This window comes from Brevundimonas sp. NPDC055311 (assembly GCF_053645695.1).
In genome coordinates this window covers 57,265-102,271 of sequence record NZ_JBSHMV010000006.1, presented here as the reverse complement: position 1 = coordinate 102,271, position 45,007 = coordinate 57,265, and the positions used below count along the sequence as shown (strand labels likewise).

Annotated in this window: 36 protein-coding genes (1 of these 36 cut by a window edge); 20 read left to right on the top strand and 16 right to left on the bottom strand. The window is 66.1% G+C overall.

The features are described from left to right. The 5 genes from ACWIDZ_RS15445 to ACWIDZ_RS15425 form a co-directional block, all read left to right on the top strand. Window positions 1-327 (top strand): DUF2391 family protein (locus ACWIDZ_RS15445; RefSeq protein ID WP_453990135.1); only part of this gene is annotated, 327 nt, incomplete at its 5' end. A 2-nt stretch (window positions 328-329) separates the two neighbouring features. Further along, window positions 330-716: a hypothetical protein gene (locus tag ACWIDZ_RS15440; protein WP_453990133.1), complete on the top strand. Its 387-nt coding sequence runs from the start codon at window positions 330-332 to the stop codon at window positions 714-716. Window positions 717-810: 94 nt separating this feature from the next. Next, window positions 811-1,044 carry a hypothetical protein gene (locus ACWIDZ_RS15435; protein ID WP_200165228.1) on the top strand — a complete coding sequence of 78 codons (234 nt, stop codon included), beginning with the start codon at window positions 811-813 and terminating at the stop codon, window positions 1,042-1,044. 62 nt (window positions 1,045-1,106) lie between these two features. Beyond that, window positions 1,107-2,555 (top strand): L,D-transpeptidase family protein, encoded by a 1,449-nt coding sequence (locus ACWIDZ_RS15430; protein WP_412877572.1) that lies wholly within the window; start codon window positions 1,107-1,109, stop codon window positions 2,553-2,555. A 74-nt stretch (window positions 2,556-2,629) separates the two neighbouring features. Then, entirely contained in the window at window positions 2,630-3,025 is a 396-nt protein-coding gene (locus ACWIDZ_RS15425; RefSeq protein WP_453990131.1) for a hypothetical protein, read from the top strand. A gap of 441 nt (window positions 3,026-3,466) precedes the next feature. On the opposite strand, the gene ACWIDZ_RS15420 is transcribed toward ACWIDZ_RS15425, so the two are convergent. Then, window positions 3,467-4,387 carry an iron-containing redox enzyme family protein gene (locus ACWIDZ_RS15420; RefSeq protein WP_453990129.1) on the bottom strand — a complete coding sequence of 307 codons (921 nt, stop codon included), beginning with the start codon at window positions 4,385-4,387 and terminating at the stop codon, window positions 3,467-3,469. Window positions 4,388-4,738: 351 nt separating this feature from the next. On the opposite strand from ACWIDZ_RS15420, the gene cphA reads away from it, so the two are divergent. Both cphA and ACWIDZ_RS15410 read left to right on the top strand, forming a co-directional pair. Continuing rightward, window positions 4,739-7,498 carry a cyanophycin synthetase gene (gene cphA, locus ACWIDZ_RS15415; protein ID WP_453990127.1) on the top strand — a complete coding sequence of 920 codons (2,760 nt, stop codon included), beginning with the start codon at window positions 4,739-4,741 and terminating at the stop codon, window positions 7,496-7,498. Further along, on the top strand, window positions 7,491-8,297 hold the full coding sequence (locus tag ACWIDZ_RS15410) for a cyanophycinase (RefSeq protein WP_346522542.1): 807 nt from the start codon (window positions 7,491-7,493) through the stop codon (window positions 8,295-8,297). The genes cphA and ACWIDZ_RS15410 overlap by 8 nt, the downstream gene beginning before the upstream one ends. A 234-nt stretch (window positions 8,298-8,531) precedes the next feature. Here the strand turns inward: ACWIDZ_RS15410 and ACWIDZ_RS15405 are convergent, their stop codons facing one another. Both ACWIDZ_RS15405 and ACWIDZ_RS15400 read right to left on the bottom strand, forming a co-directional pair. Further along, a complete protein-coding gene (locus tag ACWIDZ_RS15405) occupies window positions 8,532-9,266 on the bottom strand; it encodes a Crp/Fnr family transcriptional regulator (protein ID WP_200165222.1) in 735 nt (244 codons plus the stop codon). 78 nt (window positions 9,267-9,344) lie between these two features. Beyond that, window positions 9,345-10,133: a Crp/Fnr family transcriptional regulator gene (locus tag ACWIDZ_RS15400; protein ID WP_412877577.1), complete on the bottom strand. Its 789-nt coding sequence runs from the start codon at window positions 10,131-10,133 to the stop codon at window positions 9,345-9,347. Window positions 10,134-10,601: 468 nt separating this feature from the next. On the opposite strand from ACWIDZ_RS15400, the gene ACWIDZ_RS15395 reads away from it, so the two are divergent. Continuing rightward, window positions 10,602-10,766 carry a hypothetical protein gene (locus ACWIDZ_RS15395; RefSeq protein ID WP_200165219.1) on the top strand — a complete coding sequence of 55 codons (165 nt, stop codon included), beginning with the start codon at window positions 10,602-10,604 and terminating at the stop codon, window positions 10,764-10,766. Window positions 10,767-11,016: 250 nt separating this feature from the next. Here ACWIDZ_RS15395 and ACWIDZ_RS15390 read toward each other — a convergent pair whose 3' ends face one another. Continuing rightward, the gene (locus ACWIDZ_RS15390) at window positions 11,017-11,499 is read right to left on the bottom strand and encodes a MarR family winged helix-turn-helix transcriptional regulator (protein ID WP_200165218.1); all 483 of its coding nucleotides are present in this window, start codon (window positions 11,497-11,499) and stop codon (window positions 11,017-11,019) included. 64 nt (window positions 11,500-11,563) lie between these two features. On the opposite strand from ACWIDZ_RS15390, the gene ACWIDZ_RS15385 reads away from it, so the two are divergent. From ACWIDZ_RS15385 to ACWIDZ_RS15360, 6 genes are all read left to right on the top strand, one after another. Then, entirely contained in the window at window positions 11,564-13,339 is a 1,776-nt protein-coding gene (locus tag ACWIDZ_RS15385; protein ID WP_453990124.1) for an N-acetylglutaminylglutamine amidotransferase, read from the top strand. Window positions 13,340-13,427: 88 nt separating this feature from the next. Then, on the top strand, window positions 13,428-15,074 hold the full coding sequence (gene ngg, locus ACWIDZ_RS15380) for an N-acetylglutaminylglutamine synthetase (RefSeq protein ID WP_338575419.1): 1,647 nt from the start codon (window positions 13,428-13,430) through the stop codon (window positions 15,072-15,074). A gap of 19 nt (window positions 15,075-15,093) precedes the next feature. Beyond that, window positions 15,094-16,215, top strand: a complete 1,122-nt coding sequence (locus ACWIDZ_RS15375) for an osmoprotectant NAGGN system M42 family peptidase (RefSeq protein ID WP_412877578.1) — start codon at window positions 15,094-15,096, stop codon at window positions 16,213-16,215. Between the two features lie 239 nt (window positions 16,216-16,454). After that, a complete protein-coding gene (locus ACWIDZ_RS15370) occupies window positions 16,455-16,679 on the top strand; it encodes a hypothetical protein (RefSeq protein ID WP_291783613.1) in 225 nt (74 codons plus the stop codon). Further along, window positions 16,676-17,092: a DUF2231 domain-containing protein gene (locus tag ACWIDZ_RS15365; RefSeq protein ID WP_453990121.1), complete on the top strand. Its 417-nt coding sequence runs from the start codon at window positions 16,676-16,678 to the stop codon at window positions 17,090-17,092. Before ACWIDZ_RS15370 ends, ACWIDZ_RS15365 begins: the two co-directional genes overlap by 4 nt. After that, on the top strand, window positions 17,089-18,408 hold the full coding sequence (locus tag ACWIDZ_RS15360) for a PQQ-dependent sugar dehydrogenase (RefSeq protein ID WP_453990119.1): 1,320 nt from the start codon (window positions 17,089-17,091) through the stop codon (window positions 18,406-18,408). The genes ACWIDZ_RS15365 and ACWIDZ_RS15360 overlap by 4 nt, the downstream gene beginning before the upstream one ends. 171 nt (window positions 18,409-18,579) lie before the next feature. Here ACWIDZ_RS15360 and ACWIDZ_RS15355 read toward each other — a convergent pair whose 3' ends face one another. From ACWIDZ_RS15355 to ACWIDZ_RS15335, 5 genes are all read right to left on the bottom strand, one after another. Further along, entirely contained in the window at window positions 18,580-19,053 is a 474-nt protein-coding gene (locus ACWIDZ_RS15355; protein WP_338575408.1) for an Lrp/AsnC ligand binding domain-containing protein, read from the bottom strand. A gap of 132 nt (window positions 19,054-19,185) precedes the next feature. Then, window positions 19,186-20,991 (bottom strand): DUF885 domain-containing protein, encoded by a 1,806-nt coding sequence (locus ACWIDZ_RS15350; RefSeq protein WP_343829341.1) that lies wholly within the window; start codon window positions 20,989-20,991, stop codon window positions 19,186-19,188. A 90-nt stretch (window positions 20,992-21,081) separates the two neighbouring features. Continuing rightward, on the bottom strand, window positions 21,082-24,024 hold the full coding sequence (locus ACWIDZ_RS15345; protein ID WP_453990116.1) for a TonB-dependent receptor domain-containing protein: 2,943 nt from the start codon (window positions 24,022-24,024) through the stop codon (window positions 21,082-21,084). Between the two features lie 734 nt (window positions 24,025-24,758). Beyond that, a complete protein-coding gene (locus ACWIDZ_RS15340) occupies window positions 24,759-26,819 on the bottom strand; it encodes an AsmA family protein (protein ID WP_453990114.1) in 2,061 nt (686 codons plus the stop codon). 117 nt (window positions 26,820-26,936) lie between these two features. After that, window positions 26,937-27,497, bottom strand: a complete 561-nt coding sequence (locus ACWIDZ_RS15335) for a glutathione S-transferase (RefSeq protein WP_453990112.1) — start codon at window positions 27,495-27,497, stop codon at window positions 26,937-26,939. Between the two features lie 314 nt (window positions 27,498-27,811). On the opposite strand from ACWIDZ_RS15335, the gene dinB reads away from it, so the two are divergent. Continuing rightward, on the top strand, window positions 27,812-28,900 hold the full coding sequence (gene dinB / locus ACWIDZ_RS15330) for a DNA polymerase IV (RefSeq protein WP_291783588.1): 1,089 nt from the start codon (window positions 27,812-27,814) through the stop codon (window positions 28,898-28,900). A gap of 5 nt (window positions 28,901-28,905) precedes the next feature. Next, window positions 28,906-29,475, top strand: coding sequence for an alpha-ketoglutarate-dependent dioxygenase AlkB (locus tag ACWIDZ_RS15325; protein WP_291783585.1), 570 nt, complete (start codon window positions 28,906-28,908; stop codon window positions 29,473-29,475). A 9-nt stretch (window positions 29,476-29,484) separates the two neighbouring features. Here ACWIDZ_RS15325 and ACWIDZ_RS15320 read toward each other — a convergent pair whose 3' ends face one another. The 7 genes from ACWIDZ_RS15320 to ACWIDZ_RS15290 form a co-directional block, all read right to left on the bottom strand. Then, window positions 29,485-30,681 carry a DUF6880 family protein gene (locus ACWIDZ_RS15320; RefSeq protein ID WP_343829344.1) on the bottom strand — a complete coding sequence of 399 codons (1,197 nt, stop codon included), beginning with the start codon at window positions 30,679-30,681 and terminating at the stop codon, window positions 29,485-29,487. A 281-nt stretch (window positions 30,682-30,962) separates the two neighbouring features. Then, complete coding sequence (locus ACWIDZ_RS15315) at window positions 30,963-31,265, bottom strand: DUF2149 domain-containing protein (protein WP_200165204.1); 303 nt, start codon at window positions 31,263-31,265, stop codon at window positions 30,963-30,965. Beyond that, window positions 31,265-31,741, bottom strand: a complete 477-nt coding sequence (locus ACWIDZ_RS15310) for a MotA/TolQ/ExbB proton channel family protein (protein ID WP_200165203.1) — start codon at window positions 31,739-31,741, stop codon at window positions 31,265-31,267. The genes ACWIDZ_RS15315 and ACWIDZ_RS15310 overlap by 1 nt, the downstream gene beginning before the upstream one ends. Next, window positions 31,728-35,561, bottom strand: a complete 3,834-nt coding sequence (gene cobN, locus ACWIDZ_RS15305) for a cobaltochelatase subunit CobN (RefSeq protein ID WP_453990108.1) — start codon at window positions 35,559-35,561, stop codon at window positions 31,728-31,730. The genes ACWIDZ_RS15310 and cobN overlap by 14 nt, the downstream gene beginning before the upstream one ends. A 3-nt stretch (window positions 35,562-35,564) precedes the next feature. Beyond that, complete coding sequence (locus ACWIDZ_RS15300; RefSeq protein ID WP_338575388.1) at window positions 35,565-37,517, bottom strand: TonB-dependent receptor domain-containing protein; 1,953 nt, start codon at window positions 37,515-37,517, stop codon at window positions 35,565-35,567. Between the two features lie 20 nt (window positions 37,518-37,537). Beyond that, window positions 37,538-37,915 carry a MerC domain-containing protein gene (locus tag ACWIDZ_RS15295; protein ID WP_291783507.1) on the bottom strand — a complete coding sequence of 126 codons (378 nt, stop codon included), beginning with the start codon at window positions 37,913-37,915 and terminating at the stop codon, window positions 37,538-37,540. A gap of 74 nt (window positions 37,916-37,989) precedes the next feature. Beyond that, window positions 37,990-40,044, bottom strand: a complete 2,055-nt coding sequence (locus ACWIDZ_RS15290) for a TonB-dependent receptor domain-containing protein (protein ID WP_453990106.1) — start codon at window positions 40,042-40,044, stop codon at window positions 37,990-37,992. 77 nt (window positions 40,045-40,121) lie between these two features. On the opposite strand from ACWIDZ_RS15290, the gene ACWIDZ_RS15285 reads away from it, so the two are divergent. The 4 genes from ACWIDZ_RS15285 to ACWIDZ_RS15270 all read left to right on the top strand — a co-directional run. Next, entirely contained in the window at window positions 40,122-40,403 is a 282-nt protein-coding gene (locus tag ACWIDZ_RS15285; protein ID WP_338575379.1) for a helix-turn-helix transcriptional regulator, read from the top strand. Then, a complete protein-coding gene (locus ACWIDZ_RS15280; protein ID WP_453990104.1) occupies window positions 40,400-41,149 on the top strand; it encodes a hypothetical protein in 750 nt (249 codons plus the stop codon). The genes ACWIDZ_RS15285 and ACWIDZ_RS15280 overlap by 4 nt, the downstream gene beginning before the upstream one ends. A 575-nt stretch (window positions 41,150-41,724) precedes the next feature. Beyond that, on the top strand, window positions 41,725-42,282 hold the full coding sequence (locus tag ACWIDZ_RS15275; RefSeq protein WP_338575375.1) for a sugar O-acetyltransferase: 558 nt from the start codon (window positions 41,725-41,727) through the stop codon (window positions 42,280-42,282). A 677-nt stretch (window positions 42,283-42,959) separates the two neighbouring features. Further along, a protein-coding gene (locus ACWIDZ_RS15270) for an autotransporter-associated beta strand repeat-containing protein (protein ID WP_453990102.1) crosses the window boundary here: on the top strand, window positions 42,960-45,007 show its start. The gene runs 10,180 nt beyond the window's last position; 2,048 of the gene's 12,228 nt are visible here — the first part of the coding sequence; it begins with the start codon at window positions 42,960-42,962; the stop codon falls past the right edge of the window.

The window sequence follows — 45,007 nt, the reverse complement described above, 5'->3', positions numbered from 1 at the left end:
AACCTGGCTCCGACCGAGGAGATGCGGCTGATCGCCTATATGACTACGCCGCTGGGCGCGTTGGGCGTCCTGGTCCTGTCGGTGATCTTGCTGCACCTGATCGTCTTCGAGGCGGGTTTCGCGGGGCAGGAAGAGGCGGAAACGCCGGTTCGGGCCTTCTTCGACTTCACCCTACCGGGCTACGCCCTGTGCCTGCTGGCCAGCCTCGCCATGCTGTGGGTGTTCGGCGGGGCGGACGGTCATGGGCTCCAGGCGCTCATGGCCAATGTCGTGATCCTGGCCTTTCCGGCGGCGATCGGGGCCGCGGCCGCGCGGCTTCTGGTGTAGTCGTGACGGACAAGGAGAAGCAGAAAGCAGGGAAGAAGGGCGTGTCGCGGCTGCAGTGCGCCTGCGCCCTGATTGGGCTCCTCATCACGCTCGGCGCGGCGGGCGTGCTGGCGCGAGCGGCTTTTTCGGTTCCGTCGCCGGCGGCGCTGACGATCAGAAGCGAGGCGGTTCGACCTTCGTCCGGCGGATGGGTGGTCGACGTCGTGGTCGCCAACCAGGGCGACCTGGCCGCCGCCGCCGTGGATATCGAGGGTCAGGTCGGCGGCGAACGCTCCGGCGCCTCGCTCGACTATGTTCCCGGACGGGGAGAGAAGAAGGCCAGCCTGGTCTTCTCGCAGGCGAACAAGCCGGATCCGGCTTTGCGCGTGCTGGGCTGGTCGGAGCCGTAACGGCTTGAGACCACGACCGGTCAGAGCTGTCTTGTCTGGAACAGCCCGTCTGACCTCCCGTTGTCGAGCGGGGTGCAATCGACGGAGAAACGACATGAAGAAGATGCTCGCAGCCGGCGCCTTAGGCGTCCTGATCCTTGGCGGCGTAGCGGTGGCCCAGACCACCGGCGCACAGAATAATCAGCCTGACCCCAGCATGCAGACGCGATCCTCCGACCAGATGTCCAATCAGGACACGGCGACGCCCTATAATCAGAGCTCCACCATGGGGTCGCAGAACGCCATGCAGGACGGTTCGGCCTCGCAATGGGCCGGCGAACGGGGCTGAGCCCTCGCAAGACGCGACCGACTAAACCAGGAGCGGGGCAGGGTGATCGCCGACGAACGGTCTTGGCCGTCGTCGGCGGCTGCCTGTTGTTGGCTCTGTCCAGCCCCGAAGCGTCGCCGCCGAGGCCGTCGACCAGCTCTGAGCCTCTGCAGCTTTACGAGCGGACGTGGATCCGCGATGGACGACTCACGTCTGAAGCGGAAACCGTCCTGAAGTTGATGGCGGCGGCGGAAAGGCACGGGCTCCGGTCCGAGCTGTATCTGACCCCTGCGCTTGAGAGTCGCTTGAGTGAAATGGCGGCGCGGCCGAACCAGCGCGCCGCGCTGAAGGCGGAGGAAGCGCTCGCCGAAGCGTTTTTCCGCTTCGCCTCCGATGTTCGCTCCCCAGGAGCCATGGTTCAGGTGGTCGACCCCGCCGCATCGCTCAAACCCCTTACGCCCTCTGAAACTCTGAGCGCGGTCAGGCGAGAGGGGCCCGAACATGTCGTCAGACTGGCGCCAGAATACGAACGTCTGGCAGACACGCTCGAACAATGGCGAGGGCGCTGGCGCAACCTCCCTCGACTGCAGTTGCGCGAGGGCCCGGCTGTTCGCCCAGGCGCAACCGATAAGCGCATGCCTGCCCTCCGGACGCGGCTGGGCCTCGCGCCAGGCGGGGCATCCGCCATGCTTGACCCCGTATTGGCCTCGCGCCTGGAGGATTTTCAGCGATGGCACGGCCTGGACCCAACCGGAATCCTGAACGGGCCGACGGTCAGGGCGCTCAATCGCGATCCTGAGGAGTATGAGAGGCTGATCCTGACCAATATGGCTCGACTCCGCGCCTTGCCGATAACAGAACCGCGCCGCCGCGTGCAGGTGAATATCGCTTCGGCAGTTCTGACGGCGAAGGAGAACGGCGAGACGGTTCTGACCATGCGCGTGGTCGTCGGACGCAAGGACACGCCCACCCCGATGCTCGCCGGCGCCGTGCGTTACCTCGTGCTCAGCCCTTACTGGAATCTCCCGCAGGATCTGGTTCAGAGCCGGGTCGCGCCGGTGGCGCTCATCCGGGGTGACGCGGCGTTGAAGGCGGGCGGTTTCGAAGCCCTGTCAGACTGGTCTCCGAAGGCACGACGCCTGCGCGCCGATGAGGTCGATTGGAAGGCCGTTGCGGCCGGCGAACGACGCGTGCGCGTGCGGCAGCTGCCGGGCGACCGCAATATGATGGGGGCGGTCAAGTTCATGTTGCCCAACGATCTGGGCATCTATCTTCACGACACGCCGTCGCGCGGTCTCTTCAGCGCCCCCCAGCGCGCTTTCAGCGCCGGCTGCGTCCGGTTGGAGGACGCTCAAGCCTTCGGACGATGGATTGCAGGCCGAAACCTCGCGGATCTGGCTGACGGTTCGGCCGAGCAACGGGTGGATCTGGTCGAGCCGGTGCCTGTCTATCTGCTCTATCTGACGGCGGAGCCTCGGCCGGGCGGCGGGCTGATCCTTGGGCCCGACCCCTATGGCTGGGATGGTCTGTGAGCATGTCGGGAAGCGGACCTTCGCCACCCGTGGCTGTTGGATGCGTATCGGTCAGGTGCAGCAGGAGAAAGACCATGGCGGGACTCCAGGAACGATATGGGCGCGGGAACGAAACGGCGGCTGAGATCGCCGAGGACGACGCCAGCGCAGACGCGGCGGCGCCACGTTGGAACAAAACGGCCGGGAAGGGCGGGGGCGCCATGTCGGACGGCGATCGCGCGACGGCGGCCATGGCTAGTCGACATGATCGTTTCGCGGGCTCGGCCGTGGGAGTCGGGAGCGTGAGATTCGACGACTACGGCGTCTACACCAGCGCGGACGGGGCCGTCGGGGACGGCGAGGTCGCCGAGCTCCTGATCGACGGTCAGGAAGAAGTCTTTGCCCGCACGGAGGTCGAGCGCGGCCGCATCGAACATCATGCCGGCGAGGACAGCTCACCCGCTCAGGGCGGGTCCCGTAGGGATGGCTAGACCATTCCGCCGTTCAGGTTGCGGCGCATCCCGCCCCCAGGACATCAGGGGCGTGGTCATCCCGTTTCCGCGCCGCACGCGAAGGCGGCCCCATCGGCTTGCCTGGACAGCGGCCTGGCTCGCGGCGGGGGCCGTGGCTTTGTCGGGCGTCTTCATCGCCGGCCAGGACCTTCTGCGCGGCGCCCGCGAGGTCTCTTCCGTCGCGGCCGATGAAGTTCCCGGCCGGAGGTGAGCCAGATCAGGTGGTTCGCGTCGCCGCCGCCGTGGAACGGTCATCGCTTTTCGCGTTCTCGCCGGCCTTGTAGACCTTGATTTCCGGGGAGGAGATGCCGTCGGATCGGCCGTCTGTCCGCGCAGGGGGCGTCACGGTCGGATCGATCGCCGCGGCATCCCCGCCCGGAGGCCGCGCCTTTCCTCTGCTGTCGCGCGACGCCCGAGAACTCATGAGGCTCTCCTCAGCGCAGCGTCCGGGCCCCAGAGCGTCGCGCGATAGGCTTCGAAGCATTTCGCGCCGGCCTGCAGGCGCATGACGGCGCCTTCAGCCAGGGCGCGAAGACAGTCGGGCCTCTCCGCCGCCAGGGGGCGCAGAATCTCCCCATTCCAGGCTTTGGAGTGCTCCACATCGAGGGTGGCGTGCAGGGCGAAATACTTCCGCTCGGCCCCGATCCCCAGCCGCTTCAGGCCCTCGGCGACGTGAGCGGCCCGCCAGGGTGCGGTCAGCTCGACCGCCCCCAGGGCGCCCAGGGCGTGATAGGCGTAGCGTCGAGTCGTCGAGAAGGCCACGAGCGTGTTGCCCAGCGCGAGCGATGGCCAGACGGTGCGCTCAATAGCGGGCCGGAGATCAAGCGCCTGGGCCAGCCGGTCCAGCATGGGCCCGTGCATGCCGCCCTCGCGTCCCCGACCCATCTCATCCCAGTAGTTGCGCGCAAGCTCCAGCTTCGGTCTGATCGGCATCTTCACCTGGGCCATGGCGACCAGGTCGTCGAATCCCGCCTCGCCGGCCACCTCCTGAAGCAGGAACCAGCGCATGTCCTCAAGCGTCGCCGTTTCGGCGAGCCAGGGGAAGAGCGGGTCGTTCTCACCGGGACCTCGCCCTTGAAGCGCCTCGAACCAGCCGACGAAGTCGGCGGGCTCTGTGGGCATGTCGGCCAGCCAAGGCTGGGCCGCTTCCCGGGCGCGTTCCATGGCCGCGCCCTCCAGAAGACGCATTTCGGCGTCCGCTCGAAGCTCCCTCTCCCAGTCGTCGTGGGGCAGGGCGGGGTTGAGGCGGCGATGATTCCATTCGGCCAGGCGGCGGTGAAGCGCGGCCGGCTCGAGGGCGTCGAAGGGGCGGAAGGTCGAGGCGAGGCCCGAGCGGGTCATGATCGGCTCCTGAGTGCTTGGGCTCTCCATACGCGGCGTTTCATCGGGCGGTTCCCGCAGGCGGAAATTGCCGTGATCAGGGGACGCGCGAGACCGGTTTAAGACACAGGAACTGCCGCCGGGAGGGCGGGTTCAAGCAAGCCCCTAACGGAGTAAGGCAGTGGAACACAAAGGTTTTGACTGGATGATCCAGGGCTCTGGATCGACGTGGACTTGGACGATATCTGCGCGAGGCGAGACGCGGCCGGCGCTTCAGGGGACGGCGCCGACGCGCCCTATAGCGGCGGCCATGGTGATCCGCTGCCTGGTCGCAGGCGTAACCGCCCCCGCAGCTCGGATGGAGATGGCGGCATGACGTCTTCGGACCGTCCCGCGCGAGTTCTGGAGCGCGCCCTCTATCGCGGACCTCATCTCTACAGCGCCACGCCCATGGCCAGGATCCAGCTCGATCTCGGGCGTTTGGAGAATTGGCCCACGGATCGTCTGGGGGACTTCACATCGTTGCTGCTGACCCTGCTACCAGGTCTCCGCAACCACGGCTGCTGCTACGGGGAGCCCGGCGGGTTCGTGCGGCGCCTTGAGGCAGGGACCTGGTTTGGACATGTCGTCGAACACGTGGCGCTTGAGTTGCAGACCCTCGCCGGCGCGCCGGTCAGTCGCGGCAAGACGCGCTCGGTGCGCGGTCGGCCCGGCGTCTATGACATCCTTTATGCGTATGGCGTGGAGGAAGCGGCCCTCTTGGCGGGCCGCCTCGCGCTGCAGCTTTGCGACGGTCTTCTGCCCATCGAACTCAGCGGCGTCGAAGGCCTGGACCGGATCTGCAGCGACGATACTGCGCCAGGCGTCGAAAAGATCCGCTCCGCGGAAGCGGCCGTCGAGGCCCTGACGGGCCTCATGCGGCGCCACGCCCTGGGACCCTCGACCAAGGCGTTGGTCGACGCCGCGCGTCGCCGAGGCGTCCCGCTCGAACGGATGAATGGGCAGAGCCTGATCCGGCTGGGTTGGGGGGCGCGTCAACGCCTGTTGCGCGCCAGCGTGACAGACCGGACGGGATTGATTGCGGCCGAGCTGGCCGGGGACAAGGCCCAGGCGAAGGCCCTTCTGGCGGCCATCGGTTGTCCGGTGGCCGAAGGTGAAATCGTCTCATCCGCTGAGGCCGCCAAGGCCGCAGCGCGACGCCTCGGCGGACTTGTGGCGGTCAAGCCTTTGGACGCCAATCATGGACGCGGAGTGTCGACCGCCCTGTCGGAGCCGGAGGAGGTCGTCCGGGCCTTTTACGGGGCTGTCGCTCACAGCCGGCGCGTCATCGTGGAACGGCATCTGGAGGGCCGGGACCATCGCATACTGGTGGTTGGAGGGCGCGTCTTGGCGGTGTCGGAACGTCAGCCGCCCTTTGTCGTCGGCGACGGGCTCAGCACGGTAGCCGAACTGGTCGAAGCGCTGAACAGCGATCCCAGACGCGGCGACGGCCACGAGAAGTTCATGACCCGGGTTCGACTCGACGACCAGGCCGTCCTCGCCAGCCTCCTGCGTCAGGGGCTTTCCATGCGGGACCGTCCGGCGGCCGGTCAGAAGGTCCGCCTGCATCCGGCGGCCAATCTCTCAAGAGGCGGGTCGGCGATTGATCGCACGGACGAAATCCACCCCGAAAATGCGGCTATCGCCCGACGGGCCGCCTTGGCTCTGGGGCTGGACGTCGCTGGCGTCGATATGCTGGCGCCGGATATTCGCCGGTCCGTACGGGAAACCGGTGGAGGCGTGGTCGAGGTCAATGCAGCCCCTGGGCTGCGCATGCACCTGGCGCCGTCGGAAGGCGCGCCGCGCGATGTTGCGCGACCGATCATCGACATGATGTTTCCGCCGGGGGCGCGCGCACGCGTGCCGATTGCGGCCGTCACCGGGACGAACGGCAAGTCAACGGTGGGGCGGATGGTCGCCCATGTGCTGACGGTCCAAGGCCTGACTACGGGCCTCACCAACACCAGCGGGGTCTACATAGGGGGCGAACGGGTCTGGAAGGGAGACGCCAGCGGACCGCGAAGCGCGCGCATGGTGCTGCGCGATCCGACTGTCGAGGCGGCTGTGATGGAGTGCGCCCGCGGGGGCATCCTTCGCGAAGGTCTCGCCTTCGACCGGTGCGACGTCGGTTGCGTGCTGAATGTTCAGCCCGACCATCTGGGACTTAAGGGGGTCGAGACGCTCGAAGATCTCGCCCGCATCAAGTCTGTGGTGGTCGAAAGCGTGGCGCGTCGGGGCCTGAGCGTGCTCAACGCTGACGACCCCCTGACCATTCGTATGGCCAGGCACGCGGGCGGTCGGCTGTGCTGGTTCAGCATGCGGGGCGGGGCCGAGACGCCAGGCTTCGTGTTGAAGCATATCGCAGAAGGCGGTGCTGCGGTTCTTTATGACGCTGCGACCGACGACATCGAGCTCCACGACAGGGGCGGGACGGACCTGGTGTGCCGCGCGGCCGAAATCCCGGCGACCCTCGAGGGGCGCGCCGCCTTCAATGTCGCCAACGCCCTTGCGGCCGTCGCCGTTTGCCATGGCTTGGGCGTCAAGGCGGATCGGATCGGATCGTCGCTGCGCAGCTTTGCGTCCAGCTTCGAGCAGAACCCAGGCCGCCTGAACATTCATGACGGCCATGGCTTCAGGGTGATCCTGGACTACGCTCATAATCCTGAAGGCCTGCGAGCGCTGGGAAGACTGGTGCAGGCGATGCGGCCCGCGACGGGCCGGATCATCGGCATGGTGAGTATTCCGGGCGATCGGCGCGAGGAGGAAATCCGCGCCATGGGCGAGATAGCGGCCGAGTATTTCGACTCCATCGTATTTCGAGAAACGCCGGACAACCGCGGCCGTCCGGTCGGGGAGGTCAATCGCCTTCTGCGCGAGGGCGCGCTCGGCGCGGGATGCGACCCCTCACGGCTGGATGCCTGCGTGCGAGAAGAGGACGCCGTCGACGCCTGCCTTCAGGCGGGACGGCCGGGGGATCTTGTGGTGCTTACCCCCACGCGCGTGGAGGAGGTCTGGGCGCAAATCCAGGCCTTCAGGCCCCCGGAGACCGCAGATCGCCCCTCGGAAGTCCTGTTGGAACCGGCTCATGGCTGACGGTGCGCTTATCATCATCGGCGGGCACGAGGACAAGATGGGCGAGCGCCTCATCCTCAAGGAGGTGGCGCGTCGACTGAAGGGAGGCCGACTGATCGTCTGCACCGTCGCCTCCCATGAGCCGGATGGCTATTTCGACGCCTATCGCAAGGCCTTCAGCGGATTGGGCGTCGACGATCTGGTCGAAATCTACGTCGACGAGCGCGCCGAAAGCTGGGACGCCGACAAGCTCTCCCCCTTCGAGAACGCCGCGGGAGTCTTCTTCACCGGCGGCGACCAGCTCCGCTTATCCAGCCAGATTGGAGACACTCCGATCGAACGGAGCGTCCGGCGTCTGTATGAGAGGGGCGGCCTGATCGCCGGCACCTCGGCCGGCGCCTCCGTCATGAGCGAGACCATGCTTGTGAAGGGGACGGCCGAAGAATCCTATCGCATCGGCGAGCTGCATATGGCGCCGGGACTGGGATTGCTGCGGGACGCCATCATCGACCAGCATTTCGCCGAGCGTGGGCGTTATGGACGTCTGCTCGGCGCCGTGGCGCATAATCCGAGACTGCTGGGCCTTGGCGTAGACGAGGACACCGCCCTCGTGGTCGAAGGACGCCGGATGACTGTTTTGGGCGCCGGAGCAGTCTATGTGGTCGACGGCGAAGCCGCCACTCATTCCAATATTGCGGAAGGCCAGGCTGACGACGCCCTGTCGCTGTTCGACATCCGCATGCATGTGCTGGCTCATGGCGACGGCTTCGACCTGGACGCGCGAAGGCCTGCGGCGGCTGCGCGCGACACGGCCGACTAGCTCCCTGATTGGGCGGCTGGGTCCGGTTGATCGACGAGCGTCCCGGGCGCCGCGTTCATGTCGCGCCCGCGCGGCGTCAGGAATACGGCAAGCACTACGATAAGAATGAATACGCCTGTGATGATCCAGGCCGCCTTGTTTCGCCGCATGAGCACTGTTCCTTTTCTTGATCCTTAAGGCCAGCGCGCACGCGGCGAGGGCGTTGCCTGCGTGCGGAGGACGACATTGCGGCGGTCAGACCGGAGAACAGTCAAGGCGAAGGTAGGCGTCGTCGAACTCGGCCGCCTCGATGAGGCGTTGGCGATCGATGACGCGAACCTGGGCGCCTTTCCAGCTAATCCAGCCCGTGTCGCGCAAAATCTGCAAGGTGCGGTTGAGATGCACCGCGGACATGCCCAGAAAATCCGCCAGATCCTGCTGTCGGATCGGCAGGTCGAAGACGCCGTCGTCGACGAGGCCGACTGCGCCCAGCCGAGCCTGCATCTCGCAAAGAAACAGTGCTAGTCGCTCCAGAGCCGTCTGCTGGCCGACCGCCAGCAACCATTCGCGATGCATGGCGGCGTCCACGACCGTCTCCAGCCAGAGGAGCCGCGTCAGGTGCGGCTGATCCTCGGTGATGCGCCTCAGTCGGTCATGTGGAACGGCCGACACGACGCAGGGTGAAAGACACAGGACGCCATGATCCATCTGCCGCATGACGAGGCTGTGCAAGTCGACGAAATCGCCTGGGCAGTTGACCTGGGTGTACTGGCGCCGTCCGTCGGCCAGCTCGCTGTACCGGGCGGCGAAGCCGGAAAGGAGAAGGGTGCTGATCTCCGGCCGTTCGCCTGGGCCGACGAGCTGCGCGCCGGCCGGTTTGAGCACCGGCTCTTCCACGAGTCCGGCCAAGGCTGCGGATTCCTGAGCGGTCAGACAGTCGCGTCTGGCGAGCTTGAGTTCGAGCCGACGCGTGGGAGGAAGGTGGAGCATGGCGTCCTCTTGCGAATACAGGCCAACGCCAGCGGTTCGTAGTCGTTGCGGCTCCCGAGCGGGAGCCGCTCCTTCCCGTCAGGCAATTCTCCTGAGGGGCGACTCCGGCGCCTGAAGGAAGCTCTTGCTTTCAGGAGCGCGCACAGGCGCGGCCCGGTCGGCGAGGCTCGCAGCGGGGGCGACGCAGCAAGAGGCGGCCCGGAGACCTTCCAAATCCAGGATGCGGGCCCGCCCTCTGCCGAAACGAACCAGACCCAGAGCCTGGAGCCGGGCCGCTGCGACATTGACGCTGGTGCGCTGGACGCCCAACATCTGGCCGAACTGGGCCTGGGTGATATGCAGCGGCGCGCCGGCGGATCCCTCGTGCAGTCGTACAATCCATTTGGCGAGCCGATCCAGGACCGCATGGGAGGCGTTGCAGCAGGCCTCGGCCTCCAGTCCACGCAGACGCTGCTGCGCCTGCAGCATGACCAGTCGTGTCAGCCAATCCCGACCGAGCGTGTCGAGGATCGAGGCCGCGGGGGTGCTGAACAGCAGGGTTTCCACCAGGGGGACGGCCACTGGACCGGGGGAGGTCGGCCATAGGGCGCGGTCCCATCCTTGAACCGCCCCGGCGGGTACGAGCGAAACGCAGATGTCGCCGGCCCCCGGGAACAGGCCCACCGCGCCGTTCAAGACGAAATGCAGTTCGTGCTCGGCGAGTGCCCGGCCGAAGCTCTGAGTCCGTTGCAGACGGCCTGTCGCCTCTATTCGCTTTCGAGCTTCAAGCGGCAGCGCTTGAAAGACCGGATGGTCGGCGACCCCCAGTTCGCGGGCGGGGGCGGTGATGAAGGCACGGCTAGGCGAGAACGAAGACAAACGCGACATGGGAATTCCTCCACGTCGGGAGCATGGCATGCCGCCGAAGAGCTCACGTTCACATGGGTTAAGCCGCAGGCTTTAGGAGCCGTCGGCGCCGGGTTCCGCTTGTCTGAAGGCGTCCTTAGGGCAACCTCAGTTCGTACGAATGATTGTGGAGCGGCTGAGCATCAGGAGTCTGACCATGCCGCCAAGCCCACATGAAAAATCCGCCACCGCTGTTCACGAGCAGCGTCCGATTGAAGCGCAGTACGCCCGCCAGGGTCGCGGCGGGAGGCGCATTATGATCATCCTCGCGGCGGGCCTCGCCTTGACGGCTGTGGGGTTCGGCCTGGTTTGGCTATCCTGGTCGAAGCCCCTTTCGGAAGCGCCCGTCGACAACGGTCTGCTTCCGGAGGCCGCGCCTTATTTTCAGGACGACGGCCAGGGGGGCGGGGCGCCTGCAAGGGAAACGCCGCGATGAGAGGCGCGCATTTAATGCAGGGCTTCGCAGGCCTGGTCCTGATCGGGCTCGGGCTCATGACGGCAGGCTCCAGCTTTCAGATCGGAGATGCCTCGCCGCTGGGCCGGGCCTGGGCGGCCCTGGCGGCGGGTCTGTTTCTCGTGCTCGATCAGATCATGTTTCGCAGGGACCATCCGTGACATCGCCATCTATCGGCGAGGCGCGGAAGAACGCTGCGCCCCCGGAGCGGCTGCTCGCCGAAGGGAGAGCGTTCGCCGGCAGATCAACCGGATGGAGCGCTTGCGGGAAAAGGGCCTGGAGCAAGCTGCTGTTGCGGCTGGGCGTATCCCGTTGGACCTGGCCTAGCCTTGAGCATGCGTTCGGGCATAGGCGACGCCGCTGTCGCGGGCGCCGGGAAGGCCTGATGAGGGAAACGCCGCGTCGATCTGTTTAGGCGTTTCGATGTGCTTCCGTACCCAAGTCGGAAGGCGCCATGAGATCGGCGAGGGCGGCGACGGCGCCGGCGATCTGGCGTCGCTTGTTCGGCGACAGCAGCGCGAGCCTCGCCAGCACATCCGAATGAAGTAGGTCCGGCGCCTCGGCCAGGGCCTGGTGCCCCGGCTCGGTCAGGCGCGCGTGGACGATGCGACGATCCGTGGTCGATCTGTACCGGACGATGAGGCCGCGCGCCTCCAGTCGGTCGAGCACCGCCACCACGGTCGGCGGCGACATGGAGACGTCCTGGGAAATGGCGCGGGTGCTGACCTCGCCGAGACGACGGATGGATTGCAGCACCAGAAGCTGCGGCAGCGTCAGGCCTGTCAGCCGGGCGATCTCGCGCGAGCGGACGTCGATCGCCTGGGCGATGCGGCGGACCGAGCGCACCAATGACGCCGTGGCGTCGGCGGCTGACGGCAGGGGAATTTCGCTCATTGGGTTGAACTCATTCGTGAACTAACCATTTGTACGCGCTGCATCCACACTTCAAGGAGGACCCATGTGCGGTCTTAGCGGCGAGATCAACTTCGACGGGCGCCCCGCCGACGCCGGCGCGGTACAGCGGATGACGGACGCCCTCTCGCCCCGGGGACCGGACGGATCCGGCATAGTGATGCGTGGGCCAGTGGGATTGGGACATCGGCGCCTCATGATCATCGACCTGTCGGAGAAGGCGCAGCAACCGATGGTGGACGCCGATCTGGGCGTCACTCTGGCCTTCAACGGCTGCATCTACAACTATCCGGAATTGCGCGAGGAGCTTCAGGGCCTGGGTTTCCGCTTCTTCTCGCACGGCGACACGGAGGTGATCATCAAGGCCTGGAAGGCCTGGGGCGAGGCCTGCGTCGAGCGGTTCAAGGGGATGTTCGCCTTCGTCCTGCACGAACGCGACAGCGGTCGGATCGTAATCGCGCGCGACCGTTTCGGCATCAAGCCGCTGTATCTGGCCGAACGAGGCAGGCGGCTGCGTTTCGCCTCGACCCTCCCGGCGCTTCTGGCGGCGGGCGACGTCGACAGGACAATCGATCCGGTGGGTCTGCACCATTATATGACCTTTCATGCGGTGGTGCCGCCGCCCCACACCATTCTGAAGGGGGTGAAGAAGTTTCCGCCGGCGACGATACGTGTGATCGAGCCGGACGGCGCGTCGCGCGAACGGGTCTACTGGCGCCCGGACATGGCGCGCCACGCCGGGGACGCAGCCCTGACCGCCGAGGACTGGCGCGATCAGGTGCTGGACGGCCTGCGCATAGCGGTGAAGCGCCGCATGGTCGCCGATGTGCCCGTCGGCGTGCTGCTGTCGGGTGGAGTGGATTCCAGCCTGATCGTCGGCCTGTTGGCCGAACTGGGTCAGAAGGACCTGATGACCTTTTCGGTCGGCTTCGAGGAGGCCAACGGCGAGAAGGGAGACGAGTTCGTCTATTCCGACCTGATCGCCAGACACTATGGGACGAAGCATCATCAGATCTTCGTGCCGCACCAGCGGCTGATGGAGGCTCTGCCCGGCACGATCGGCGCCATGTCCGAGCCGATGGTCAGCTATGACAATGTCGGCTTCTACCTGCTGAGCCAGGAAGTCTCGAAACACATCAAGGTCGTCCAGTCCGGGCAAGGGGCCGACGAGGTGTTCGGCGGTTACCATTGGTATCCTCCGATGGTCGGGGCCGCCGACCCTGTCGAGGCCTACGCCGGCGCCTTCTTCGACCGCAGCCACGAAACCCTGAAAACCCAGTTGAACGGCGCCTATATTACGGATGTCGATGTCAGCCGGGCTCTGGTCGAGGCGCATTTCGCGCAAGCCGGGGCGGAGACCTCTGTCGACAAGGCGCTGCGGCTGGATAGCCAGGTGATGCTGGTCGATGATCCGGTGAAGCGGGTTGATAACATGACCATGGCCTGGGGACTGGAGGCGCGCGTGCCCTTCCTGGACCATGAACTGGTCGAACTGGCCGGACGTATCCCGCCGGAACACAAGCTGGCCCAGGGCGGCAAAGGCGTGCTCAAGGCGGCGGCGCGCCTTGTCGTCCCATCAGAGGTGATCGATCGCAAGAAGGGCTACTTCCCGGTGCCCGCGCTCAAATACATCCAGGGTCCCTATCTCGACATGGTGCGTGAGACCCTGACCAATCAGGCGGCGCGCGACCGCGGGCTGTTCGACAGGGCCTACCTGGATCGGCTGTTCAACGACCCGACAGGCCATATCACCCCTTTGCGTGGTTCGGAGCTGTGGCAGGTCGCCGTCCTCGAGATGTGGATGCAGCAACATGGCGTCTGATCTTCGTCTCGCGCGTCCCAAGGCGCACCGGCTGAAACGCATGCGTCATGAAGGCCTCAAACCGCCCGTGCCCTCGGGACGTGAGTCCGTGCGCGATGCCGTCCTTGACTGCGGCTGGGGCCGCCTTCTGTTCGCCCAGACCTTCGAGACCGCCGCGCCTCTGGTCGAGGCTCTGCGCGCGGAGGGGCCGGATCGCCGCGACATCGCCTTCTACGTCCGCAATCCCCACGTCCTGCTGGCCTCGGCGCCGCAGGAGCTGTTCCTCGATCCGTCCCATACCTATCGGCTGGACCTGGCGACCTATCGGTCCAGCCGCCGTCAGCCGCGGGGCTTCACCGTTCGCCGTCTGATGTCGGAAGCGGACGCCCAGACGGTCAATGATATCTACGCCAAGCGTCGCATGGTGCAGGCGCCGCCGGATTTCCTCTGGTCGCATCGCGACGACCGGACCCTCTCCTATTTCGTCGCGGAGGACCTGACGACCGGAGCGGTGATCGGCACGGTGACGGGTGTGAACCACGCTCGCGCCTTCGAGGATCCGGAGAACGGCGCATCCCTCTGGTGCCTGGCGGTCGATCCCCAGGCGACACAGCCGGGGATCGGCGAGGCTCTGGTCCGCCGTCTGGCGGAGCACTTCAGGACGCACGGCCTGGCCCACATGGACCTGTCGGTCATGCACGATAACGCCCAAGCGATCGCCCTCTATGAGAAGCTGGGTTTCCGGCGCGTCCATTTCTTCGGCGTGAAGCGCAAGAACCCGATCAACGAAGCCTTGTTCGTCGGGCCCTCGGATGATCATGCGCTCAATCCCTATGCCCGGATCATCGTGGATGAAGCGCGGCGACGGGGCATCCAGACCGATATCATCGACTCGGAAGGAGGGCTGTTCCGCCTTTCCTGGGGCGGACGCTCCGTCCGCTGCCGCGAAAGCCTTTCGGAGCTGACCTCGGCCGTGGCTCTCAGCATCTGCGACGACAAGAGGGTGACCCGCAGGATCGTGGAAGCCGCCGGAGTGCGCGTGCCGCGCCGCATCGATCCGCAGAATCTCGGCGCGATCGACGAAGCGCTGGAGACCTATGGTCAGCTCGTGGTCAAGCCTGCGCGAGGGGAACAGGGCAAGGGCGTGGCCGTGGGTTTGAAGACCATGGCCGACGTCCAGGCGGCCCTGCTGCGCGCCCGGCGCATCTGTCCGGACGTCCTTGTCGAGGAGCAGGTGGAAGGCGAGGATCTGCGCCTGGTCGTGATCGACTATGAGGTCGTGGCCTGCGCCGTGCGGCGTCCGCCGCGCGTCATCGGCGACGGACGCTCGACCTTGCGGGTCCTCATCGAGCATCAGAGCCGTCGGCGCGCCGCCGCCACCGGGGGCGAATCCAGCATTCCCATCGATGCGGAAACGGAGCGCACCCTGGCGGAGGCCGGTTATGGCCTGGATGACGTCGCAGGGGAGGGCGAGGAGATCCTCGTGCGCAAGGCGGCCAACCTGCATCTCGGCGGCACCATCCATGACGTGACGGACGAGGTGCATCCGGTTCTGGTCGAAGCGGCCGTGGCGGCGGCGCGGGCCATCGACATCCCGGTGACGGGGATCGACCTCATGGTGCGTGCGCCGGATCAGCCGGATTACGCCTTCATCGAGGCCAATGAGCGCCCTGGCCTGGCCAATCACGAACCCCGCCCCACGGCAGAACGGTTCATCGATCTGCTGTTCCCGCTGTCGGCGCGCCCCGACGCCTGAGACTATGTCAGGAGCGACCTTGACCTCCCCGAAGATCGACCTGGACTACCTGAACGCCCGCCTGGGGGAACTCCTGAGCCTGCCCAGTCCGACGGGCTACACGGACGAAGCCGTCTGGGCCCTGTGCCGGGAACTGGAGCGTCTGGGCCTGGATTATGAACTGACCCGACGCGGCGCGATCCGGGCGCGCCTGCCGGGTCTCGAAGCCGCCCCGGCCCGGGCCATCGTGGCGCACGTCGATACGCTCGGCGCCCAGGTGAAGGCGGTGAAGGACAACGGCAGGCTGGAGCTTGTGCCGATCGGCCACTGGTCGTCACGCTTCGCCGAGGGGGCCCGCTGCACCGTCTTCGCGGAAGGTGGAGGCTATCGCGGAACGATCCTTCCCCTGAAGGCCTCCGGGCACGCCTTCAACGAAGAGGTGGACGATCAACCCGTCCATTGGCGTCAGGTCGAACTGCGGATCGACGCCGTGACCCACGGGCGGGCCGACACCCTGGCTCTGGGCGTGGATGTCGGCGACATTGTCGCCATCGACGCCCAGCCCGAGTTCACCGACAGCGGCTTCATTGTTTCACGTCATCTGGACGACAAGGCCGGCGTCGCGGTCATGCTGGCCGCTCTGGAATGCATGCTGCGCGAAGAACGCACGCCCACGGTCGATACCTGGTGGCTGTTCACCATCGCTGAAGAGGTGGGCCTGGGCGCCTCCGCCGTGCTCGTGCCGGACGTGGCGGCGATGGTCACGGTGGACAACGGAACCACTGCGCCGGGTCAGAACTCGTCCGAGTTCGGCGTCACCATCGCCATGGCGGATCAGACGGGTCCCTTCGACTGGCACCTTTCCCGAAAGCTGGTCCAACTGGCGCGGGATCACGACATCCCGCACCAGAAAGACGTGTTCCGTTACTACCGTTCGGATTCCGCCTCTGCATTGGAATCCGGCGCCGACATCCGCACGGCCCTGGTGACGTTCGGCGTGGACGCCAGCCATGGCTACGAACGCATCCATCAGAGCGCTCTGGTCGATCTGGCTCGCCTCCTGACCCTCTATGCTCAGAGCGAGGTGGAAATCAGACGCGACGCGCGCGCGCTGACAGGCGTCAGGGGATTCACGCATCAGCCGAACATTTCGACGAGTTGACGCCGCCTTGGCCGTCGGGGCGGAGGGAAGACCGAGGTCCTTCTCACCCAGACGCCATGTCCCACGCACATTGAAATCCTGTTCTCGTTGGGCGGCAGCGGAGCGCGAGCCGTCACGCCGGGCGTCTGGCCCTCGAAAGCGGGCGGAATCTCCTGCAGGACCATCGCCAGCCTGCGTCATATCGTTCGGGCTCGGAACCGCATGGCCTAGGGCCGATTGGGTCAGGCGAAGGAGGAGCCATGAACCAGACCCATGTCATCGAACGCGCTTTTGAAATCGCCGAGCGAGACCACGCCTGCCTTAAGGTCAGCGACGTGCGCGAAGCGCTTTCCCGGGAAGGCTATACGATCAGCGACCTGATGCATTTGGAAGGCTGGAGCATCCGCGAGCAGCTGAGACGGCGGATGAAGGCGCGCGGCGCCCGCGCGGTCCGTCGCGTCGAACTGGTCGAGAGCCGGCCGTGACCGCGTGGACCGGTCCGGTCCGGGCCGTGCAGGGGCTGATCCTGAGCGTTCCGGTGGCTCTGTTCAGCCTCGGGACCGCGACGGATGCGGCCTATCTCCGGACCGCGCAGATGCAGTGGAGCAACTTCTCTTCCTGGGCGATCGTCGGCGGTCTGATCTTCGGCGGGGCGGCTTTCGTATGGAGCCTGATCGACCTGGCCTGGGGACGCCGCGGGGTCTCGCGTTTTCTGTACAGCGGGGTCCTCGGGGCCTTGTGCCTTGTCGGGCTTGCGAACGCATTCAAGCATAGTCAGGACGGATGGAGCTCCGTGGGCGCGCTCGGCGTCACCCTGTCCGCCCTGTGCTGCGTTCTGGCCCTGATTGCGGGCTGGCTGCGCTATTCCGGGATGCTGGACGAGGAGGCTGGCCGATGATCCGCACCAACCTCCTTGTGTACGGGGCCCTGGCCGGCGCCGTTGCTTTGGCCGCCTGCGGTCGAAGCGAAAAAGGGATCAACGAAGTCGGGCCGGCGCCTGACTTGCCGGAGATCAGGGAAACCCTGCTGCCGCCGATGCGTATCGCCCGGCCTGTAGGATGGGGAGATGAGACGCCGCGCGCCCCCGAAGGCTTCGTGGTGACGGCCCTCGCTACGGATCTGCGTATTCCGCGTCAGATGCTGGTCCTGCCCAACGGCGACATCCTCGTGGCCGAGGGGCGGGGCGGCGGCGCGCCGGCCTTGAGGCCGAAGGACGTCATCGCTGGGGTCATCAAGAAGCAGGGCAACACGAAGGTCGAGGGCGGGGACCGTGTCACGCTGTTGCGCGACGCCGATAACGACGGTCGCGCCGAAGTCCGCTCGGTCTTCATCGACGGTCTCAACGCGCCCTATGGCCTGGCCTATGTCGACGGCCGCATCTATGTGGCCGAGCAGGACGCCCTGGTCAGCTTCCCCTATGTCGAAGGACAGACCCGGATCTCGGCCTCCGCTGAAGAGGTGACTCGCCTGCCGTCCGCCCTCAATCATCACTGGACCAAGGCCCTGACCGCCAGCGCCGATGGATCGACCCTCTACGTCGGCATCGGCTCCAACAGCAATGCGGGCGAGCGGGGTATGGCCGTGGAGGAGGAGCGGGCGGTCGTCTGGGCCGTCGATCGGGCCACGGGCGCGCGTCGGACCATCGCCCGCGGCATCCGCAATCCCACCGCCCTGGCGATCGAGCCGTCGAGCGCCGCCCTCTGGGCCGTAGTGAATGAAAGAGATGAAATCGGACCCCAGCTCGTTCCGGACTATCTGACCTCGGTCCGCGACGGCGCCTTCTACGGCTGGCCATACAGCTACTGGGGACAGAATGTCGACCCGCGCGTGCGGCCCCAGAAGCCGGAACTGGTGGCCACGGCCGTGAAGCCGGATTACGCCCTGGGAGCCCATGTGGCGGCCCTCGGTCTCTCGTTCGCCCGCGACGGCGGCTTCGGCGGCGCCTTCGCCGAAGGGGCCTTCATCGGACAGCATGGGAGCTGGAATCGCCAGGATCTGGCGGGCTACAAGGTGGCCTGGGTTCCGTTCTCCGGCGGCCGGCCGGCCGGCCCGCCCGTCGACTTCCTGACCGGCTTTCTGACGGACAAAGGCGAAGCTCGCGGCCGTCCCGTGGGCGTCTGGTTCGATCCTCAGCGCCGGATGCTGCTGGTGGCCGACGACCTCTCCAACACGGTTTGGCGCGTCGCTCCCGCAGGCGCCGCTCCCGGGCGATAGATCGACTCGACGCTCCAGTCGGGCCTCTGCGGTTTCGAGCAGCTTCAGCGCCTTGGCCAGCGCTCGAGGCGTGTCTCCCGCGAGTTGCGGATCGTCTGTCGTTACGCGTCGCGTTGGTCTTCCGCCATCCGGCTGGCGCGGAAATCTGCGAGGCGCCATGACGTCGATTGGCTACAGCGCGAGGACCGAGGTGTCCTTGACCTCTTCCATCACCGCATAGGTGCGGGTCTCGCGCACCCCTGGCATGACGCTCAGCGCGCCGGCCAGGAAGCCGCGGTAGGCGGCCATGTCCCTCATTCGCACCTTGACCAGATAATCGAAGCGCCCCGCCACCATGTGGCACTCCAGCACCTCGGACGAGCGGCGGATTCGTTCGGCGAACTGGTCGAAGATGTCCGAGGTCGTGCGGTCCAGCAGCACTTCGATGAAGATCAGCAGCTCGCGCTCAACGAACTTCGGGTCGATCAGGGCCCTATAGCCGGCGATGACGCCGCGCTCGCGCAGGCGGCGCACCCGCTCGAAACAGGATGACGCCGACATGTTGCAGGCGGCGGCCAGATCCTGATTGGTGATCCGTCCATCCTGCTGAAGCACCTGCAGGATGCGGCGGTCGGCGTCGTCCAGCTTGTATCCCGCCGCGCTCATGCGCGGCTCCCCCTTACGCATCCTGACTACTCCGAACGATGACAAACCGCCTGCTGATCCGCAAACGGATCAACAGGCGGCGGGGGCCGACGATCTGGGAGAAAACCGCCAGCCGTGGATCGGCCGGATGGCCTACTCGGCGCGCGCCGCGTTCGCGGTCGCCTTGCTCTGGCTGATGAAGTCTTCCATCTCGGCCGTCATCGCCGGGATCGTGGCGACAAGCAGACTGATCAGCTTGTCGTGGAAGGCCCTGATATCGAAATCGGCGCCCAGCTCCGTTTCCGCCTTGCGTCGCAGGCGAACGATCTCGATCTCGCCCAACTTGTAGGCCAGGGCCTGGCCGGGCCAGGTGATGTAGCGATCGATCTCCGTCTGGATTTCGTGGTCTGACAGAGCCGTATTGTCGCTCAGGAAGGCGATAGCCTGAGCGCGGGTCCATCCCTTGGAGTGAAGACCCGTATCGATCACCAGGCGAGCGGCGCGCCACATTTCATAATTCAGGCGGCCGAAGTCTTCATAGGCGTCCTCGTACACGCCCATCTCCACGCCAAGCTTTTCGGTGTAGAGCCCCCAACCTTCGCCGAAGGCCGAAATATTGGCCTGCAGACGCCATTCGGGAATGCCCGGAAACTCCTTGCGCATCTTTCCGTGCCAAGCATGGCCCGGGTTGCACTCGTGCACCGTCAAGGCCGGGATATTGTAGCGCGGGCGCGACGGCAGGTCGTAGGTGTTGAGCGAGCAGTTGCCGCGCCCCGCAGTGTAGAAGGGAGCGATATTGGCCGGGACCGCCGAGACGCTGAAGGTGTCACGCGGTTGAAGGCCGAAAAACTGGCTCATCTTTCCGTCGACCTTCTTGACCACCCAGGCGCCGTGCCACAGCAGATGCTCGGGCTTGTCGTAGACGAATTGAGGGTCGGTCTTCAGGAAGCGGGTGAACTCGTTGAACGTGCCGGTCCAGCCGGTGCTGCGCATCACGGTTTCCATCTCCGCGCGAATACGGGCGACCTCCGCCTGGCCGATCCGGTGGATCTCGTCCGGCGTCAGGTTGATGCTCGTGTATTGGCGGATCTGGCTCTGATAGAAGGCCTCTCCATCCGGCAGCTGGTTGGCCCCCAGGGTGTCGCGGGCCGCTGGCAGGTATTCGTTCCGATAGAAGGTCAGCAGAGTTCGGTGCGCAGGCACGACTTTCTGCTGGATGACCTCGATCGCGGCCCTCCGCAACCTTTGCTTGTCAGCGTCCGAGATGCCCGTCATGTCGATAAAGGGCGCATAGAAGGGGTTCTTGAGCGGGTCGGTCGGATCCGTCACAGCCGTGATCGAAACATCGCGTCCTGAAAGGGCTTCTCGCGGCTGAACGAAGCCGCGCGCGACGCCGGCGCGCATATTGGCGATCTGCTGGTCGAAGTATCGCGGCGTATCGCCCAGCTGTGAGAGGTAGCGTTCGTAGTCAGCTACGGAGCCAAAGGTTCCGTTGGCCATGCCGGCGATGCTCGACCAGAACGAGCTGTCCGCGTTGAAGGGCATCTCGTAAAGGCGGAAGCGTCCGTCATCGACGAAGTTGTCGATCTGGTTCTTGTAGACGGCGTAGTTGGTGCGCTCGGACGGCGATAGCTGATCCGGGGAAATCGCATTCAGACGTCGCTGCACATCCATCCAGTAGGCGAGACGGCGCTCCTGGGTCGCAGCACTCACATCCGGCAGATTCATCGGCTTGGAGAGGCGCGAGGGCAATTCACGCTGACGCCACGCCCATTCTTCATCGGCGATGGCGCGGAACTGCCGGTCAAGATCTGTCAGCGGCGGCGGAGCCTGGCGCGCGGCGGCAGGCGCGGCGTCGGCCTGGGTCTGCGCCAGGGCCGGCGTCGGCGCTACGCCGGCGCCAATCGCCAGAACGCCGAGTGCGACGGCGATGGCGCTGTGAGCGATCACGGTCTTCATCTTTCTTCTCCCCCTGGATCTTCTGGGCGCCGACCGGACGCCCGTCATGAAAGAGGCCGCCCCTCGCAGGGCGGCCTCAAACCTGTTCGATTAGAATTTGGCGTTCACGCCGATGTAGGCGTAGCGGCCCAGATTATTGTAGATGCTGGCGTTGAAGCCGGTATTGAGCGACGTACCCGTCCAGGTGAAGGGCGTCTGCGGCGGCTCCTCATTGGTGAAGTTGTTCACGCCGGCGAAGACGGAGAACCTGTCGAAGCGATACTCGGCGCGGATGTCGTGGGTGAGCCATGACGGGGACTTGTAGGGCTCGTAGGTTCCCGGCTGGTCCTGATTGCTGCGGACCATGCTGCTCAGATACTGGTTGGCGTAGGACACCGACACGCGGTCATAGTCCCAGGTCACGCGGAAGTTCATCCGGCGCTTGGGATTGGGCAGTTCGCCCGCCTGCTCGTCGCGCACGCTGGCGTCGCCCGGAACCGGATCATAGGTCAGGTCCTCCAGGAAGCCGGCGGCCGCGTTGAAGGACAAGGAGCCGTAATCCGGCAGACCCAGCTTGGCCAGATCCGTCCGGTAGGAGGCCGTCACGTCCCAACCCGAGTTGGTGTATTCGGCCACGTTCAGAACCTGGTTCAGCACGCGGGTGATGTTGCCGTCCGAGCCGCGCGATACGCTGGTGCAGAAGGGATTATTCAGGTCAGGGCTGTCGACGCAGTTGTTGATGATGTTCCGCCATCCGAGCGAGGCGATCACGTCGCTCATCTTGATGTCATAGTGGTCGATGGTCACCGCCAGCCCTGGTAGGAAGGACGGCGTCAAGACGACGCCCAGGGTTAGGGTTTCGCCCTCTTCGGGCGCCAGGTCGGGATTGCCCTGGCTGACCACTGGCCGCGTGGCGGTGGACTGGACGAAGTCGGGCGACAGGCCCAGGGCCGCGCAGTTCGCCCGGCGGTTGGAGGAGAAGTTGCCCAGGTTCACACGCGTGGCGTCGCACGGGTCCTCGATCTGGCTGTAGCCCTCGCTGCCGCCGCCGAACAGTTCGTTGATATTGGGCGCTCGCACCGCCTTGGCGAAGTTTCCGCGGAAGCGGATGTTGCGGTCGACCGTCCATTCCAGGCCGACGCCGTAGCTGCTGTCGCCGCCCGTGGTGGTGTAGTCCTGATAGCGATAGGCCGCCGTCAGATCCAAGTATTGCACGAACGGGACATCGGCCAGCAGCGGCACATTGATTTCGCCGAAGATCTCCTTGGATTCATAGCGGCCCTCGGTGATCTGCTGCGAGTTCTGGAAGATCAACGCATCCTGTGAACGCTTGTCCGGCACCGAACGAGCGTATTCCTTGCGCCATTCGACGCCCGCGGCGAAGGCGACCGGCAGGCTGGTGCCGCTGAACAGAGACGGATAGGAGAACAGTTCGCCGTTGACGCTGGCCACGGCGTTCCACTGACGGGTCACGTCGTCCCGGACGGTGTAGATGTAGGAGTAATCGATCGCTTCCTGGGAGGCGATGCCCGCTCCGAACAGGTTCAGCGGCTTACAGCCTCGAGCCCGCGCGTCCGCGTCAGCGCAGACGATCTTGCCGTTCATTTCGATGGCGTCGATCGACTCGTAGAACTCCCTCTGCAGTCGGTCGAAGTTGGTGAACTGGGACTCGGTCTGGCCGTAGTTGACGTAGGTCTCGAACCGCCAGCCGTTGCTGAAGGCGCCGTCGAACCCGGCCACGAAACGGGTGGTGTCGTACACGCTCTCATAGGTGCGGATGCCGAAATCCCGGTCATTGCGGGTGATATCGAATTCCTCCACCCCCGCGGCCGTCAGCATCGCGCGCAGATCCGACGGCAGGAAGGCGTTGTCCGCCTGGATGCGGTAGGCGTTGCCGGTGGCCGTGCCCGCGACGTCTCCGGCGAAGGTTCCGTTCTCGCGCTGGCTGTTCGCCTCGGTATGGAAATACTTGGCCTCGGCGAACAGGTTCAGTTCGGTGATGACGTCGCCGGAGGGCTGGAACTGATGGCGCAGCTGCAGCTCGCCGCCATAGCGCTCGACTGGAGTGCGCAGGGCGTCTTCGCGGAACTTGAAGCCGTCGCCGCCGATGGAGACCTTCTGCGGCCGCCCGGCGCCGTCGACGACGATCTGGCCGCGATCGAAGGGAACAAGCCGCCCGTCCTCGGTGAAGGTCAGGCTGTAGGCCGCGTTCGAGCCGATCGGCGTGACGATCACCGGAGTGAAGGAATCGTTGGTTATGTTGGTGTAGACGTCCCGCGCGGTAATGAAGGATGGAAGGCCGTCGTCCGGGCTCTTCTTGTCCGGGTTCGGGATATAGGCCAGGCCGCTCATGGCGTAGTCGCGCTCGTGCCGGTACAGTCCCTCTGTCTTGTCATAGGTGGCGGCGGCCATGACGTTGGTGCGACCGTCGTTGAAGTTCCGTCCGACGGCCACCGAGCCGTAGTAGGTGTTCGGGCCGTCGGCCGAGCCGTACTGGGCCTGGGCGGCGATGCCGTCGAAATCCTGCTTGGTGATGAAGTTGACCACCCCGGCCACGGCGTCGGCGCCATAGACGGCCGAGGAGCCGCCCGTCACCGTATCGACGCGCGCGATCGTGGTCTTGGAGATGGTGTTGACGTCCACCGCGCTGGTGCCGCTCGACCCCGCCACATGGCGTCGTCCGTTCACCAGCACCAGGGTGCGGCTGGCGCCCAGGTTGCGCAGGTTCAGCGTCGCCAGCCCCTGTCCGGCCACCGTATTGGTGGTGCTGGAGGCCGATGCGCCGAGGCCGACCTGCGGCTGGCGCGCCATGGCGTCGATCAGGTTGGTGACGCCGATGTTCTCGATCTCCTGGGCGTCGACGACGTTGACCGGAGTCGAGGCCTCGACGTTCGGCCGTCGGATACGCGAGCCGGTCACCACGATATCGGCGACGGCGCTGGCTTCGGGCTCGGCGGGCGGCGCTTCGGATTGAGCCCAGGCCGGCTGGGCGGCGGCTGTGACGGCTAGACCGGCGATTATCGTCCCGGTCTTCAGATACGCAGACAGTCTCATCGGATCACCCCTCGTTTTTTGATTTGAATTTGCGCCTTGAGTGCCATCGCGGCGATGGTTCTCCAGCCTGACGCGCCGCGACGGGGCGGATCGAGCGTAGCGTTCGTGAGCCCCGCCTGGCCTGCGTCGTCAGCTGGATCGACGCTCCCGTCAGCAGCGGCGCAAACCGCGCGCGCTCGCCTGAAGGCAGCCTTCACCCCTGTCGTGGTCCGCAAGCCTCAATCCCTCCCAAGATCGGGGGCCGCGGCCCCTGCAAGCGTCTGTCGGCGCTTAGCCGACTCCTGAATCGCTAGCACTGAGGCGGGAGCAGGAGTTTCGGTTATTGTTCGTGGGGCGGAATGAAATTCACGCCGACGTCGAAAAACTGCGCCATCTTCGAAATGTGCGCTGAAGGCTCAATGAGAAATAGAAAGAATCATTTTGTGAGAAAAATGAAACAATAATCCAATGTACAAAACGGTCCCTGACATGCGCGGGTGGTTTTTTCCTATGTTGGTCGGCGTCTTCATCAGGAAGTCGCTCGCAACGAAGCCGGAGAAAGCGCCTATAATTTGAATGTCGTGCGGCAGTGACAATCCCCTTCAAGAGCGGATGCAGGTCCGCCTGAGCGAGGAGTAGCGGCAAAGCTAGGCGCTTGAACCTGTTACGGCCCTGACGGCTCTGGGCGTGCGCAGCGCCTCCCGCCCTCCGCCCCACGCGGCCGGATCGCGCGAGGGCGTTTCCGGACCATAGGGTTATCGCGCGCTGGCGATTAGCGAGCCGCAGTCCGCGTCTTCCGCCAGGCCGGGATCGATAAACCCGAGCAGCGCTGCGATGGGGCTGACGAGCGTGGCCAGGGCGCCGACGACGCCGCCCTGTGTGGCGACGGCCGACAGGTCCACGCCGAGATCCGGAGAGGCGAGGGGGCCGGTGATGGTGATCGGGGCCCAGACCCGCAGAAGACGAGGCTTTTTGGTTTCGCCGTCGATCTTTAGATTCAGCCTCTCGGCCCCCAGGTCGATGGTTCCCGATCCCTGGGCCAGGACCACGTCCGTGTCGATCACCAGGGTGCGGGCTGTAGCGACGCCGTCTGAGACCTTGAAATCGGCGACGGCGCAGCGGATGGGCGAAGCGGACTGATCGCCCGAAAGCAGCTTGCGCAGGCCGGCGCCGACGTTGATCCCCAGCAGTTCGGCGAAGGCCGAACGCATCCGTCCTTGAGGAACGACGAGGCTGAGGCTTCCCTTCGAACGGGCCGCCAGTTCATGAATGGACGCGCCGGGCCCTTCCAGCTTCGCCCGGCCCAGGGCGCGGCCCGTCACCGTCGGCGCACCGTCCCGTGCGGGTATGATGGACTCCAGCGGATAGCCGCTGAGACGGAAGTCGACGGCGCTGTAAGGCGTGTCCTTCGTGGCGTCGATCCGCGCGGTTCCGTTCAGTTCGCCGCGGTTGAAAGCGAAGGAGACCGGATCGAGCTTTAAAACGCCGTCCTTCAGATCCGCGCCGAGCCGGACCTGCCGAATGTCGAAGGCGTTGGCTTTCACCGAAGCGGCGCGATAGGCGAGGGTTCCGTCCATCACGCGCAGACGTTCTGTTCGCAAGGGCGCGTCGGGCAGCAGTTTGCCGGGCTGGCCCGAGGTCGCGACCGTGCCCGCAGTCGTGACCTGCGGGCGCGCGCCCAACACGGCCGCCAGGTCGTCGATGTCCAGGGCGCGGGACGCGAGCTCGGCATCGACGCGGCGGCGCCCTTCGACCCTGTTCACCTCCAGGGTCCCCGACAGGTCCGACGATCCGACCTGCCCGCTGAAGTCCGCGAAGCGGAACCGGGCTCCGTCGCGAGTCAGGCTTCCTCTCAGCCGATAAGGCGGCGTGTTGGGGGTCGTAATCCCGGTCAGAAGGTAGAGGTCGGCCAAATCACGACCTTGCAGCTCGAGCCTGGCGTTGAAACGACCCAGGTCGAAGGGCCGGGTGACGGCTCCAGCGGCGCTCAGCCTGGAGCTCGCTCCGGCCAATTCAGCCGTAAAGGCGTAGGGCCGGTCGCGGCGTATGTTGATGAAGGGACCGCCCGTCACGCGAAGCGTCAAGGGCTCGCCGTTCATGGTCCCCTTGCCGTCGAGCACGAAGCCGCTCTCTCCATCCTGGGGCGAGCGCGCCTCACGCGCCGTGACCACGGCGTCGAGCGTCATGCCGCGTCGCTGCTCGTTCAAGGTCAGCCGGCCGTCGTGAATGACCAGGCGCTGTATGACGGGCAGCCTGGCGCCCCGCCCGTCATCGGGTCGGTCCGGCTCCAGGTCCCAGCTGCGCCGGCCCTGGCTGTCGACGACCAGGTGGACCCGCGGGCGGGTGAGGGTCAGCGAAGCCACTTCGATCTGGCCCAGAAACAGCCGTCGCAATCGTATCGAGACGTCGAGCCGTTCGATCTCGGCGGTATTGCGCCCGGACGCCCATGTGGGCCCGCCGACGCTGAGACCGCGCACCGTCGCCGAGGGCGTCCAACTGAACAGCCTGACATCCAGGTCCCCTTTCAGAGCCACCTCCCGGCCGGTCGAGGCGGAGGCGGCGCGACCGATAGGGTCGCGCACCCAGTTCCAGTCGAACAGAACGAGGAACAGGAGAAAGGCGGCGACGAGGCCCAAGGTGATCGCCGCCGCGATGAACTCCGGCTGGCCGGGACGACGAACGGCGAGCCATACGGGATCCCGAGCGACCACATAGGCGCAAATGGCGTCGCGGCCCTCCGCTGTGCGCCGCAGGGCCGCTTCCGCTTTCTGGCGCACGCTGTCGATCGCCGATTTCGCTCCAGGCCTGTCGATCAAGATCGCCTCCGGTGAGGCTGATTAACGCCCCAACCGGCAAAGGGCGCCACGTGCCGGGTCGGCCTGCGCGGGTTCAGGCGCTCACCGGCTTTCGCGAGGCTCTCGCGTTCGAGCGCCTCAGACGTTCAGAACTCTACGCAGGGATTGCTCGATGTCGCCGCCGCAATAGGCGTCGCCGTATTCACGGCGCGACCACTCCGCCAAGCGGGCCAGGGCTGGCGTCCTTGAGAGGCGCCGTGCAAGGCCCGCGGTCATGGGGGCGGTTTCTTCAAGCATTAATTCGATAGGGCGGAAGCGCTCGGTCAGGGCGGACCAGAAGGTCGCGGTGACGATGTCGGCCACGCCCGGTTTTTCTCCACCCAGCAAGAAGCCGGAATGCGCCGTCAGGCCATGGCGTCGGCCCAGGTCCTCCCACAACGCCATCCATTTTCCCAGACGGGGCGCGAAGCTCGACCAGCGCGCCTCGGTCCACATCTGTCGGCCGCCGTCCAGAGTGATCTCATCGATGACGTCGTTCGCGTCATTGACCACCTTCATCGTCAAGGCGCGCAGCTCTGGCGTGGAAGGAAGCAGTTCAAGCGTCTCTCCCAGATACAGCAGGATCGCGGGCATCTGGGAGATCGCCGCTCCGGAAGCGTGATCGACCAATACGGGCGGCCCCATGAAAGGCACGGGCATCTCTCCTGGCGGCCTCTGCATGAGCGCGCTGATCGCCGCTTCGTTCGTCTCCGACCATGTCCGGGCAGCATGGGCGAGAAGGGCGCGAACGAATTGGCCCCGGAAGGGAACCGGCCAATAATAGAGGGTGAAGTCCGTCATGGAGCTCTCCAGCGCTTAGCTGATCGCGAACGCCAGCGGGGGTGGGCAAGCGAATTTGCAGAACAGGTCCGACCCTTTCTCGTTCCGCTTCCGATACGGCGCATTTCAGGCTGGAGCCGTCACGCTACCGGAAGAATGTTCTCATTTTGTTCGAGTCTTGCTAAGCGTTGTCCATGGACGTTGCCCCCACCCGCAAGATCATCCACGTGGACATGGACGCTTTCTTCGCCTCGGTGGAGCAGAGGGACGATCCCGCCTTGCGCGGTCGTCCCGTCGCCGTAGGCCACGCCGCTTCGCGCGGCGTGGTCGCCGCCGCCAGCTATGAGGCGCGCAAGTTCGGCGTGCGGTCGGCCATGCCGTCGAGCACAGCCTTGCGGAAGTGCCCGGAACTGATCTTCACGCCGCCCCGGTTCGAGGTCTATCGCGCCGTCTCGGCGCAGATCCATGCCATCTTCGCCGACTATACGAACCTGATCGAACCCCTGTCCCTCGACGAGGCCTATCTCGACGTCACGGCTAATATCCGAGGACTGCCGACGGCCTCGGCGACGGCCGAGGAGATACGCGCGCGCATCCTCGAGGAGACCGGTCTGACGGCCTCGGCCGGGATTTCCTACAATAAGTTCCTGGCCAAGTTGGCCTCGGACCAGCGCAAGCCGAACGGCCAGTTCGTGGTCCCGCCAGGGCGAGGAGAGGCCTTTGTCGAGGTCCTGCCGGTCAAGCGTTTCCACGGCGTCGGGCCGGTGACGGCTGAGAAGATGAACCGCCTGGGTATCGAGACCGGCGCGGACCTCAAGCGTCAGTCCTTGGCCTTCCTTCAGCATCATTTCGGCAAATCCGGCGCCTGGTACTACGGCGTGGCGCGCGGGGACGATCCGCGCCCCGTCAATCCGGACCGCGAGCGCAGGTCCAGCGGCTCGGAGACCACCTTCGCCAGCGACTTGGTCGATCCAGCGGCGATCGAGGCGGGCGTGGATCGGATGGCCGACGAGGTCTGGGCCTGGTGCGAAAAGGCGGGGGCGCTCGGCCGGACCGTGACGGTGAAGGTCAAGTGGGCGAACTTCCAACAGTCGACCCGCAGTCGGTCCTTCAAGGAGCCGGTCGCCTCGAAGGCGCGGTTGCGTGAGATCGCCCGCCTGCTGGTGCGCTCCCTCTATCCGCCAACCAGGGGCGTGCGGCTTGTCGGCGTGACCCTGTCCAATCTGGAGAAGGCTTCACCTGGAATCCCGTCATGGACGCCAGCGGGCGAACTGGCGCTGTGACGGCCATGCTCCAGACCGATCTGTTCGGCCACGTCCCGCGGCCGGCCGCGCCAGCGGGTTTCGACTATTGGCCGGACGTCTTCACGGCGGCCGAACAGGCGGCGGTGGTCGCTCACCTGCAGAAGCTGAGCTTCAGGCCCTATGAGCATATGGGCTATCAGGGCTTCAGACGGATCGCAGCTTTTGGACGCCGCTACGACCTTGAGCGACGTCGACTGGAGACGGCCGAACCTTGGCCGGATTTCCTTAAAGCGCTTCTGGATCGCCTGGCTGGACCGCTCAGTCTTGATGAGGGGGCGTTCGTGCAGGCCCTCGTCAATGAATATGCGCCCGGCGCCGGGATCGGATGGCACCGCGACCGTCCCGTCTATGGGAAGATCCTGGGCGTCTCCTTCCTTGCGCCCTGCGTCATGCGCCTTCGTCGCAAGGCGGGGTCGAAGTGGCGTCGCGCCGGAGCGGCGCTGGGGCCGGGCTCCGTCTATCGCCTTTCCGGCGAGGCGCGGAGCGACTGGGAGCATTCCATCTCGCCGATGACGGCGCTGCGCTACTCCGTCACCTTCAGGACCTTGGCTTGACAGGCGGGCCTAACCCGTCAGGATTTCGGCGGCTTCAGGGTAGCGCTGGGCCAGGCGCGAGGCCCAGTCCGCCGATGCGGGGCGCACCTGCCGGGCTTCGCGGGGGCGCGCCAGGACGAGGGCGGCCGCTTCGCGATGGGCGGGCCAGTCCATCAGCAGGCGCATGGCCGCTTCGAAGTCTGGGTGGGTCGAGGCGTGAACGAAGGCCTGGTCGAGCGCTTCGACATCGTCGAAGTCCGCCAGGCGCGAGAGGTAGTCGCGAAGGACGGGCGCCGACAGGTCGCGCTCGAACAGGCGCCAGCGAAGGTCCTGGGCTTCCTGGCGATGGCCCTCGGCGTCCATCACCTCGATGGATGCGGCCTCCCAGGCCGGGGTCAGTCGGGGCGCGCCGTCAGTCGGGTCGCGCCCATAGGTCCAGCGACGGTTAAGGGGGGAGGGGTTCAGGGCGGCTTCCAGGGCGGCGCGGGCTTCTGCAGTGCGGCCTACCTCAAGGAGCCGGCGGGCGATGTCGGCGGCGATGTCGGGCGATCCGGCCTGTTCAGGCGTGACGAGGGACAGCCATAGATCGAGGTCGCCGGCCCGATCCGCGAGGCGGCGCAGCAGGTTGCGGCCGGCCGGAGTTTTGCGGGTCGATACGTCCAGGCCGTCCAGAAGTCGGCGCGCCGTGAGCGGGCCGAGGGCCTCGCCGGCGGAGGATATCCAGCGCGCATAGTCCTGGGGGCGCCGGCGGAGCGCATCGACCAGGTCGCGCAGCGCCTCGTCTCCTGCGGTTTCGGCGAGGGTGAAGAGGTCCGGCGCCGCAGCTTCGAAGGCGGCGGGCAGTTCCCCCTTGGTGTCCTTCACGCGGGCGGCCAAGCCAGGATAGAGGTCGAACCAGCGAATGAGGACGGCGAGCGCCTCGCCGGGGACCTCGGGCGCCAGGCGCTCCAAGATCATGTCGCGGTGCATGTTCAGGTCGTCGATCAGTTCGCCGCGCTTGCGCCAGGACACACGTGTGCGGGCGACGGAGACGGCGGTGATGCGCTTGCCGATCTCAAGGGCGAGGAGGTCGGGGCCGGCCTCGGCCGCCAGTTCCAGACGAAGACGACGCTTAAGATTGGCGTTCCCGGCGCCGGCCTCGATCAGCAGGTCCGCCAGACGGGGCGCCCCGAGATGGACGAGGTTGGCTGCGGAAAGCCTGGTCGAGATCCTGGGTTGTCGCGCCATGAGGTCCTTTGGGAGGAGCGGGGTCGTCCGAGGGGCAGCTATAGCACGGGCGCCAAGGACGATTTCGTCACCCCCCTGCTACCCAGCAGTCGCTGTGTGTCGGACGGGAGGCGCGCCTTACGGAGCCGCCAGAAGACCCAGATTGGCGCAACTCGAAAGCAGGGATACAGTGACTTCGATTTATTCATACCCCTTTCCTCCCTTGGCTGCGGTTCAGATCAAGCACTGGAAGCCTTTCCTATGGAGCGCCGGCTTTGGACTGGGATTTATGATCCGATCTTCTATTCCGGCACATAGATCATCCTACCGTCGGGGAGGCGATAGGCTGAGCCCGCCTTGACGCCCTGGCCTTCGCCGATCCGGCCCTGGGATTCGTAGCGGGTCAGTTCGTCGCCCTCCTTCACGGTGATGCGCATGTCGGCCTTGCCAGGGTTCTCGATCACCATCAGGTCGCGCGCGTTGAAGGGGTTGAGCGGGTTCTGCACCAGAACCACGAGCAGGACGGCGATGATCACCACGAACAGGTCGATCAGATTGACAACGGCGGTGATGGGATCGTCGTCTTCTTCGTCGAGGAAGCGCATCAACCGGCCTCCCGCGCGCGTTCGATGGCGCGCAGGTCCTGAAGCAGCCAGCGCCGGCGCACGGTCAGGACATAGTGGGCGATGCTGGCGGCGATCAGGGCCAGTGTGACGCCTGAGAAGGCCACCACCATGTTCTCGCCTACGCCCGAGGCGTCGCCACGTCCCAGCGCCAGCAGGGCGGGGCCCATGGGGATCATGGTGGCGACAAGGCCCAGCATGGGGGCGCTGCGCGAGACGATGCGCAGGCCCTCGAGGTCCTTGAGGATCATCAGTTCCAGATCGTCGCTGGCGGCGTCGGTCGCTCGCCAGCGGCGCCATAGGGGACTGCGCCAGTCGGCGCGTCGGCGCTGACCGGCCTCCACCAGGAAGGCGCCGAGGGCGAACAGGGCATAGGCCATCGCGGCCAGGATGAGGATCAGCGCCGGCGCGAGGAACAGGCTGGAAACCTGATAGAGGCCGGCTTCAAGCTGGGGCATGAGGGACCTTTCGAGGGAGAGAGACGAGACGGCTGACGCCGCCGGCCAGGAAGGCGAGGAGAAACAGCAGGCGGCCCCACGGTGGGGGAAGGGACGGGGCAGGGGCGGGCGGCGGGATCGGCTCAAGGACCTGGCCCCGCACGAGGTCGGAGGGCGTGCCCGCCGGGGCAGGCTCCGGGACCGAGGCGGCCGCTGAGCGAGCCGCTCCCTGGCCAAAGCCGGGAGGCGTCGTCGCTCCGGGGGGCGAAGGACTGTCGATCTGCGCTAGGCGCGCCTCAAGCGCTTTCCGCGTCGCCGCGTCGGGAGACCAGTAGCCCTTGGCGACGGCGTCGCGCAGGCGCTGGATCATCTGTCGCTCGGCCATGGGGTTGTGGGCTTCGAACCATTCCCGCACGCCCAGGCCGCGCTCGTCGCGGACATAGACGTCGTGAAGCGCCTGCCACTGATCCTGTCGGACCATGCCGGGCGCGGTGGCTTGCCAGCCGAACAGATTGTCGGCCAGATCCACAACAGCCAGCGTCCCGGCATAGCCTTCGGCCTGCATGGCCTGGATCCAGGTGCGGTTAGTGTAGCGGCTGCGCATTTCCGCAGCCAGAAAGTCGCGAGCGGCGACCGTCCTCGGCGACCCGGCCCGCGCGTCGGTGATGTAGAGAGAAGGCGCCTCGCCGCCGGCCCGCCGGATCGCCAGCGACAGGCCGCCCAGGTATTCGAAAGGGTGATCGGTCGACAGGACGCCGTGCAGATTGCTGGATCGCGACAGGGCGGCGGCCTGGACTCCGGCGAGCTGGGCCGCGAAGACGCCGCCCTCCGCTTTCCGGCCCCAGCGTCCCGCGCCATAGACATAGCCCAGGCGGTCCAGGAAGGGATCGGCCAGATCCTCGGCGTCATTCCAGCTGTCGGCGTCGCGCACGGCGTCGGGCACGCCGCTGCCGTAGTCGCCGGGCGCATTGCTGAAGATGCGGGCGCGGCCCAGGGCCTCGGCCTCATCGGTCGAGAGGCCTTCGGCGACCAGGCGAGCGGCGGCGGCGCGGCTGTTCTCCGCGACGGGATCGCCGGGCTCGTTCTGTTCGGCGATGCGTTCGACAGCGTCGGCCAGCAGGCGCAGGAAGCCGTCGAACTGATCGCGATAGACGCCGGTGGCGTGCACCACCACGTCGATGCGCGGCCGCCCCAGTTCGACGGCCGGTATGATGTCGAGCGCGACGATGCGTCCTCCCGCGTCCCAGCGGGGCCGTAATCCCAGGGCGCGCAGAATCTGTCCCTCAGGAAGGCCGAGGGTGCGGACGGACTCGGACGACCACAGGCTGACGGCCATCTTGGTCAGCGGGCGTCCATCGTGCTCTTCGGCATAGGCCTGACGCAGGCTGTCCAGGGCCTCGGCGGCGGCGTCATAGGCGGCCTGGGCGGGGATTTTGTCGGGCGCGAAGGCGTAGAGATTTCGGCCGCCGACGGCTTCGGGATTGCGCACCGGATCGCCGCCTTCGCCCGGCAGGACGAAACGGCCGGACAGGGCCCTGAGCAGGGCGTCTGTCTCTCCGGTTTCCGTCAGGCGCCGGTCGAGGATTTCAGCGCGTTCGATCTGGGCGCGCAGAAGGGGATCGGCGATGGAACTGGAAGGAAGGCCGTCGCGAAGGTGATGTTGCAGCGTCTGGAAGGCCGGATCGGCGTGCAGGGCGGCCTGATCCTTGGCGAGCACCTCCTGCTCGTCCAGGCCAAGCGCCTCGAAGTAGGGCGCGCCCAGTTGCTGCATGACGGTGGTCAACCGGTGATCCGGCGAGGCCGGACGACCGAACACGTGCAGTCCGAGCGGCGTGGGCGCGCCGCCGACCTGATGCAGATAGTCGTGCAACTGGTTCAGGAAGGCCGCGAAGTCGATGCGCGCGGTCGATCGCGTCCAGCCCATGTCTGCGTCCACGCTTCGTTGCGCCGCGAGGTCGAGAATCTGCTCCCGCACAGCGTCCTGCACCGCGCCCTCTTCCAACTGCTGGTGCTGATGGATCAGGTCGTGGAGGGTTTTGAGCTCGTCATTCAGACCGGCGGGAGAAAAGGGCGGGGTCTGATGGCTGACGGTGACGGCGCGGCCGCGCCGCTTCGCCTGCATGGCCTCGCCGATGTTGTCCTGGATGTAGGGATAGACGACCGGCAGGCCGCCCAGCACGACGAAGGCGTCATCGTGCGCCGACAGTCCCCGGTCCTTGCCGGGCAGGAACTCCTGCGTCCCATGGGTGCCCAGATGGATGAGGGCGTCGGCGTCCAGAACGTCGCGCACCCACAGATAGGCGGCCAGATACAGATGGTCGGGCGGTGCGGCGGTGTCGTGATAGGCCTCGCCCACGCGGGCGGCCCGGGGCGGTTGGGGCAGGACGGTCAGGGCGCCGTCGCGGAAGGCGGGGATGACGAAAACCGTCTCGCCGTCGATGGTCCGCACCGACCAATGCCGCGCCGGGTCGCCCCAGCGGGCCTGGACGGCGTCACGCCGGACGGCGGGCAGGGCGTCAAGCCAGGCGCGATAGCGGGCGACGGGCAGGGTCACGGCCAATTCCCGCTCCCGCAGACCGTCCAGTTCCTCATGCCGGTAGAAGGCGCCCAGCATGGCGCGCGCCGCGTCGATCCAGCGGGCTTCGGAAAGCGGCGGAATCGCATAGCCCGCCGCGTTCAGATCCAGGCTCAACGCCTCCAGGCTGCGCGGAACATTCAGGTTCGAGGCCGAGACGTTCGCCTCGCCGCCGGGATGGTTCCAGAACATCAGGGCCAGCCGCTTGTCGGCGTTGGGCCTGCGGCGAAGGGCGACGAGGCGGGCGGCGCGGGCGGCGACGGCTTCGACCTGTTCGGGAATCGGGGCGAGAGCGCCGTTCTCGAAAGCCGAAATCACCATGGGATCGCTCATGCCCCAGGCCTCGGCGGGCGCCATCAGGGCGGCGGCGGACCGGCTGGGCAGGCCGGTATCGGCCGCGCGCCAGGCCTCGACGCCGCCTTCCCGGTAGGAGAAGGTCATCAGGGCGGGGATGTCGAGCGCGATGAGTTGGTCGCGGATCGGGTCGCCGGCGACGATATGCTGGGTGTTGAGGAGCAGATCGGGGGCGAGCGGCGCGAGCGCCTCGGTCAGGCCCTGCGGACGACGTTGGTCGAACCACACGCCGACGCCCTCCAGGCCCCTGGCGCCGAGCGCGGCGATCAGGGCGTCGATCACGGCGGTGTCGCCATCCGCAACCTGTGAACTCGACATCAAGATCGCCGCGCGGGCGCGCGCCGGCCGCTCGGCAAGCCAGGCGTCGAGAGCTTCGGCGTCGTGCGCCTCCAGGCTCGGGTGATGATAGCCGACCTGCTCCAGCGGGCGCGGCGGCGGAAGCGCGGCGGCGTCGCCGCCCATGGCGTGGAGCTTCAGATATCGGAACAGGAGGGTGAAATTCTCCTGTCCGCCCGCCGCATAGTAGCCGGCGATGCGCCGCGCCGCCTCGGGCGACAGGTTGCCGAAGGCCGGCGCGCCGCCGCCGATGCGAACCCAGGGCCGGTCGCCGATCTCGAGCCTGTCGCCGATCACGGCCTGCACCGCTTCGACATCGGAGGGACGCGGCGTGTCGAGCAGGATGAAGTCGGCCCGCGCCCAGTCCGGTTGATCGTCAAGCGTGGAGAGGGATGTTCCGCGCAAGGCGACGTCCTCCGCCCCAGCCATGGCCTGCAAGCGCACGAACTTGGCGGGCAGGATGAAATCGCTGCCGATCACCTGCACGCGTGGGCCCGGCGCGTCCTGGGCGGCGACCCGCAGGGCCGGGGTCAGGCAGACAGCGACGATCAGGAGGAGGCGGAGGAGGAACGCCACGGCTCAGAAGCTCGCCGTAAAGCCGAGGTGGTAGAAGCGGCCGGGCTCGGCGAAGGAGAAGAAGGCGGATTCCTCGGCCAGACGCACGTCGGTCAGGTTCTGAACCCCGGCGCGCACCCACAGGTTCGGCTGAATCTGGTAGCCGCCTTCCAGCGAGACCAGGGCATAGTCGGGAACCGGCTGCTGTACGGAGTTGGAGACCATCCATTGCTCGCCGACGTACTCGCCGCGAAGCTGGACGAAGCGGGTTTCCTCAGGTTGCCAGCGCAGGGTGGCGTGGCCGCTGTGCTCGGGCCGTTCGGACAAGGGAGAGCCCGTCTCCCGGTTTTCGCTGTCCAGGTAGGTGTAGTCGGCTCTCAGGCTGAAACCGCCCGGCAGGGGCGCGGCGCCGGCCAGTTCTACGCCGCGAATTCGAGCCTCCGCGATGTTCTGATACAGACGGATTTCACGGCCGCGCACGCCGCAGAATGCGGTGCAGCGAGTTTCGATCAGGTCCTCGATGTCGTTGTCGAAAACGCCGACGCGGCCCATCCAGCCGCCCCGGCGGTATTCGGCCGAGGCCTCGTAGGAGGTGCCGATCTCGGGCTTCAGGTCGGGGTTGCCGTAGACCCGGAAACGGCCTGCGGCCGCTATGGTCTCGAACTCCGGCGACAGTTGTTTCAGGCTAGGCGACTTGAAGCCCCGGCCGCCCCCGGCCTTGAACGTCAGCCCCTCGAGGGGCGACCAGACGGCGTAGAGGCGCGGGCTGGTCTGCCACCCGTACTGCTCGTGGTGATCGAACCGCGCGCCGCCGGTCAGCGACAGCGAGGACGTCAGGGTCCATTCGTCCTGCAGGAACAGGGCGTAGCGTTCGCCTTCCAGCCGGCCGGAGCGGGAGGCGGCCGCGTCTTCCAGCCGCTCGCGCCGCCATTCGCCGCCCACGCTCAGGCGATGGCTCGCCCAGCGGTCGAAGGTGGCCCGGCCGTCAAGGATGTCTTCCTGCATCCCCACAGGGCGCGAAGGGGTCTGTCCAGCCGTCACCGCATTCTCGCGATCCAGCGTCGAACGGTAGGCGCGGACGGCTGTTTCGCCCCAGCCCCAGAGTCCGCGATGCGACAGTGCGTACTGGCGGCGCTGCACCGTGTCGGCGAAGCGATAGTAGACGGGCGATGCGCCTGTGGTCGCCGTGTCGCGATAGCGGTCGTCGCGCCCGCCCAGAATGGTCAGGTCGATCCGCTGCGCCGCATCCGGCGTCCAGCTCAAGGTCGCCGAGCCGGTGACGGTCTCGCGATCTTCGAGGTCGGAAAGGCGACGGTTCGTCGCCTGGGGCGTATTGGCCCGCGCCTTGGATTCCGCGAACAGGCTGAGACCGAGACGGTCCTGCGCCAGCGGGCCGCCCGCATAGGCGCCGACCTGATAGGTTTCGCCGCCTCGGCCATCCTCGCGTAATCCGCCCATGGCGGTCAGGCTGCCGCGCCATTCGTCGGACGCGCTGCGGGTGATGACGTTGACCACGCCGCCGAGGGCCTCGGATCCGTAGAGCGACGACATCGGCCCGCGTACGACCTCGACGCGTTCGATGGCTTCGGCCGGCATCCAGCCCAGGTCGAAGTCGGCGTGCTGGACGGCGTTGGCGGCGGCGTTCACCCGTCGCCCATCGAGGAGGAAGAGGGTGTGTTCGCTGGGCATGCCGCGGATGGAGACGCCGCGCCGGGTCAGTCCGGCGCCGTTGAGCGTCACGCCCGGCACGTCGCGCAGGACGTCGGTCAGGTCTTGAACCGGCCGCCTAAGAAGCTCTTCGCGGTCGATGACGGTGACGCTGGCGGGCGCGTCGGTCGTCGTCCGCTGGGTGGATGTGGCGGTGACGACCACGTCAGGCAGGCGTTGCGGCGCGGCCTCTTCGGCGATGGCGGGAAAAGCAGCGCCGAGGGCGGCGGCGAGCGCCGTCGCAGAGGCCTGCGGAATAGCGGATTTCATGGTGTGGGATGTCCAGGACGTCAGTGGGCGTGCGGCCTGCGCCGCCAGTTCATCAGGTGAGCGGCGCTGAGCAGCAGGCCGCCGGCGACGGTGATCGGCGTCTCGGCCTCGTGCGTCGGCCATTCGGCGGCGGCCAGGACCAGCAGGGCGACGCCGAGCGCGCCCAGGCCGATCAGCGGCCAGGCGCGACGACCGTCCGGCGTCGGGCGCGTCAGGGTCCAGGCGGCGATGGGCGCGGCGGTCAGGGCGAAGGCCCAGTGCACCCAGGGCGCCTCGGCGAACAGGCCGAGAACCGGCAGCAGTCCTGCGACCAGAGGCAGGGCGAGGCAGTGGATCATGCACAGGCAGGACAGGCCGACGGCGGCGGCGTCGCCCCAGGTCTGGACACGAGCGTTCATGGCGATCCTTTCAGAGGAAAGTCGGCCGCGACGTCATGGGACGCCGCGGCCAGGCGGGGGGAGGAGGGGAAGGATCAGAATCGGGCGCGGAAACCCAGGACGAGATTGCGGCCGCGCAGGGGTGCCAGATGGCTGATGAAGGAGGCGTGGTTCAGCGCCTTCTCGTCCAGCAGATTGGTCCCGCGCATGAAGATCTGCCCGCTGATGTCGGCGATCGTCGGGACGTCATAGGCCAGGGTGGCGTTGACCATGTCGTAGCCGGGCGTCTTGCGCTCGAAGGCGGCGATGCGGTCCTGCTCGAAGACGTGGACGTATTCCAGATTGCCCGACCAGGCGCCCTTGTAGAAGTCGCCGCGGGCGCCCAGACGGCCGGCCGGAATGCGCGGCAGGTCGCCGCCGTCGCCCTTCAGCTCGGCGCGGACGTAGTCGCCGAAGGCCGTGGCCGACAGGCCCGGCCTGAACGCGTGGGTGACCTGGCCTTCGATCCCGGTGAAGCGGGCGTCGGCCTGGGTGTAGCGGATCAGGCGGAAGTCCTCGAACTGGTCGAGGGTGTCGGCGAAGATGTAGCCGTCATAGTCGTAGTGATAGAGGCTGGCGGCGAAGGTCGTGGCGCCCTCGATCTTCTTCAGGCCCAGTTCGATCGAATTGGCCGTCTCGACGTCCAGATCGGCGTCGCCGATCTCATAGGTGTTGGTCGCCAGGTGGACGCCGCGCGCATACAGCTCCTGCGCCGTCGGCGCGCGCTGGGATCGGGCCAGGGTCACGCTGGCGACATAGCCGGGCGTCAAGGTCCAACTGGCGCCGCCGGAAAGGGAGAAGGGCGAGTGGCTCGTATCGGCGCGTCCCAGGGCGCGGGCCTCCTGCCACTCCTGACGCAGGGCGCCTTCGAAGCGCCAGTCGCCGGCGACGTATTCCTCGACCAGGAACAGGGCGTGGTTCTCGGTGCGGCTTTCGGGAATGAAGGATTCGGCGCCGACGGCGGCGAAATCGCTACGCGAGGTCTGGGCGCCGACCACGCCGCGCACCCCGCCGATGGCGGCGTGCTGCACCTCGACGCGGGCGTCATAGCCTTCATTGGTGAAGGTGGTGGCGATCTCGCCGTCGTCGATCTCGTCGTGGCGATAGTCGGTGAAGCCGCCGCGGAAGCGGATGCGTTCGATCCCGGCGAACGGATCCTCGATCTCGCCGCGCACGTCCACCCGCTTGCTGATCAGATCGACGATCGGGACATGGTCATGATCGTGGTCGTGATCATGATCGTGGTCATGGTCGTCGTCGCCGTGGTCGTGACCGCCGCAGTGCAGGCTGGAGCCGTGCGGGTGGCAGGATTCATACTCGTGCGTATGTCCCGGCAGGCCGTATTCGCTGCGCTGCTCCGTATAGGCGGCGCCCAGATAGCCGCGCGACCCGATCCATGACAGGCCCAGGGTCGCGGTCGAACTGCGGTTGAACGACCCGTCCAGCGTGGCTTCGTCGAAGTCGGGGACCTCATAGTCATCGGTGCGGCGTCCGGCGGCCTCGACCCGGATGGCGAACGATCCCGCGCCGGCGGTCAGGCCGACCACGCCGGCTTCTTCATTGTCCGCCGTGCCCAGGCGGAACTCGGCGACGCCTTCGCCGCCGTTCTCTGGAATGCGCGTCGGGATCTTCTTGTCGATCAGATTGACCGCCCCGCCGATGGCGCCGCCGCCGTAGAGCAGGGCGGACGGGCCGCGCAGGATCTCGACGCCGTCCAGCAACAGGGGTTCGCCGGACACGGCGTGGTCGGGCGAGACTTCCGAAGCGTCCATCAGGGCCGAGCCGTCGGTCAGGACTTTCACGCGCGGCGCGGTCTGGCCGCGGATAACCGGACGGCTGGCCCCGCCGCCGAAGGTGTCCGAGTTGATCCCGGGCAGGCCGGTCAGCGTCTCGCCCAGGGTCGATTGCCGGCGCTGGACCAGTTCGTCGCCTCGCAGCACCGCCACATTGGACACCACCTCCCTGCTCGAACGGCCCAGGGCGTCGGCGGTCACCACGACGTCTTCCAAGCGGGTCGCGGCCGGACCGGACTGGGGCAGGGCGTCGGCCCAGGCCGCCGTCGAAATGGCTGAGAAACTCGCCGCCGCGAGCAGGATCGATCTTGAGTGCATGACGCTCCCCGTTCATGAAGAGAGTCGCTATTATGTTATATCGTAACATTCATCAAGCGAGCATGAGGGAGATTGAAATGAGCAGCGAGGGGGCTTTGGCGGAGGCCGAGCGGGTGCAGGTCGAGGTCTGGCGAATGATCGGGCGGGTCTTCGAGACGTGTCGGGCCAACGGTCTCAGTCAGTCCGATCTGGCGAGAAGGCTCGGCGTCCCGCGGGGACAGGTCTGCCTGTGGCTGAGGGATCGGGAGCGCATGACCCTGAAGGCGGCGGTGCGCCTGGCCGACGCCATGGGTCATGATCTCGAAGTGCGGCTGGTCCGCCGAGCGACGTTTCGCGCTGCCCGGGCCGAGGCGCAATGAGCCTGTTCGATCACGTGGAGGCGCTGCAGGGCGACCTTCCGTGGGGTCGTTTTCTGGACGCCGGGACAGGGGTCAACTCCAGTCTGTGGAGCACGGGTCTGGCCACGGACACCTGGACGGGCGTGACGGCTGCGGCCGGTCATGCGGATCAGGTGCGCGCCTCGGTCGGGGAGCGTATTCGGCCGCACGACCGGCTGCTGCTCGGCAACTGGACCGACGCGACCCTGCTGGAAGGCGGGGTCTTCGACACGGTGCTGGCCGATTATCTCATCGGCGCCGTCGAGGGCTTCGCGCCCTATTTCCAGCAAACCCTTCTGCGCCGGTTGAGGCCCATGACCGGGCGTCGCCTCTATGTCGTCGGCCTGGATCCCTACATCGTCGGACCGGCCGATACAGACGAGGCCCGAATGGTGCGTGAGATCGGCAGACTCCGCGACGCGGTCCTGCTCCTGGCGGACGAGACGCCCTACCGGGAGTATCCGGCGGAGTGGACGTTGAATGCGCTCGCCAGCGCCGGCTTCAGGGTGCTTTCAGCCCGTCGCTTTCCCAATCGCTACAAGGCGAAATGGGTGAACGGTCAACTGGATATGGCTGTGCGGCGCTTGCCCCGGGTCGCAAACGACGGGCTGGCCCGGAGCCTTGCCTCGCGGGTTGAAACTCTTCGCGGAAAAGGACTCGCGCTCTGTGCCGAGCGCAACGGTTTACGATGCGGCGCCGATTATGTGGTGGCTTGCGAGCCGAACTAGAGTCGCCTTCTCACTCTGACGCAATGACTGCTTCTGAAGCGATGTGGGCGTTGAATGTCGCTGACGTAGTCACGTCATGAAGCGGATCGCAGGTGTGAGGTATCGTCCCGATCCGGCTCCCGCAACCACCGTTCGTATAACCTCCCTGGTTATACCAATCTAGGCACAAAAAACCCCGTAAGCTCAACGGCTTGCGGGGTTTTTTGCGCTTTCACGTTCGCACAGCATTTTTGTTCGCTTTTGGACGGTTCAGTCGGGAACTAGGCGGTGTGGACAGATTTGAGCCAATTCCTCGCCGGCCGACATGAACTGTGGCGGAGCGCCAAAGGGTGCCGTGATAATCGAACGGTTCTGCTCAGCCGAACTGCCCCGTCCGCGATATTAAGGCGATAAGCGGCAAGCTTTTCAGAATAGGTCATCCAGCCTCGGTGAGATCGCCTCCGCTCAAGCCAGCCTCCCGAAGCAGTCTTGGGTCAACCAACTGGAACATGGTCAATCCTGCACGAGCATTGCGAATTCCATGTCGTTGCCGCACTCCCCATCGAGCGAACAACACTTGGCAAAGCGGACACCAAATGACGAACGACCGGGCCAAATTCATCCCCCGCAGGACGCCTGAATCCGCGGCAATGGTGGCTGCCGTAAGCCGGGCACGGCAAATGACGGCGGCGATCAACCGGCTGTCGCATGATGATGCCGAACGGATTCGGACCATGTTTGGCGACCTGATAGGAAAGGAGCTGGATAGCACCGTGAGTCTCATTCCCCCCCTCTATGCGACCGGGGGAGGCAACACTCGCATCGGGCGTAATGTCTTTATCAATCAAAACTGCACAATGTACGACCTGGGCGGCCTCGACATCGCGGATGACGTGATGATCGGTCCGAATGTCAGCCTCATAACTTCAGGCCATCCCATCGCTCCTTCGCAGCGTCGAGCGGGTGTAACCGCCAGCCCGATTGTCATTGAGCGCAACGTATGGATCGCTGCCAACGTGACGGTCATAGGAGGCGTGACAATTGGCGAAAACTCCGTTGTCGCTGCCGGTTCCGTCGTTACGAAGGATGTGCCCGCCAACACACTGGTCGGCGGCAACCCGGCCAAGGTCATCCGCTCGATAGTCGAAGAGTGACAAAGACCGCCAGCGAACGACCAACTTGTCCGCGCCGCCTAGGGCGAAATGATCGTTACAGGAACAATCCCCTTCATCCGCGGGGGCGGCATGGCGGGATCAGCTCGCTGGACACGTCTCTTCTCGACCTGGGCGCTGTCAGCAAATGAAGCTGGCCGTCCGACGATCGGACATCCTGCGATTCGGATGATGACGCGGCATCGCCGCGTCGCCTGTTTTGTAAAATGAAGTAAATTTTTAAAGCGTGCTGCTGGATGTTGAAAGATTTCCAGAAACGCGGGGCGCTGAGCAAATTTCCCAATGGTTAAAACCGGTTAACTGAAAACGGGGGTTGAAACCGCTACGCAAACATCTGATAGGGATCAGCGAGCCGATGATCTCATGTCGAGTATCGGCTTCCGGCTGTCGCTTTAATATGCCGGCGACGGTCGCTTTACTCGCGCTTCGCTGGGGGCGTGGAGAATAGCTGGCCTCTCAGCGACGGCAGATGAGCCTCCCGGCTCAACTGAGTTAGCGGGGCTGCCGACAGGGGGGCGTGACTGGTTGTGCGAACACTTGATTCTGAGGGCGCGCGGCGAGCTGTGCGTTCGAGCTTCCCCGAAAATCACTTTTAAATTCGTTCTTTGGTCCCGCCAGCAGCAGCTGGAGACGGGATGTTTGTGTTTGAGGAGAGTCAAATGAGCAAGGCAATCGCCCACAACCGCGCTTCCGGTCGAGTGTCGCGATTGCTCTCGGGAAGCTCTTTCGCGGCGCTCATGCTGCTGACGGTCGCTTCTCCGGCGCGCTCGGAAGAACGGCACTGGGACGCGAACGGCACCGCCGTCGGGTCAGGAGGCACGGGGGCCTGGAATCTTAGCGACCTCAACTGGAGCCCAAGCCCGGACGGCGTTAGCGGCCCGTACAACGCGCCATGGACTAATCTAGGACTCGACGACGCCATTTTTGGCGGGACGGCGGGGACGGTTACGGTGGGCTCGCCTATCACCGTACATAATCTGACCTTCAACACAGCCGGCTATGCGCTCACCGGCGGTACGCTCACCCTGGGCGGCATCTCCCCTACCATTACCACAAACACGAACGCAGCCGGCGTAACGACCATCGGGTCCGTCATTTCCGGCTCCGCAGGACTCGCCAAGGCGGGGACGGGAAGTCTTCGGCTTTCGGGCGCGAACACGTTCAGCGGCGATATCTCCATTCTGGACGGTAGGATCTATGCGTCCAGCGACGCCGCCTTGGGGGCGGCTTCGAACAGCATATTCACGGCCGCCGGCCGGTCCGTGTGGCTTGGAATCGAAGGTTCGAACACTGCTCGTTCCGTGGTCATCGGCGATGGCGGCACGCTTACTGTCACCGGCTCGGGCGTCGGCTCGGCGCTCATCAGCGGGAACGGTAACGTCAACGTTGCAGCATCGAACAATGACGCCACGATCGTCCGGCTGACCAACGACAATAACAGCTACACCGGCAGCACGACGTTCAACGGCTGTAACGGCGTCTGTAGCGCCTATTTCAGTTCTATCGGGAACATTGGGGAGGCGAGTTCGCTTGGCGCGGCGACGGGGGCGAACTCCACGATTATCTTCAACCAATCGAGCCAGTATTCCGACAGCGTCATCTATATCGGTGATGGCGATAGCTCTAACCGGAACTGGGACATTAACGGCGCCGCCGGCATCATTCGAAACCAGGGGAGCGGCACACTATCGATCACCGGCGATATCGACATCTCCGGCGGCGGGAACTTCAGCGCCGAAACCGCCGACATTGAGCTTCTGGGCGTGCTCAGCGGCGGCAACTATGGCTTTACTTCTCTTGCTGGGCACTCCGTTACGGTGGGCGGCGGCGCCAACACATTTACAGGACCGGTCAGCGTAAGCGGGCTCGTCAAGGCGTTCGTTCTGGCGGACAACGGAACGGTCAGTTCCCTCGGGGTCGGCGGCGACATATCCCTCGATGCTGGAACTCTGAGCTACACGGGCACGGGCGCGAGCAGCAACCGTCTGTGGACCATCAGCGGTGCTTCCGGCATCCTGAACGATGGCGCCGGTTCGCTCAATCTGAGCGGTGGAGCCTCATTCACGCCCGGTAATCCGGTAGATAGCCTCACGCTTGGCGGCAGCTTTGCCGGAGTGAGTAACTATTCGGGCATCATCTCGGGCACGGGCGATCTGATCGGCAACGGCGCCGGTACATGGGTTCTGGGCGGAGCCAATGATTTCGTTGGGACTGTCACAGTTAACGCAGGGACGCTGCAGGCCGGCAGCGCTTCGGCTTTCGGAGCGGCAACGGGTTTCATCGTAAACGGCGGCACGCTTGACCTGGGCGGGTATGATCTGACCGCTCCATCACTGACGGGTACGGGCGGCTCGGTCGCGCTTGGCGCATCGACGCTGACGGTCGAGGCGTTGGACGCCCAAAGCTATGCGGGGAGCATCACGGGGACCGGGGGGCTCCGCAAAGTGGGCGCCGGTTCGCTATCGCTGACCGGGGCGAGCAGCTATACCGGTGCCACGACCATCGCCGGGGGCAAGCTCGCCCTGGATTTTTCCGGTGCTGGTAGCCCGGCGGCCAATATCATTTCCGGTTCGTCGTCGCTCGTCCTCTCGGGCGGCACGCTCGAAGTTATCGGGGCGACAGGAGCAACCAACAACCAAACCTTCAACGGTATGACGGTCTCCGCTGGCAGCAACACTGTTCGCGCGGTAAGCGGGGCGGGCGGCGT

What these genes read in the sequence shown, in the direction of transcription:
- ACWIDZ_RS15350 (WP_343829341.1), bottom strand. Translation starts at nt 20,991, where the DNA reads ATGAAGACCGTGATCGCTCACAGCGCCATCGCCGTCGCACTCGGCGTT.
- ACWIDZ_RS15285 (WP_338575379.1), top strand. Translation starts at nt 40,122, where the DNA reads ATGAGCAGCGAGGGGGCTTTGGCGGAGGCCGAGCGGGTGCAGGTCGAG.
- ACWIDZ_RS15400 (WP_412877577.1), bottom strand. Translation starts at nt 10,133, where the DNA reads ATGTCGCGTTTGTCTTCGTTCTCGCCTAGCCGTGCCTTCATCACCGCC.
- ACWIDZ_RS15325 (WP_291783585.1), top strand. Translation starts at nt 28,906, where the DNA reads ATGCTCCAGACCGATCTGTTCGGCCACGTCCCGCGGCCGGCCGCGCCA.
- ACWIDZ_RS15355 (WP_338575408.1), bottom strand. Translation starts at nt 19,053, where the DNA reads ATGAGCGCGGCGGGATACAAGCTGGACGACGCCGACCGCCGCATCCTG.
- ACWIDZ_RS15345 (WP_453990116.1), bottom strand. Translation starts at nt 24,024, where the DNA reads ATGAGACTGTCTGCGTATCTGAAGACCGGGACGATAATCGCCGGTCTA.
- dinB (WP_291783588.1), top strand. Translation starts at nt 27,812, where the DNA reads ATGGACGTTGCCCCCACCCGCAAGATCATCCACGTGGACATGGACGCT.
- ACWIDZ_RS15390 (WP_200165218.1), bottom strand. Translation starts at nt 11,499, where the DNA reads ATGAGCGAAATTCCCCTGCCGTCAGCCGCCGACGCCACGGCGTCATTG.
- ACWIDZ_RS15360 (WP_453990119.1), top strand. Translation starts at nt 17,089, where the DNA reads ATGATCCGCACCAACCTCCTTGTGTACGGGGCCCTGGCCGGCGCCGTT.
- ACWIDZ_RS15435 (WP_200165228.1), top strand. Translation starts at nt 811, where the DNA reads ATGAAGAAGATGCTCGCAGCCGGCGCCTTAGGCGTCCTGATCCTTGGC.
- ACWIDZ_RS15275 (WP_338575375.1), top strand. Translation starts at nt 41,725, where the DNA reads ATGACGAACGACCGGGCCAAATTCATCCCCCGCAGGACGCCTGAATCC.
- ACWIDZ_RS15310 (WP_200165203.1), bottom strand. Translation starts at nt 31,741, where the DNA reads ATGCCCCAGCTTGAAGCCGGCCTCTATCAGGTTTCCAGCCTGTTCCTC.
- ACWIDZ_RS15370 (WP_291783613.1), top strand. Translation starts at nt 16,455, where the DNA reads ATGAACCAGACCCATGTCATCGAACGCGCTTTTGAAATCGCCGAGCGA.
- ACWIDZ_RS15420 (WP_453990129.1), bottom strand. Translation starts at nt 4,387, where the DNA reads ATGACCCGCTCGGGCCTCGCCTCGACCTTCCGCCCCTTCGACGCCCTC.
- cphA (WP_453990127.1), top strand. Translation starts at nt 4,739, where the DNA reads ATGACGTCTTCGGACCGTCCCGCGCGAGTTCTGGAGCGCGCCCTCTAT.
- ACWIDZ_RS15395 (WP_200165219.1), top strand. Translation starts at nt 10,602, where the DNA reads ATGCAGGGCTTCGCAGGCCTGGTCCTGATCGGGCTCGGGCTCATGACG.
- ACWIDZ_RS15405 (WP_200165222.1), bottom strand. Translation starts at nt 9,266, where the DNA reads ATGCTCCACCTTCCTCCCACGCGTCGGCTCGAACTCAAGCTCGCCAGA.
- ACWIDZ_RS15315 (WP_200165204.1), bottom strand. Translation starts at nt 31,265, where the DNA reads ATGCGCTTCCTCGACGAAGAAGACGACGATCCCATCACCGCCGTTGTC.
- ACWIDZ_RS15320 (WP_343829344.1), bottom strand. Translation starts at nt 30,681, where the DNA reads ATGGCGCGACAACCCAGGATCTCGACCAGGCTTTCCGCAGCCAACCTC.
- ACWIDZ_RS15295 (WP_291783507.1), bottom strand. Translation starts at nt 37,915, where the DNA reads ATGAACGCTCGTGTCCAGACCTGGGGCGACGCCGCCGCCGTCGGCCTG.
- ACWIDZ_RS15335 (WP_453990112.1), bottom strand. Translation starts at nt 27,497, where the DNA reads ATGCCCGTGCCTTTCATGGGGCCGCCCGTATTGGTCGATCACGCTTCC.
- ACWIDZ_RS15280 (WP_453990104.1), top strand. Translation starts at nt 40,400, where the DNA reads ATGAGCCTGTTCGATCACGTGGAGGCGCTGCAGGGCGACCTTCCGTGG.
- ACWIDZ_RS15300 (WP_338575388.1), bottom strand. Translation starts at nt 37,517, where the DNA reads ATGAAATCCGCTATTCCGCAGGCCTCTGCGACGGCGCTCGCCGCCGCC.
- ACWIDZ_RS15425 (WP_453990131.1), top strand. Translation starts at nt 2,630, where the DNA reads ATGGCGGGACTCCAGGAACGATATGGGCGCGGGAACGAAACGGCGGCT.
- ACWIDZ_RS15410 (WP_346522542.1), top strand. Translation starts at nt 7,491, where the DNA reads ATGGCTGACGGTGCGCTTATCATCATCGGCGGGCACGAGGACAAGATG.
- ACWIDZ_RS15290 (WP_453990106.1), bottom strand. Translation starts at nt 40,044, where the DNA reads ATGCACTCAAGATCGATCCTGCTCGCGGCGGCGAGTTTCTCAGCCATT.
- ACWIDZ_RS15385 (WP_453990124.1), top strand. Translation starts at nt 11,564, where the DNA reads ATGTGCGGTCTTAGCGGCGAGATCAACTTCGACGGGCGCCCCGCCGAC.